Here is a 57671-nt window from a genome sequence, read left to right as displayed (position 1 = left end):
AGATACGGTCCGGCTTTCCGGAGGGCCTACCCCCCGCCGCGTACCTGCACGCGGTCCAGCCAGGGGCCGAACTCGCTCTCCATGACCAGCCGGCCGAGTTTGCGGTACTCCTGGAGCACGGCCGAGACAATCTGCTCCGTACCGAGCGGTCCGCCCGATTCCGCCGCCTGATAGGCGGCGGTCACCGCGCAGGCACGGATCGATCCTCCCGCCAGTTCGAAGCGTCGCGCGCAGAATTCCAGGTCGAGGTCCGTGTCGCGCGGGATCCCCGACCCGAGGCAGCGCTCCCACAGGGCCAGTCGCTGCTGGGCGTCCGGCATGGGGAACTCCGCGATCACGTCGAGGCGACGGGTGAAAGCCTCGTCGAGATTGGCCCGCAGGTTGGTGGTGAGTACCGCGATCCCGTCGAAGGACTCGATCCGTTGCAACAGATAGGCCGACTCCACGTTGGCATTGCGGTCGTGCGCGTCCTTGACCTGTGAACGCTTCCCGAAGATGGCGTCCGCCTCGTCGAAGAGCAGGATGCCGTTGACATCGGAAGCCTCGACGAAGATTCTTTCGAGATTCTTCTCGGTCTCACCGATGTACTTGTCCACCACGATGGACAGATCCACGACGTAGAGTTCCATGCCGAGCTCCGACGCCACCACCTCGGCGGACATAGTCTTTCCGGTGCCGGACTCACCGGCGAACAACGCGATGACCCCCCGCCCCCGGCCGCCCCCCGGCCGCATTCGCCACTCGCCGAGCACCTGTCCGCGATGGCGTGCGCGCAGGGCGAGTTCGGACAGCTGACGGCGGGTTTCGGAAGGCAGCACGAGGTCGTCCCAGCCGACCGCGGGCTCGATGCGACGGGCGAGCCGTTCGAGCCCCGCACCGTTCTGTGCCCGTACCGCCGTGCGCAGATCCCGCACGTCCACCGGACGCTCCTCCAGAACGGCCAGCCGGGAGGCCACGGCTGCGGCCTTGCGCACCTGCTCGGAGTCGAGCCGGTAGGCGGTGGTGGCCTCTATGACTCGCGCGTCGGCCGGCACGTTCCCGGCGGGCGATCCGACCGGGGTGCCGGCCTGGGCGAGCGCCCGACGCCACTGCCGCGCCACGCCCGCGGGGCCGGGGGGCAGGACGTGAACCGGAACCGGGCTGTCCCTGGTCCACAGGGGGTCCCAGTTCTTCTTCCCGTACACGATCAGTGGAGCGCCGCTGACCGCCGCGCACAGGCCGCTGAGCAGCCGGGCTCCCTCGGGCCGCTCAGGGGCCAGCGCTTCGAGCGGCCCGAGGACGACACCGCCGCAACTCAGCCGGACCTCGGCCGCCAGGGTCCGTACGAGGACCGCCGGTTCGGGAGCAGCGGCGAATGCCGCGATGTCGACCACCAGCGGACGGCGCCCTGCAGCGAGGAGCGCCTCGACCGCCAGTCTGCCGGGGTCGCCTCCCCGGTCGAGCAGATGCACCAGACCGCTGCCCGTCCCCGATGCCGCCGCGACCCGCAGGGCCTCCGGTCCCGTGTCCGGCTCCTCCTCCGGGCCGCACACCCGGACGAGGCCGTGCAGCCTCCCGTCGGTCTCGTCGTCACCGAGCAGATACGCGGTGATCCGGTCCGGAACTCGCAGCACCCGCGAGAGCAGCGGGCGGTCGGCCTCCAGGACCTCCAGCAGCCCGCCCGCGATCAGCGGGGCGGACGGCGAGAACCGGAAGCGTCCGGAGCTCGCGGCGGGCAGCCCGCAGAGTTCAAGTGCCAGACCGATGGCCGGCCTTCGACGGTTGAGGTCGTCATTGAGATAGCCGTAGAGCCGCTCGAATCGGCTGTCGATGTCCGGCGCCATCGCGACCAGCAGCAGATCGACGTCCAGTGGGACCAGGCCGAAGTTCTCGGCGAGCCGGCGGATCCGGCTCCCGGGCGGAGAGTCGGGCGAAGGCTCGGAGCCGTACGCCGGCACGGGAGCGAACGCGTCGCGCGAGGCCACGATCCGTTCGGCGGCCTCGGGGGTGAGGTACTGCCCCCGGTATGGATCGTCCGGTTCGGGGTCGGCGGCCCGCCGGACCGCCACGGCGTGCCTGACCCGCTGTTCGACGTGGATCAACCGCTCCCAGAGGTCCTCGACCGCCGCCGTCGGGGTTCCGGGCAGTTCACGGACGGCACGGGTGCCTTCTGTCATGGTCACCGAGCCGCGCTCCCGCGCCTGCGCCGTCCGGGCGGCAACTGCCGTTCACGTTCCGCGGCGAAGCCCTGCTCGCCGGGGTCGGACGCCCCGTCGTAGCGCAACCGGCGTCCCGGTCCCGCCTCGTCGCCGTCCGCTGCGGGCGCGGCCTTCACCACCAGCCCTTCGGTGACCGGCGGTCCGGCGGAAGTCCATTCACCGGCCAGCGGTGCCCATACACGCAGGTCGATCGCGGCCTTGAGTTCACCACCGAGCGCGGACCACACGTCCAGGGAGGACGGCCGGCCCGTGCCCGGACCCGCCGCCTCGATCTCCACGGTCAGCCCGAGCTCGGCGAGGCTGCCGGTGTGCATACGGGCGGGCAGGACGTCCGACCGCACGAGGCAGCGCAACACCTCGGAGAGCAGGCGATGTTCGTCCTGTGGACGATTGGTCCAGGCGGTCACCAGATAGGTCAGCTCGAACCAGCGCGGCGGGGTCCGCCGGCCGACGATCACTCCGTGCTCGTCGTGCTCCTCGGCCGTGCCCGTGCGGCGCCGGGCCGCATCCTCACGGATGCCGTGGAGAAAGACGCTGACCGTGGGGGCGTTGCGCCGGGCGGACCAGTCCTTCGTCGGTGCGTCGAAGACCAGGTCGACGCCGCTGTCCTGGAGGCCGGCGTCGATCAGCAACAGCCGCAGCCCCTCGTCGACTTCGTGGATCACCGGCGCCCCACCTCGTCCGGCGGGACGTTGGTGCCGCTGTACGTGACCACCACCCGGCCGCCGACGAAGCCGGGGCTGGGCTGTGCCCGCACCACGACGCCGGACCCCGCCTCGGGTTCGGGAGGCCGTGGGGCCGGAGGCCGGGGCGGCGTGGGCACCGAGGTCGTAGGGGACGGGGCGGACACGGAGCCCACCGCCGGCAGCGGCGCCAACAGCACCGCGTCGCCCGCCAGCCGGCCCAGCCGGGTATGCCTCGCCGAGCCAGCAGTGCCGGTCACGGCCCACCTCACAGTCTGGTTGATGACTCTCCACCTCAAGCATTGCGCTCGCACGGCTCCTGGGACAGGCCCGAAGTACCCGGAGCGAGGGAAGGGGCCGCTGCCCTTTGCGGCGGCCCTCCCCCGGTCTCTTCCCGCAGCACCCGCGCACTCCCGCGCGGGGAGTCCTCAGGTCGCCCGCGCGGGAGGCTGTCGCAGGACTCAGATGAGTCCGTGCCTCATCGCGTAGCCGACGGCGTGGGCCCGGTTGCGCAGTTCGAGCCGTGTCGCCACCTCGTGCAGCACATTCTTGACGGTGCGTTCGGAGTACGAGGTCTTCTGCGCGATCTCCGCGGTACCGAAGCCCTCCGACACCAGCCTGATCATCTCCGCCTCCCGCGTCGTGAGGGTGGAGAGCGAGAGTCCCCGGGGGTCGAGGACCGTGCGTTGGAGGCTGCTGACATGGTCGAGGAGCTTTCCGAGCAGGTCGCCCGGCAGCACGCCTTCACCGTTCGCCATTGCCTTCACCATGTGGACAAGACTGTCCTGGTCGGCCTCCCCGCGCCTCAGCACGGCGGCCACGCCGCACTCGATCATGGTCTGGAGCGCGCCCGATTCGAAGAAGCCGACCACCAGTCCGGTGCGGGTCGCGGTGTTGCGCTGCAGACGGTGCAGGAGCTGGACGGTGCGCTCGTCCACCATGTCCACGACTACTAAGGAGACTTGGGCCAGGTCGGCCTCGGACTCCGCTATCAGGTCCATCTCGGGCCGCTGGCGCAACTGGTGCACCACGCCGGTCCGCAGGATCAGGTCCTCCGCGTACACCGCCACGGAGATCCTGCCCCCGGGGGCCTCCTTGGCGCTGCCCTCGGCGGAGCGCTCCGATGGAGCGGGCCGACGGTACTGGCCGCGTTCCGCTGCTGTGTTCTTCATGTCTGTCGTCATCATCGTTCCGTGCTCGTCTTCCTCAGGTACTTCTGTCCGATATGCCTGTTGCCACTCTCGACCGCACCGGCTTCCGGCATGGGGATCGGGCCCGGGGAGGGGGCTCGGGGACACCGTGCCGCTGTGCCGTCGGGGCATCAGCCCTGCCCGCTCGTTGCCCTCGCGTCTCTGCTGCCGAACCGCGGGGGCGGCTTAACGTCACATCGTGACCACATCTGCCGAACTCGAAATGTCCACGGTGACGGTGTCGCCCGGCGCTGAAGCGACGACATCCCTGACCGTGCGCAACGACGGCGACATCGTCGAGGCCTACACGCTCGAAGTGGTCGGCGACTGCGCCGCGTGGAGCACCGTGGAGCCGACGCGCGTCTCCCTCTATCCGGGCACCTCCGAGGTGGTGACCGTGCGGCTCGCGCCGCCCCGGTCCCACGAGGTCCGTGCCGGCGAGACGCCCCTGGGGGTCCGCGTGCTGCCCACGGAGCGCCCCGAGTCGGTGGCTGTCCCGGAGGCCACGGTGGTCGTGGAGCCCTTTCACGAACTCCGGGCCGAGCTGGACCCGCACCGACGCCGCGGCTGGCTGGGCGCCCGGTTCCGGACCTCGGTGCAGAACAGGGGGAACACCCCGGCCGATGTCGGCCTCACCGGAAAGCAGGCCGGAGAGGAGCTCCGTCTGTCCTTCGCTCCGGACCGACGGAGCCTGGAGCCGGGCGAGTCCGCCGAGGCACGCCTGCGGGTACGGATCCGGAAGCCGGTCTGGTTCGGCAAGCCGATCACCTGGCCGTTCGAGGTCGAGGCCGCCGAAGGCGCTGAACGGGACACCGACAGCGCGCAGCCCGGCCGGCCCGAGGCGCTGCAGGGCGAGTTCACGCAACTGCCGATACTGCCCAAGTGGTTGCTGATGGTCCTGGCCGCGCTGCTCGCGCTGCTGGTCGCCTGGTTCGCACTGGTCCGGCCCGCGGTGCGGAGCACCGCGAAGCAAGCGGCGCAGGCCGCACAGAAGGAGACGGCCCGCAAAGAGCAACAGAGAGAGGCAGCCGAGGGCGGCTCGGACGACCCGACGGGCGGTCAGGGGCGAGACCAGGGAAAGGGGGCCCGTCCGGGCAAACCGACCTCGCCCGGCGGCCCCGGCTCGAAACCGGGTACGGACACCGGGAACACCCAGCAGAGCTCGGCGACGATCGATGTGCAGACCAGGTCCGGGGGCGAGAAGGAGGGGAAGTACCGGGTTCCGGAGGGGAAGATGTTCCGCATCACGGACATGGTGGTGGCGAACTTCCAGGGCGACGAAGGAGTACTGACCATCTCCTTCGGGAACCGGAAGATCACCACCATCGCTCTGGAGACCTTTCGCAATCAGGACTACCACTGGGTCACCCCCATCCAGATTCCGGAGAACGCCACCGTCACCGCTTCCGTGACCTGCGCCAAACCTGGCACTCCAGCTACCGGAACTCAGGCTTCCGGATGCCATCAGGTGCTCAACGTCAGCGGCACACTGAGCGATCTCGCACCGTAGAAACAACAGTGCCGGACCTTCCCCTTTCCGTCGCGAGGGATGAGAACAACAGAAATCCCGACCGGGGGAAACCCGGCTCGCCGGTCACTGGCGGATCCCTTCCCTTGCACACAGCAAAGAACCGGATCTCAAAAATCCCCGCGGAACCGGCAGCGGGTGAAGAACATCCGGTCACCCGGATACGACCGGACCCGCCCCGAACCGCTCCCGCCGCCTCCGAGGCGGACCGCGAGGAGGGCCGGCCTGCGAAGTCATGGGCTTGTTCCGGCCGCAAGAACCCGGCCGGACAGCCGACCCGGCGCGGCGCATTCTGGCTGATACTCATCGCCCCGGCGCCGATTCCCCGGCCGCCACGGACAGTCGCGGCCCTTTCCGGCATTCGCGGGCGAGGAGATCACACCCGCCCGCATGCACGGAATCCACACATCCATATGTGTGGCGAATCCCCCATCACCAGACCGGTGGACACCTTTCGGAAATCCGGGGTCCACCTTGCCATCGCACGCCCGAGCCGGGGAATGCGTCGAGCCGGAGAACGCGACAACAGCCGCGAACGGTCCGCACGGGGAAGCATTTCCTGTCGCCGGGGTGCCTGGGAAGGCAGTGGGCCTGCCCCGTGTCCAGGACTTTGAGGCCTACTGTCCGCCGCGGTCGCCGGGCAAGACTGAGCGGCGAACGAATGGCCACCCGAAGGAGCGAGCATGCCGTCGTACCTCACCCCCGGTGTATACGTGGAGGAGGTGCAGTCCGGAGCACGGCCCATCGAGGGAGTCGGCACCGCGGTCGCAGCCTTCGTCGGTTTCGCGGAGGCCGGTCCCTTCCACCGGCCGACGCTGGTGACGAACTGGGACCAGTACGTCCAGACCTTCGGCACCTTCACCGCCGACACGTACCTGGCGCTCGCGGTCTACGGCTACTTCGCCAACGGCGGCGGCGCCGCCTACATCGTGCGCATCGGCGGCCCCGCGCAGGACTCGGCACCGGGATCCGCGCCCGAGGCGGTGCCGTCCGTCGCCATCGGTGGGTTCCTGGTCTCCCCACGGACCGGCACGCATGGAGACTTCTCCGTCGAGGTCGCCGACGCCGAGGGCGAGAACCCTCCGGAGGACCGGTTCCGGCTGCTGGTGCGGCAGGCCGGCAAGGTGGTGGAGACCCACGACGTCTCCACCCGCAAGAACGTCAAGGGCTATCTGGTCACCCAGGCCCGCCAGTCCAAGCTCATCGAGGTCACCGAGCAGCCCGGCGCGGCCCAGAGCCGTCCGGAGAATCAGAGCTTCTCCCTGTCACCCGTTGCTGCCGCTCCGGGAAGCGGTGTCGCGCGGATCGATCCTGCCGAGTACGTCGGCGACGCCGCGGCCCGCACGGGATTCGCGGGCCTCGAAGCGATCGACGAGATCACCATGGTCGCCGTTCCGGACCTGATGAGCGCCTACCAGCGCGGGGACATCGATGCCGAGGGCGTCAAAGCCGTACAGCTGGCGGTGATTTCGCACTGCGAGCAGATGGGCGACCGGGTTGCCGTCCTGGACACTCCGCCGGGCATGAACGCCCAGCGAGTCCGTACCTGGCGCAATGACGACGCCGCCTACGACTCGCGCTACGCGACCGTGTACTACCCGTGGCTCAAGGTCTTCGACCCGGCGACCGGCCGCAACTCCATGGTGCCGCCGAGCGGTCACGTCGCCGGTGTCTGGGCGCGCAGCGACGGGGAGCGCGGTGTGCACAAGGCCCCCGCCAACGAGGTCATCCGCGGTGCGCTGGACCTGGAGCTCCGTCTCAGCAAGGGCGAGCAGGACCTGCTCAACCCGATCGGCGTCAACTGCGTGCGCGCCTTCCCCGGGCGCGGCATCCGGATCTGGGGCGCGCGCACGCTCTCGTCCGACCCGGCCTGGCGCTACCTCAATGTGCGCCGCCTCTTCAACTACCTGGAGGAGTCGATCCTCCTGGGCACCCAGTGGGTGGTGTTCGAGCCGAACGACGACCGCCTGTGGTCCAGCATCCGGCGCAACGTCACCGCCTTCCTCACCGAGGAGTGGCGCCGGGGCGCTCTCTTCGGCCGCACGGCCGAGGAGGCGTTCTACGTCAAGTGCGACCGCGACAACAATCCGCAGGAGTCGATCGACCTCGGCCAGGTCGTGTGCGAGATCGGCGTTGCTCCGGTGAAACCTGCGGAGTTCGTGGTCTTCCGCCTCGCGCAGTTCTCCGACAGCACCAGCCTCGTCAACGAGTGACCCGGCAGGGTCCGCAAACGGAACAGGTGACACAGAGTCATGGCAGAGGGCGACGCTCTTTCCACCCACGTCTTCGGCGTGCAGCTCGGCGGCTATCTCGTCGAGTCGATCCAAGAGATCAGCGGTATGACCGTCGAGGAAGAAGTCGTCGAGGTCCGTCAAGTGACCGCCGAGGGCAAGCAGATCATCCGCAAGCAGCCCGGCGCACGCCAGGCGGGCGAGGTGACGATCACCCGCGGACTCGACAAGAGCAGCGAGTTCACCAGCTGGATCAAGGAGACGCTCAACAACGGGGCTGTCGACACCGCGCGGCAGAACCTGACCATCGAGATCAAGGACTCGAAAGGTGAGACGGTCCGGCGCATCCAGCTGATGCAGGGGTGGGCCAGCAAGTGGGAGGGCCCCTCGCTGAAGGCCGGCGAGTCCAGCGCCGCCACCGAGACGGTGACCATCACCTTCGAGGAGATCGTGGTCGAATGAGGCGCAGGACCGTTACGTCGGGCGGACTCGACGAAGTCCTCGACAGCCTCGCGCCCGCCCCGCCCGCCGCACGCGAGGAGGCTCCCGCGCCATCTCCGGACCGGGAGCGGGACCGGGACCGGGAGCAGGACGGTGGGCGGCTGCGTACGGAGTTCGATTTCGAGCTCCCGCGCGGGTACGTCGACGACGAGGGCCAGGTGCACCGGCACGGCTCGATGCGGCTCGCGACGGCACGGGACGAACTGCGCCCGCAGATCGACCTGCGGGTGAAGGAGAACCCGGCGTACCTGAGCGTGGTGCTGCTGAGCCAGGTCATCACCCAGCTCGGCACCATCACCGATGTGCACGCCGGGGTCGTCGAGCGGATGTACGCCACGGATGTGGCGTTCCTCCAGGACTTCTACCGCCGGATCAACAGCGAGGGCCATACGCACGCCGCGGTGACGTGTCCGCTGTGCCACGGATCGTTCGAGGTGGACCTCTCGGGTGGGCGCCTGGGGGAATCGTGACGTACGCGCTTCCCCGGTTGCGGGAGGAGATCGCGTACGTCGCCTACCACTTCCATTGGCAGCGTGAGGACATTCTCGATCTCACCCACGGCGAACGTCAGCAGTGGGTGCGGGAGATAGCGCGGATCAACACCCGCGTCAACGAAGGCGGGTGATCGCGTGGGGTTCGGGGACTGGTTCCGCCGAGGGGACCGGCAGCAGCCCGGCACGCCCTCCCGTGGCGAGGCCGAACCCGGTACCGGGCACAGTCCGGTACCGGAGACCGAAGCCGGCGACGGCCGGACCGGTCAAGGGGACGGCGACTCGAACGGCGGCTGGGACGGCGGCTGGCGACAGGTTGCGCCGCCGACGGTGACCGTCGCCCGGTCCTCGATCGGTGTGAGCGACGGACTGCGGTTCAGGGCCGGCCTCGCGTCGTGGCAGAACTTCGCCTACGGCGGCGAACTCGGCCATGCCGTACTGCCGTCCGCACCGGTGGGCCTCATCCACGGCGTCGCCCGTCCGGGCGGCGCGCGTTCCGCGTCTCCCGGTGGGCCACTGCTCCTGCGTGCCGCCCGGACCGGGGCGGACGGGGAAGCGGAACCCGCGACGGAGCCGGCACCGGCCACGACGGGCCACGCGACCGGCAAGGCAGCGACGGGCGGAGAGCCGGTCCCCGCGACCGTCCGTCGGTCGAACGCTACGACGCGCCCCGGCTCTTCCGGGCGCGGGGCGCCGGGGCGGCAGGCTCGCGGGGGCGGTGCCGCCGCTCCGGAAGCCACCGCAGGGGCAGCTCCTGCGCAGGGCACGGCAGCGGCCGCGGGTCCGGGACCGGCCGCCCCGCCCACGCCGCAGCATCCCGCGAACACCGGGCCGGCACCGGCTGCGCCACAGAGGCCCCGGCCCGCCGCCGTGCCCCTGCGGCGGACCGCCCCGCCCTTGATCGTTGCCCGGCGTCCGGCGCTGGCCCTGCGGCACATGGCCGGGGTCCTGCCGGCCACAGCCTCCGTATCGTCCGCTCCCGTCACCACCTCCGCCGTGCGGCAGACCGCGTCCGCCCGGCCGGACGGCTCCGGCCGGGCGATTCCCGCCGCACCACCGGGCGCCGCACCTTCACCGGGCCGCGCCTTCGACCGTCCCGCCAACGGTGCGGTGCGCCCCGCCCTGGGCAAGCCCCTGCGGGAACTGCCCACCGGAGCCGTGCCCTCCGGTCCGGCGGCGCGGGGCGCGGTCGTACCGTCCGGTCCGGCAGAGCAGCAGGAAGCGGGCATGCCCGTTCTTCAGCGGCAGGCACCGGACGCGGCGGACCCCGCCGTGACCACGCCTTCGCCGGAAACGACGAAGCCGTCGGTGCGTCAGCAGCCGTCCCCGGAGGCCCGGTCCCCGGAACCGCCCCGGACACCCCGGGCGCCCCGGCTTCCCCTGCCGCTCCAGTCGGCACCGGCACCGGGACCGGGACCGGTATCGCCGTCCGGGCCGGAACAGGTGCAGCGCCTCGGCGGGCACGAGCCGATGGAGCCTTCGGGCCCCTCTGTTCCGCCGCGGTCACCACGGCCCGACGGGCCCGGCTCACAGGCTCGCACCCGCGGTGGGATCGGCGCCCCCCTCCCCTCGCTTCCGCCGACGGCCAGGCTCCGGAACGACGCTCCCCTGCTCGGTGACCGCCGTCGGGCGCAGCCGGGAGCCACCGGCCCACGGCAGGGCACGATGTCGAGGGGGGAGCTTGCTGCGCCCCCGCCGCCCGCGCCGGTCGAGCCCACACCGATGTCGATGCCGATGCCTCCGAACACGCCTTCCGAGATGCCGGTGCGTTCGTCCCCCGTGCCTGCGCAGCCCGCCGCCTCCGCACCGGAACCCGCGGCTGTCCGGCGTGTGGTGGACACCACGGGTACGCGTACGAATGCGCCCGTCACCACCCCTCCCCTCTCTGCTCCCGCCGCGCCGGTACGGGTCCGGAGGATCGCCCCGGAGCCGAAGGGGGGTCGCGCGGTCGGGCTTGCCGCCGGTACCAAGGAGCGGTCGCCCGACGTCCAGCGGTCGCGGGCCCTGCTCTCGGGCAGGGCCCTGAAGGTGAACACCGGCTCCGGCGAGGGATTTTCGGCGCCGAGGACAGCCGGCGCGGCCCCGCCGGTCGTGGCGGCCACCTGGCGTCGTGACGGCCGGCGGCCGGGGTCCGATGTGCCGTCGCCGGGGCACGGAAGTCCGCAGACCGGGGCGTACCGAAAGCCATCGGGCGCGATACCTCCGCAGACGGTTCCTCACCCGCACACCCGCCCCGGCCAACCCACGTCGCCGCACCGGGCCCGTACGACCGGCCCGGGGCCGGCACCCGACGGACAGCGGCCCGGGGGACCGGCGCCCGGCGAATCCGTCCAGCGCTCCGTGCCCGGGAACCCGGCGCCCGGCCCCGGCCGGAGCGAAGCGCCCTCGGGCCGGACGGCCGCTGGTGATCCCGGTCGCGTTGCGGGAACCGGGGCCGGCCGGAGGGGGCGCGGGCCGTCGGTCGGCGGTTCCCTCCTGCGGCTCGTGCAGCGCTCGGCACGCGGCGGCGCGACAACGTCGCCGTCCCCGCTCGACACCCACCCGCCGGGGCAGGGGCCCACGGGATCACTCTCCGCCCGCTTCTCCGGACCGCCTTCCCCGGCGCCACGCTCGGCACCGTCCCCCTCCGCACCGTCCGCCCCGAGCGCGTCCCCCTCCGTGCTGCCCGCCGCTCAGCCGGTTCCGGTCGTACGCCCGCACCCACCCGCCCCGGACCGGTCGGGATCATCTCCCGTACCCGTTCAGCGGACGGCGATGCCGGTGGTGCCGGAATCCGCCGGTCCCCCGGCCACCGGACCGGCGGCCGGAGGCGGAACTCCACCACTCACCGGACCGCCGGGCCTTTCGGTACGGGTTCCGCGAAACGCACCCGTTCCGGCCGCCGGAGCGGGCGGCTCCGGGACCACGGCCCAGGCGCTTCAGCGCGCGGCGGCCGACGCCGGAATCACCGGTGTTCCGGTGAGGGCGGCCCCGGTGAAACACCCTCAGCCGCCGGGAAGGACCGGACCGGCCGGTCCGTCCGACCCGGACACTCCGGCCGCGAACCGCGTCACCGCGGCGGACATCGAGGAACTGGCCCGTCGTCTGCTCGATCCGGTGAGCCGGCTGATCCGCGTGGACATGCGCAGAGGGCGGGAGCGTACCGGACGGCTGTACGACGGCCGCCGCTGACAACGGCCCCGCTCGGCACGGCACTTGGGAAACGGCAGGGAAGAAGAGAAGCACATGACGGACAACATCTTCGCGACGAGCGTGTTCTTCAGGCTCGTGATCGGAGGCAGTGATCTGGGGGCTTTCCACACCTGCTCGGGTCTGGGCGCCGAGGTGGAGTTGGAGCAGTACGCGGAGGGCGGCAACAACGGCTTCACCTGGCAGCTGCCGGGGCGGATCACCTGGACCAACATCACGCTGACCCGCCCGGTCACCACCGACACGCTCAAGATCTCGCGGTGGCTGAACGAGACGATCCAGCGGGTGGAGCGAAAGGACGGCGAGATCGTCGCGCTCCGTCCTGACCTCAGCCGCATCATCGGGTGGCAGGTGCACGGCATCGTGCCGGTGCGCTGGCAGGGACCGTCCTTCGACCCTGCCAGTTCCCAGGCGGCGATCGAGACGCTGGAGATCGCGCACGAGGGCCTGGAGCCATCCTGATTGATCGTCAATTCGCCTGGTACACCACACGTTCCGGAGAAGGCCGGGAAGGAGGAACGCAATGTCACCCGCTGTCCGTACGAGCCGTGCTCGCGCCCAGCTGACCATCATGGAACCGCCGACGTCCGTCGGCGCCAAACCGGGCGGGACCCTCGCCCGGCTCACGTTGCAGTTCAACCCCGCGAAACTGTCACTGAGCAAGAGCACCGAGTGGCGGCGCACGCCGTCCCGGATGGCCAGGCAGTCCGCGCTGCCCGAATTCGTGGGCGGCGGGCCCCGGACGTTGTCCCTGGAGGTCTTCCTGGACGCCACGGCCACCCATGACAACTCGGTGGAGAAGGCGGTGGAGCAGCTGATGACGGCGTGTGCGCCCACCCCGAGCAGCCTGGCCAGCAAGACGCCCGCGAGCCCCTGGGTGCGCTTCGACTGGGGCACGTCGAAGACGACCTCGTTCGACGGTGTGCTGTCCAGCCTCTCCGTCTCGTACACGCTGTTCGACGTCGACGGGAAGCCGCTGCGCGCCACCTGCTCCCTGTCCATCGAGGAGGCGAGCGTCGATCCGCCCGGCCAGAACCCCACATCGGGCTCGCGGGAGGCACGTCGTACCCACCGGGTCGTCATCGGAGACAGCCTGCCGCTCCTCGCCTGGCGGGAGTACGGCGATGCCACCGCGTGGCGCACGATCGCGGACGCCAACGACATCGACGACCCGATGCAGTTGATCCCCGGCAGAGAGCTGGTCGTGCCCGGACTGGAAGACCACGCACCGGAGGGCGGCCGGTGACCGCCCCGGGCCGCTCCTTCGCGGCAGATCCGATCGTCGAGGCCCCCGGTGAGCTGCCACCGGCCTGGGCGGCCCAGCTGGTGAGCTGTGTGGTCGACGAGAACGTCGGCCTGCCGGACACCGCCGTACTGATGTACCGGGACGCCGATCACAAGCTGCTCACCGCCACCGGTCTCACCATCGGAACCCCGCTGAAGATATCCGTGGTCACCGTGCAGGAGCGGGTGCGCGAGCGGCTGTTCACCGGGGAGGTCACGGCGGTCGAGCTGGACAGCGACACCACCGGTTCGTTCACGGTCGTCCGGGCCTTCTCCAAGGCGCACCGGCTCCAGCGCGGGCGGAAGGTGGTGGCCTACCGCAACATGAAGGCCGCGGACATCGTCCGCAAGGTGGCCGCGGGCGCCGGGCTCGCCTGCGGAAGGATCGAGGCCGCACCCATCACGTACAAGCAGCTGACCCAGCCCAACATCTCCGACTGGGAGTTCCTCCAGTACCTCGCGGGCGAGAGCGGCGCGCACGTGCGGGTGGACGACAAGGGGCTGTTGCAGTTCGTGAAGCCGAAGCCCGCCGCGTCGGCGCCCTCACCCGCCACCTCCGCCGCCCGGCACCCGATGGTCCTGGAGTACGGGCGCAATCTGCTGGCCCTGCGGGCCGTGCTGACCGGTGCGGACGGGGCGGACAGTGTGGAGGTGCGCGGCTGGAACGTCGACACCAAGACCCGGCTGGTGGCCCGCGAGCAGTCCATCCGCAGCGACACGGTGTCCCCGGGGATGAGCCCGTCGCTGGCGGCCGGGGCATTCGGCCCGAACGCCCGGATGGCGGTCACCGACACCCCGTACCGCACTCAGGCCGAAGCCACGGCCGTGGCCGGTGCGGTGGCCGCCTCGGTGAGCTCCGGGTTCGGCGAGATCGAGGCGGTCGCCGAGGGCAATCCCCAGCTGCGGGCGGGCGAGCCGGTGGCCCTCGGCAACGTCGGGCCCGCGTTCGCCGGGCGCTACACGGCGACCGCCGCGCACCACGTCCTCGAACCGAACGGCGGCTACCGCACAACCGTGGTGGTGAGCGCGGCCCCCGACCGCTCGCTGGCGGGACTGACCAGCGGCGCGAACGCACCCTCGCGCGGCCCGCGCATGCCGGGGCTCGCCATCGGCGTGGTCACCGACATCCGTGAGGGCAAGGCCGAACGGGGCTGGGTCCGGCTGAAGTTCCCCTGGCTCGACGACACCTATGTGACCGACTGGGTCCGCACGGTCCAGTGGGGCGGCCAGGGCGGCGGCGGGGTGTTCAGTCCCGAGGTCAACGACGAGGTGCTGGTCGGGTTCGAGCAGGGGCTGCTGGACAGCCCGTATGTGCTCGGCGGTCTCTACAACGGGGTGGACAAGCCCTCGCCGCACGACGTCCCGCTGGTCGATCCGACCAGCGGGAAGGTCAACCGCCGTTCCCTGGTGTCCCGTTCGGGCAACCGGCTGGAGCTGCTGGACGCTCCGCGCGGACCGTCCGGTGTACGGATCGCCACCGGCGACAAGCGGCTCGACGTCAGGCTGGACGAACGGCGGGGCGAGATCGCGCTGACGGTGTACGCACGCGGCGGCACCCGGGCCCTGAGCTCCGTGACACTCTCCGCGTCCGGGATCACACTCGATGCCGGAACGGGCGACGTGAACATCAAGGGCCGCTCGGTGACCGTCGACGGCAAGACGGGAGTCACGATCGACGGCGGACTGCTCGGCGTGCTCAAGGCCAAGCTCATCAGGATCAACTGACGAACCCACCAACCGTCCGACACCCCCAGAAGCCCCTTTCCCAGCAAGGAGAACACCGACCATGCCCCCCGCAGCCCGCACGGGCGACAGCACCGCCCACGGCGGCGTCATCGGCACCCCGCCCCCGGGTGCGGTGGCCGTCGCCACCGTGCTGATCGGCGGCCGGCCCGCGGCCGTCACCGGGAGCCTGCACGTGTGCGTCGTTCCCCCGCACGCCGCGCTCGGGCCGGGGAATGTGATCATGCCCAACCCGGCCGCCGCGGTCACCGGTCAGGTCCTCATCGGCGGGCTGCCCGCCGCCCGGATGCGGGACAACACCAGCTGCGGCGCGCCCATCATCAGCGGTGCGCCGAACGTACTGATCGGGGGCCCGATGTGAGCGGCGGCGGATTCATCGGACGCGGCTGGGGCTTCCCGCTGCGGGTCGGCGCCACGGGCGGCATCGGCATGGTCGAGCGTGACCAGGAGATCGAGGAGGCCATCGGGCTGGTGCTCGGCACGGCGCCGGGCGAGCGGCCGATGCGCCCGGAGTTCGGCTGCGGCATTCACGACTACGTCTTCGCACCCGGTGACGGCGCCACCGCCGGGCGCATCGCGCACGAGGTCCGTACGTCGCTGGAGCGCTGGGAGCCACGCATCGAGGTGACCGACGTGGTGATCGCGTTCGACGCCATCGAGGAGGGCACCCTGTACATCGACGTGCACTACACCGTGCGGGCCACGAACGACCTGCGCAATCTCGTCTTCCCCTTCTACACCATCCCCTCCTCCGAGAGCTCCGAAGAAGCGGGAGTGCGCTGATGGCCCTGCCCTCCCCCAACCTGGACGACCGGCGCTTCCAGCAGCTCGTCGACGAGGCCAAGCGGTACGTCCAGCAGCGCTCTCCCGAGTGGACCGACCACAACGTGTCGGACCCCGGGGTCACGCTCATCGAGACGTTCGCCTACATGGTCGACCAGTTGCTCTATCGGCTGAACCGGGTACCGGACAAGAACTACTCCGCCTTCCTCGACCTGCTCGGCGTCACGTTGTTCCCGCCGTCGGTGGCGCGGGCCGAGGTCGATTTCTGGCTGTCCGCACCGCAGCCGGAGACCGTGCGGCTCCCCGCGGGCACGGAGGTCGCCACTTCACGCGGCGAAGCCGAGGAGGCCGTGGTGTTCTCGACCTCCGACGACCTGGCGATCGTGCCGAGCTCGCTGGTCCGGCTGGTCACCGCACCGGCGTCGGGCGATCAGACCGACCGCACCGCACCGCTCGGCGCGGGCAAGGACATACCGTGCTTCCAGCCCCGGCCGGAGCCCGGCGACGCGTTGCTGTTCGGGCTGCCCACCGCCGTCCCCCGGTGCATCGTCGCCATACGCCTGGACAGCCGCGTGGAGGGCGTGGGTGTCGACCCGCGGCAGCCGCCGCTGGTGTGGGAGGCATGGGACGGTGCCCGCTGGGTCACGTGCCAGACCGGCACGGACAGCACCGGCGGGCTGAACAGGCCCGGCGAGGTGATCGTGTTCGTCCCCGCCGGGCACACGGTGTCGGTGGCCGCGGGAACCCGGGCGGGGTGGCTGCGCTGCCGGGTCACGGCGCCGGAACCGGGCCAGCCGTTCTATTCCGAGTCGCCGACGATCCGGGAGGCCGAGGTGTTCACCGTCGGCGGCACCATGGGGGTGGAACACGCGGAGACCGTCCTCGACGTTCCGCTCGGCGTCTCCGAGGGCGTCGCCGGGCAGAGGTTCTCCGTGAGCAGGGCGCCGCTGCTGCTGGACGGCGAGCCACCGGTCGTCCAGGTGTCCTCCGCGGAGGGCTGGCAGATCTGGACCACCGTGGAGCACTTCGGCGCCTCCTCCCCCGACGACCGGCATGTGCGGATCGACGCCGTCTCCGGCGAGTTCACCTTCCCGCCGGAGGTACGCGAGCCGGACGGGACGATGCGCGCCTACGGTGCGGTGCCCGAGAAGGGCGCACAGCTGCGGATCCCCCGCTACCGGACGGGCGGCGGGGCGGCCGGGAACGTCGCCCGGGGCGCCATCTGCGTACTGCGCAGTTCGGTGCCGTACGTGGCGGGCGTGGACAACCGCGAGGCGGCTCGCGGCGGGGTCGACGGCGAGACGGTGGAGAACGCGAAGATCCGGGCGCCCAACATCCTCCGGGTGCAGGAGCGGGCGGTCACGGCCGATGACTACGAGGTCATCGCCCGCGAGGCCGCGCCTTCCCTGCGCAGGGTCCGGTGCCTGCCCGCCGTGGCGGGCGAGGGCGGTGCGGTACGGGTCCTGGTGGTACCCGACGCGGTCGCCGACGAAGGCGGCCAGCTGCGGTTCGAGCAGCTGGTCCCGCCGGACTCCGTGCTTTCGACGGTCGCGGCACGGCTCGACGAACGGCGGCTGGTCGGTACCCGGCTGGTGGTGGAGCCGCCCGCGTACCAGGGCGTCACCGTGGTCGCCAGGCTGGTGGCGGCCGGTGGTGACACGGACCGGGTCCGCGCGGAGGCGCTCGCGGCGCTGTTCCGCCACATCGACCCCCTGCGGGGCGGAGCGGAGGGGACGGGGTGGCCGTTCGGCAGGCCGGTGCAGTACGGCGAGGTCTTCGCCGTACTGCAGGGCGTGCGGGGGGTGGGCCTGGTGGACGAGGTCCGGCTGTTTCCCGCGGACCCGATCACCGGCCGGCGCGGGGGGGCTGTGGAGCGGATCGACGTCGCGCCGGGCGCCCTGGTCTTCTCGCACCAGCACCAGGTCGTGGTCACCGCGAGCGGAGCCGGTGACGGCTCATGACGAGGGCTGCGGTACCCGGGCTCGCCAGCCGCTATCCGATCGGCGAGCTGCTGCCCGCGCTGTACGCGGACGACGACCTCGCCCAGCGGTTCACGGCGGGCCTCGACACCGTCCTGGCGCCCGTCCTGTCCACCCTGGACAACCTCCCCGCCTACTTCGACCCGGCGCTGGCCCCTGCCGACTTCCTGCCCTGGCTGTCGTCCTGGGTGGGCGCCGAGCTCGATCCGGCGTGGCCCGAGGGGCTGCGGCGGGCCGTCGTCGCCCGCGCCGTCGATCTGCACCGGTGGCGTGGCACCCGCCGCGGCCTGATCGAACATCTCCGGCTCTGCTTCGGTGTGCATGCCGACATCCAGGACGGCGGTGGCGTCGCGTGGTCGTCCGAGCCGGGCGCCGAGCTGCCTCCGGCTCCGACCGGAGAACTGCTGGTGCGGGTCTGGGCAGTGCGCGGGGGGCCGGTGGACGCGAGCCGCGTCCTGGAGGTCGTCGCGGCCTCGTGCCCCGTACACCTCACGTGCCGGGTGGAGATCCTGCCGGGCGCGCCAGACGAGACAGGAGGCTGACGCGATGCGCTCATGTCCGGCGTGCGGTGGCGCCAACCGCGAGGACGACGAATTCTGCGGGAACTGCGGTTCCTATCTGGGCTGGTCCTCCCGGCCACCGCGGAATCCGCCCGCCGCGGAACCTGTCGGCCCGCCGCAACCGGCAGCCGAGCCCACGACCCGAGCTCCGGCCGTTCCCCGGACCGGTTCCGCCCCGCAGGCCTCGGATCCCGCGGCCGGGGCTCCGTCCTCCCCGCGTCCCGAACCACCGGCGGAACCCGCGCGGTTGCGCACACCGGAGCCTGCCGGACCGTCCCCCGCGGTGCCCGCGGCGGCCCCGGAACCGCCCCCGCAGCCGGCACAGCCCGCCCCTCCCCTGCCGGAACCATCGGCAGCGGAGGACGTGCCCGTAGTTGCGGTGCAGCCCGCCAAACCGATCGCCCGGCGCCCCGTCGTCAGGCCCGTGGCAGCGGAAGAGAACCCCGACGGGCCGCCGTGCCCGGCGTGCGGCACCCCGAACCTGCCGGGACGCCGGTTCTGCCGGCGCTGCGCCGCACCGCTGCAGACCAGGGAGCAGCCCAAGCCGCTGCCGTGGTGGCGCACGGTGTGGCCGTTCCGCCGCCGCGTGCGGGGCGGATCGGGCCGGGCGCTGCGGCGGACCCTGCTGGTGCTGGCGGTCGTCGGGCTGCTGTTCGCGGGCTTCCTGCTCCTGCCGGCCGGGCGCTACCTCTTCGAGGACGTACGGGACAAGCTCGGCGGAACGGCAGAGATCAGCCCGGCGAAGGTCACCGCGAGTTCCCAGGCTCCCGGCCATCCGGCGACCTCGGCCATCGACGGGGTGACCAACACGTACTGGGGGGCACCCGCGCTGGGCTCGTCCTTGACTTGTGTCTTCGACAAGCCGTTCCGGCTGGTCGGCGTCACGGTGCACACGGGTGTGTCGAAGGAACCCGAGGAGTTCCGGCAGGGGGCCAGGCCCACTCGGGCCGATCTGATCGTCACCACGGCGGACGGCGAGGTCCACGAGAAGGCGGTGACCCTCACCGACAAGCCGGGCCCGCAGACGGTACGGACCGGCATCAGCGATGTCGTCTCCGTCCGGCTCGTGCTGCGGGCCGCGTCCGGCCAGGCCGAGGGGCGGCCCATCGCGGTCGGGGAGGTCGAGTTCTTCAAGCGCACGTGAGACCGGGCGCCGCTCGGGAAAGGGCCGGGGCGGCGCCGCTCCGGTCCGGCCCGGCCTTCCGGGGCGAGGCAGCACTCGCCGGGTCTCCAGGCTCCCGCACTCTGCCCGTTTGCCCTCCTTCTCTGCCTCTTCGCACCTGGCTCTGGTGCCCGGACGCCGCGTATGCAGAGAGAGATATTTTTCTACGCGGGAAGAGGACCCCCTTGCACGATCACGACCACGTGAGATCGACCGCTGCGGCGACCTGGCATGTACCGGCCCGCACACCCACGGTGGACGAGCGGATGCCGCCCCAGGGCGTCCTCTCACTGCAGAGCACAGCCGGGAACGCGGCCGTTGTCCAGATGCTCCGTCAGGCCGGGCATCCTTGGGCCCAGGAACAGCACCGGCACGGCGCCGACTGCGGGCACCAGCGGACTGAGCAGCCCGCAGTGCAGCGCTCCGCCGTCCACGACGTCCTGCGCACCAGTGGCAAGCCCCTGGACGAGGCAACCCGAACCGAGATGGAAGCACGTCTCGAAGCCGACTTCTCCGACGTCCGCATCCACCGCGGCAGCGCCGCCCGGGCGTCCGCCGCCGAAGTCGGCGCCCGCGCGTACACATCGGGCAGCCATGTCGTCGTCGGCGCCGGTGGCACCGACAAGCACACTCTCGCCCACGAGCTCACGCACGTGATCCAGCAGCGCCAAGGAGCCGTGGCAGGGACGGACAACGGTGCGGGGCTGTATCTGTCGCACCCGGACGACCGCTTCGAGCGGGCGGCGGAGGCGAACGCGGCGCGAGTGATGGCCGGCCCGGTACCGGACGCGCCGGCCGTTCACGGCCGTGCGGAGCAGAACACGGCTCCCGGCACCGGTCCCGTCCTGCAACGCCGCACCGCCACCTCGCTGCACGACCAGCTCGCGGAGGACGACCTGCCGGACGGCGTGGCCGAGGTCGTGAAGCGGTACGACAGGCTGACAGACCTGGACCTCAATGAGCAGATAAGGGAACTGAAGATGATTCAGAGCCTGCTGCCGAGCGGCCCGGGCAGCATCCGCGACGTCGTGGAGAGCGAACTGAAGCACGTCGACGACGAGCTCGCGTCCCTCCGGGGAACGATGAGTACGCCGGACGGCCCCTACGACCTGATGACCCAGCAGGGACTCCTCTGGACGGACAAGGACTTCCCGATGAACACGGCCGCCGTGGGCAGGACCGGCAGGCCCTACTTCGAGCAGCTGTCGGCGGGGAACCTTCAGGGGCTGCGGGACGAGAACGCGAACATCTCGAACGACGTCGAGTGGTACAGGGGAATGCGGGACGAGTTGGAGCGGGCGCTGAATGGTTTCGTGGTCCGCCACTACGCCCCGAAGGAGCGGATCGAGGGCATAGTCAGTGGGGGGCTGCAGTCGAGGGCGAAGCTCGAGACGGACCACGGTGGCGGCGCGAACAATACGGACACGTACGACGTCCACGCGCTGGCCAATACGGGCTTCGTGTTCTTCTACATCGAAGCACCCGAGAGCGGCTTCCGGGGTTCTCGCTTCGGAAACGAAGCCCGGATATCCCTCGGCCTGAAGGAGTCGGGGCTGCTCAACAATGGCTGGGTGATGCTCAGCGACTTCGCCGCGCGGGAGTTCCCGACGTTGCTGGTGGAACGTTCCGACCCTCCCGAGGTCCAGTCCCGCACCAAGAACGTGAACCGGTTCCTCAGGGACAACAAAAACATCTCAAAACTGCGCGAGTTCAAGCGTGACCCGAAGTTTCCTGAGTCCCAACCGTCCCAATCCATGACCGCCGAACGCCATTTCGAGTCGAAAAGGATTCGGACTCAGATTGCCGAGGAAACCAAATCCAGGCAGCGCTACACCGGGCCTCAGAAGTCCGTTCTGGAGCGCCCCGAGTTGCTCCACCAGAACGTGCTGGCCGGACCGGACATCATCCCTGGCCTTGTCGAACGGCTCCTGGCCGACGTGGCCCGGATCAGTGAAGTGGATCCGCAGGCGGGAAAGGCACTGCGCGGCAGGAGTGCGAAAGACCTGGCACTCTTCCTGCTCAAGGACGTGGTCCGCCCGCAGGCCATGGTGCCGAACTCCGTTCACGTCGACAAGCAGAACATCGAGTATGCACATTGACCACGGACCCTTGTCCCTTCCCTGTGCGGCGAAACAGCGCGCAGATCGCGCACGCCGGCGGTCAGCAGGCGCAGGGCCGGCCGCCGGCGAGATCGGGAGGATCGGCAGCGTGGCCCTGAGTGAGGCCCGCTGCCAGGACCGCGGGACAATGCCGGGGAGAACGCCCGACCAGCTGACCGACCCGCCTCGCCCCGTTCGCGGAACGGGGTGTCCGTCGAAGGGGAACACGTGGCAGAACAGACGCGGCAGGAGCAGGCGAGCCCCGAGGTGCAGGCACGCATCCGGGCCAGCTTCGACCGCCAGGGGCTCATGGGCCATCTTGGTGCACGGCTGACCCACATCGGACCCGGATGTGTGCACATCGCACTCCCGAGCCGTCCTGAAGTCACCCAGCAGCACGGCTACTTCCACGCCGGTGCCACCAGCGCCGTCGCGGACAGCGCCGGCGGCTACGCCGCCTTCACCCTGTTCCCCGAGAACACCGAGGTGCTCACCGTCGAGTACAAGATCAACCTGCTGGCGCCCGCCCTGGGCGACCGCATTGAGGCGGTCGGGACCGTCCTGAAGTCGGGACGCACCCTGACCGTGTGCAACCTGGAGGTGTCCGGCGTCCAGGACGGACGGCGGAAGCTTGTCGCCAACGGGCAGCAGACGCTGATCCGCGTGGACAGGCCCGCTCCGTGAGCCCGCAGCCGTCGTTGCCGTCCTGGGCGACCTGGCGGCAAAGGCCGTTCCCCGACGCCAATACGCTGCTGCTGCCCGGACGCCAACCGGCCCTGGTCGACAGCGGGTTCGTCGGCCACGCAGAGGAGACGGCCGACTGGGCCCGCGCGCACGCCGGGGACGTCGGCCTGGTCGTGAACACCCACTGGCACTCCGACCACGTCGGCGGCAACGCCCTCCTCCAGGCGAGCGGCGCCGGCATCGCGGCCGGAGCACCGGAGGCGGAGGCGATCTCCCGCAGGGACCCGGGCTGCTGCGCGGCCGAATATCTCGACCAGCCGGTCGCCCCGTACACGGTCGACGTACCCCTCGACGACGGGCAGATCCTCGGACTCGGGGAAGCCGACTGGGAGGTCATCCGCACACCCGGGCACACCCCCGGGCATCTGGCGCTGTGGCAGCCGGAGGAGCGACTGCTGGTGGTCGGGGACGCGCTGTCGGACTACGACGTCGGTTGGGTGAACCTGGCCCTCGACGGGCCCGGCGCGGCGACGACGGCGCTCGCCTCCCTGCAGCGGATGGCCGATCTCGCCCCGCGCGTACTGCTCCCCTCGCACGGGCCCGTCCCGACGGATCCCGGTGCGGCGTTCGCCACCGCCCTGCGCCGGGCCCGGCGCCTCGTGGACGACCCGGACGGAGCAGTCTGGTACGGGGCCCGGCGGATCTTCGCGTTCGCCCTGATGATCCGCGGCGGCATCCCGGCCGACGAGGTGGAGCCCTACCTGCACGCGCGGGCCTGGCTGGCCGACGCCGCACGACTCCTGGACCGCACGCCCGAGGCGCTCGCCGCCGAGCTGACCACCACGATGCTCCGCAGCGGCGCCGTCGTCCTGCGCGACGGGCGCCTCCACGCGGCCGCCGCACACACCCCGGTCGCGCCGGAATCGCTGCGTGTGCCGTATCCGCGTGTGTGGCCGGCGGCGGAGCCGCGATGACTCGCGGCGGACCTGGCCGGCAAGCAGTGGCGCGGCTGTTCGTGGTCCACTCCGGCCCGGTTCCAACCGCCGGAAGGTGTGCTCCGGCTCCTGCATGCTCCCGCGGGCATACGGCGCACCGTGTCCGACCGCCGACCGAGTGTGCCCCCGGCGAGTCGGCTGGGTCCGTTCACCCCGTGCGGTGATCATCCGCTGGAGGAGCACGCGGTACGGGACGAGACGACGGATGGGCGGGAAGATGTCGAGGGACCATGGGAGTCGCCGGCGCCCACAGCACCCATTCCGCGCACTGACCGTGGCGGTGGTCCTCTGCGCCCTGTCGGGCGCCGGCTGCACCGCCGCGCCACCCCCGCCTTCCGGCCCGGGCACGGCGGCCGACTCGCAGAACGACCCGTCCCGATGCCGTCGCACCCTGGTGGGTGTGGCGCACCCCGACGACGACCTGTTCTTCATGAACCCGGAGATCACGCGGACCATCCGGGAGAGATGCCCGGTCCACACCGTCTATCTGACCGCGGGGGACGATGCCATCGCGAACCGCGTCAAGGCGCTGGAGTACGTGGACGGCAGAGAATACGGGGTGCGGGCGGCCTATGCGGCCATGGCGGGAGCCGCCGATACCTGGGACCAGTCCGATATGCAGGTCGGCGACATCCGGGTCCGGTCGTTCCTGCTCGACGGCCGAGCCCGGAACGCCGACATCCGGCTGACTTTCCTCGATCTCCACGACGGGCTTCCGCAAGGTCAGGAAGCGAACAGCGTGCTCAAACTCTTCAACGGAAGCAAGCAGAGCGTCCACGGGTTCCTGGGCGGCCCGAGCTATAGCGAGCAACGGCTGCTCGCGACCCTCTCCGCCCTGGTCAGGAACAGCCGTGCGGAACGTGTCCTGACGATGGACTACGACAACGCATCGTTCGCGTTCGGTCTCGGCGGCGGTGTCGACCACAGCGACCACGGCATCGCGGCCCGGTACTTCAGGGACGTGGGCTACGCCCTCGGAGTTCCCGTGACGTCGTACCTCGCGTACACGATGTCGGCGATGAAGGCGAACCTCACGCCCGCGCAGGCGTCGGAGAAGGAGAGGGTGGTGCGTTGGTACGTTGCCAAACGCCGGTGTCGCGCGACCGGCCGGTGCGCGAACGTACCGCCCTATCGCGGTGCGCTGCAAAAGGACTGGAACCTGTGGATTCATCGGCAGTACGAACAGATCCATCGCTCTCCACGGCCGGGTGAGGTCCTCGGGGACATCGGCCGGACCACGTTCTTCACCGGTCCGGATCCGGCCCAGTGCCTCGACGCGGCAGACGGTTCGCCGGGGAGCCGGACAGTCCGCATCCGCGCATGTGACGGATCCGCCGGGCAGCAATGGCGGATGGGACGGGGCGGCACGATCGGACTCCGGAGCGAGCCGGACTCCTGTCTCACGGCCGTCGGCCCCCGGGTCGTCCTCGAACCCTGCCGCGGCGGAAGTACGAACCAGCAATGGACCCGTGTGCCGTGGAAGAGCCCGACGTGGAAGCGCACGGCAGTGCGGATCGAGGGCAGCGGCAACCACTGCCTGTACCAGGACGACCGTGAGCTCCCCGCCCATTGGAACGATCGGGACCACCCAAGCCCCCGGCTGACCCTCGCCGACTGCACCGCACCGGCCCGGCCCGAACAGTACTGGCAGTGGGGCGAGTGAAGTCCCACGCGTCAGCCCGGCCGGGACCCCCTTGCGGGGCGACGTCCGCTCCCGCGCCCCGGCCGCGCCGTACCGTCATCCGGCGGTCGGCGCGGGAGGGCAACCGGCGGCCGGACTCGTCGCTGAGTCCGGCCGCCGGGGTGGCGAGCGCCGGTCCGGAGAGTCCGCCGGGGCTGACGGCAGCGATCGGCACCCGCCCGGAAAGAAGCCGGCCGAGCGCGGCACCGGCCCGATGTCAGTCGTCATGACGGCGCGCGCAGACCCCTTCTTCGAGCACTCAGCCCGCGAACCGGGCCATCCATGCCTCGACGTCGTCCGCCGATCGCGGCAGGCCCGCAGACAGGTTCTCGTGACCGTCGTCGGTGACGACCAGGTCGTCCTCGATCCGCACGCCGATACCGCGCCACTCCTCGGGCACGGTGAGATCGTCCGGCTGGAAGTACAGGCCCGGCTCGACGGTGAGCACCATGCCCGGCTCCAGCACGCCGTCGACATACTCCTCGCGCCGGGCCTGCGCGCAGTCATGGACGTCCAGACCGAGCATGTGGCCGGTGCCTGCCATGGTGAAGCGGCGCTGGAGACCGAGTTCGTACGCACGGTCGGCCGGACCTTCGATGAAGCCCCACTCGACCAGCCGGGCCGCCAGATGGCGCTGGGACGCCTCGTGGAAGTCGCGGTACGCCGCCCCCGGCTTGACGGCGGCCATGCCGGCCTCCTGTGCCTCGTACACCGCGTCGTAGACCTTGCGCTGCAGGGGTGTGAAGGTCCCGCTGATCGGCAGTGTGCGGGTGACGTCGGCGGTGTAGAGGGTGTGCGTCTCGACGCCGGCGTCGAACAGGAGCAGCTCCCCCGGGCGCACCGGACCGTCGTTGTCCGTCCAGTGCATGATCGTGGCGTGCTCGCCCGCGGCGCAGATCGAACCGTAGCCCACGGAGTTGCCCTCGAGGCGTGCTCGGCGGAAGAACGTGCCCTCGATCCATCGCTCGGACGACGCGATGGCCCTGGAGAGCTCACCGATCACATCGGTGAATCCGCGCACGGTGGAGTCCACGGCCTTGCGGAGCTCGGCGATCTCCCAGTCGTCCTTGACGAGGCGGAGGTCGCTGAGTGCCCCTGCCAGTTCGGCGTCGCGCTCCTCGTCGGTGGTGACGGCGGCTTCGAGAGACGGGTCGACACCGCGGACGATCCGGGTCGGCGCACCGGAGCCGGCGGCCAGGTCAGCGGCCGCCGTGCGGACGTCGCGGCAGGGCAGGCCGAGCACGGTCTCCGACTCGGCGAGGGAGCGGCGCCGGCCCATCCACAACTCCGCCGTGGTACCGGTCCAGAACTCGTTGTTGTCCCTGCTGTCCCGCGGCAGCTGGTAGCAATAGGCGTCGTGGCCGCCGTCCGCACGGGGTTCGAGGACGAGCGCGCCGTCCCGGGCCCGGTCTCCGGTCATGTGCACGTAGCCCGAGTACGGGCGGAACGGGTAGGTGTCGTCGTTCGAACGGACCTTGAGGTTCCCCGAGGGGATCACGAGGCGTTCGCCGGGGAAGCACGCGGAGAGCGCGGAGCGGCGGCGGGCCGCGTACGGAGCCTGCTCGCCGGGACGCAGGTCGTGCCGCTCGGTGTCCGCCCACCCCGCACGCATCAGAGTGGACAGTTCCTCGGAGATCCCTGAGTAGAGACCGTTCTTTCGGCCTTCGGCCACGTCATTCACCTTCCTCATGGGTGGGTTCCTCAGCCGCGAGGGGCAGAGAGAGCTACGGACGGGCCCGGCCTTCCCCCGGTCCGGCCCCGGGGCCCTCGCTGCCGCCGGTCGCCGCCGGTTCCCGGACGGTATCCCGCCGCACGCGCGTTCGGTGCCGAAGACTGCCACTGGCACAGATCGGCCACGACCCCGACGGGTGCCGTCGATAATGCGCCGTATGACGAACGCGAAACTCGGCGAAGCCCTTCGGTTTCTGGGCATCGATCACGCGGCGTGCCAGGTCTATCTGACACTCCTGGAGCTGGCCCCCGCTCCGCTGAGTGCGATCGGGACCGCGGCCGGTCTGGACGGTGCGGAACTCGCCGCGGCATACGCCGCACTGGTCGACGCCGGTCTGGCCAGTGCCGCCGAAACGGACGGGGACGTGGTGGCACCGGTTCCACCCACCGCGGGCCTGGAGATCCTCGCCCGGCACCGGGCGGCCGAGGTCGAGGAGTCGCGCATCACCATCGGGGGCGCGTTCGAATCGTTCCGGCGACAGCGGCTCGCCGCGTACCACGACAATCTGGTCGAGGTCGTCACCGGCGACGCCATCGGCCCCAGGATTCGTCAGGCGTGGGCGAGCGCCCGCGATCAGATCCGGCAGTTCGAGTCACCTCCGTATTTCCCCTTGCCAGAAACCACGGACGACGCGCTGGCCACGCTCGCCCGCGGTGTGACGCAGCGTGTCGTGTACTCGCGGGAGTCGCTGGAGCATCCGGGCCATCTGAAGGAAGTAGTCGAACCGTGCATCAAGGCCGGCGAACAGGCCAGGGTGCTGCCATCGGTGCCGGTCAAACTCGTGATCATCGACGAGGCGTACGCGCTCGTGTCGTTGCCGATCAAAGAAGCCGACGTGCACAACACCATGCTGGTGGTACAGCCGTGCGGTCTGCTCTCCGCGCTCGTGGCACTGTTCGAGCAGTCCTGGCAGAACGCCCTGCCGTTCCACGGCCGCACCACCCGCCCAGGTGGTCTGCCACCCGCGGACCGTCGTCTGCTGTGGCTCCTCGCGGGCGGCGCGGGCGACGACGTCATCGCCCGCGAGCTGGGCATCAGCCGCCGCACGCTGTTCCGCCGCCTGCAGATCCTGATGGCTCAGCTGGGCGCCGCGAACCGTTTCCAGATGGCCCTCCAGGCACAGCGCTGCGGGTGGCTGTGACCGGTACCGCCGCCGGACGACACGCGCTTGCCGTCACCGAGGCAGCCGGTGACGGTGCCGGCAGGAGCGCAATCGGGCTGTCCACGCACGCGGCCGGGGCGCGGTGATCCGCGGGAACGGAAATTCCGGCAGGGGCGGAGTGGTGGGCTGATAAGCTGCCGACGACGTTGACCGTATAACGAGGAGTCGCAGACGTGGTGGGTGACGACGACATCTCCGGGTGAGATCCGGATCTGACGGCCACCGGACGCGCCGAGGAGCGCCACCGGAGTGGCCCGTTTGTCGTACCCATTTTTCCCATGTCTGCCCGGGGCGGAGCTGTCTTCGTCCCCAGCCCTCTCGAGGTCACTTCCATGTCCGACGCCACCCTTGTCTGCTCGAACCTGTCGTTCGCCTGGCCCGACGACACCCCGGTCTTCCACGATCTGTCCTTCGCCCTGACCGCCGGCAGCACGGGCCTGGTCGCCCCCAACGGTTCCGGCAAGAGCACCCTGCTCAAGCTGATCGCCGGCGAACTGCGGCCCGCCACCGGGTCGGTGTCCGTCAGCGGCACACTCGGCTATCTGCCGCAGAGCCTCCCCCTGACCGGCAACCTCACCGTCGCCGAGGTGCTCGGCGTCGCCGCGGTGATCCGTGCCCTGGACGCCGTCGAGTCCGGTGACGTGAGCGAGGAGCACTTCACCACCATCGGCGACGACTGGGACATCGAGGAGCGCACCCGCGCCCAACTCGACCGTCTCGGGCTGGCCGGCCTGGCCCTCGACCGCAGCCTGAGCACCCTCAGCGGTGGCCAGATCGTCTCGCTCGGGCTCGCCGCACAGCTGCTGAAGCGCCCCGACGTCCTGCTGCTCGACGAGCCGACCAACAATCTCGACCGGGACGCCCGGCACAAGCTGTACGACGTACTGGGGGACTTCAACGGCCTTCTGCTGCTGGTCGCCCACGACCGCGCCCTGTTGAACCGCATGGACGGCATCGCCGAGCTCGGCAGTTCACGACTGCGCCTCTACGGCGGCAACTTCACTGCCTACGAGGAGGCCGTGCGCGCCGAGCAGGAGGTCGCCGAGAAGAACGTCCGCAACGCCGAGCAGGACCTGAAGCGGGAGAAGCGGGAGCTTCAGCAGGCCCGTGAACGCGCCGATCGCCGCGCGAGCAACGCCGCCCGCAACCTCAAGAACGCGGGGCTCCCGCGCATCTTCGCCGGCAACATGAAGCGCGGCGCACAGGAGTCCGCGGGCCGGGCCGGCCAGATGCACGCGTCCCGGGTCGGCGAGGCCAAGGCCCGTCTCGACGAGGCCGGGCGCGCACTCCGCGAGGAGCAGCGCATCGTCCTCGATCTGCCGGACACCCAGGTGCCCGCAGGGCGCAACCTCTTCCTCGGCGAGGGGATGCAGGTCCGCCACGACGGAAGGGACGTGTTCGCCGCGGGCGGCGTCGACCTCTCCGTACGCGGGCCCGAGCGCATCGCCCTGACCGGGCCCAACGGCGCCGGCAAGACCACACTGCTCAGGCTGATCACCGGTGGACTCGCCCCGGACAGCGGGGAGATCAAGCGCGGCGACGGCCGCGTCGCCCATCTTTCCCAGCGCCTGGACCTGCTGGACCAGGACCGCACGGTGGCGGAGAACTTCGCGGCGTTCGCGCCCGAGCGGCCCGAGGCGGAGCGGATGAACCTGCTCGCGCGTTTCCTGTTCCGCGGCCCCCGCGTGCACCTGCCCGTCGGTGTGCTCTCCGGCGGCGAACGGCTGCGTGCCACCCTGGCCTGCATCCTGTGCGCCGAACCGGCCCCGCAGCTGCTGCTGCTCGACGAGCCGACCAACAATCTCGACCTGGTCAGCGTGGGCCAGCTGGAGAGCGCGCTCAACTCCTACCGGGGCGCGTTCATGGTGGTCAGTCACGACGAGCGGTTCCTCGCCGAGATCGGGGTGAACCGCTGGCTGCGGCTGGCAGAAGGAACGCTCGAGGCGACGGGAGCCCCGGCGGTGTGAACCACCGGCGTGTGCAGCGGCCCGCGTTCGAGGCACCCGTGCCCGGCGGGCGTACCACCGATCACCTTGGATGGTTTCCCATGCCCCAGCCCGCTCTGCTCGCCCAGGACCTCGTCCGCGACCTGGGCGGCCGCCGCGTCCTCGACGGCGTGTCCCTGACCGCGTCCCCCGGCCACCGCATCGGCCTGATCGGGGAGAACGGCGCCGGCAAGTCCACCCTGCTGCGGGTGCTGGCCGGCGTGGACGAACCCGACGCCGGGAGCGTGTCGCGCCCGGTGGACCTCGGCTTCCTCCACCAGGAGATGCCGTTCGGCCCCGAATCCACCCTCGCCGCGGTGCTGGACGAGGCGCTGCGCGAGGCCCGCGAGGACCTCGCGCAGCTCGAACGGCTCGGCGAGGAACTGGCCCGTGTCCCGGAGGACGACCCGGCCCACCCGGGCCTGCTCGACGCGTACGGAAAGCGGCTGGTCGATGCCCAGGACCGGGAGTCCTGGGACGCCGACCGCCGGGCGGCCCTGGTGCTGGACGGGCTGGGTCTCGGCACGCTCGGCCACGACCGGACGCTCGGCTCGCTGTCCGGCGGGCTGCGCGGCCGGCTGGCCCTGGCGGCGCTGCTCGTGCGACGGCCGCCGGCGCTGCTGCTCGACGAGCCGACCAACCACCTCGACGACGGCGCCGCCGCCTTCCTGGAGGAGCAGCTGCGCGGCCTGCCCGGGGCCGTGGTCGTCGCAAGCCACGACCGGGCGTTCCTCGACGCCGTGTGCACCGACCTGATCGACCTCGATCCGGCGGTGGACGGACCGGTCCGCTACGGAGGCAACTACAGCGCCTACGTGAGTGGGAAACACGCCGACCGGGAGCGCTGGGAACGCCGGTACGCCGAAGAACAGGAGGAGTTGGAGGTTCTGCGGCACGCGGCAAAGGTGACCGCGCGCCGGGTCGCGCCGGACCGGGGGCCGCGCGACAGCGAGAAGATGGGCTACGGCCACCGGGCGGGCCGCGTGCAGAGCCAGATCTCCCGCCGGGTGCGCAGCGCGAGCCGGCGGCTCGAGGAGCTGGAGCGCACCCGGGTCGCCGAGCCGCCGCCCCCGCTGCGGTTCGCGGCGCCAGGGCCGGCCGCGCGCACGCCGGACGGCCCGGAACCCCTGGTGTCCCTGCGGGACGTACGGGTGCCAGGACGGCTCGCCCTGTCCGGCCTGGAGCTGTCGGCGACCGAGCGGCTGCTGATCACCGGCGGCAACGGGGCGGGCAAGTCGACCCTGCTCGCGGTGCTCGCCGGACGCCTCACGGCCGAGGGCGAGGTGCGCAGGCGGCGCGGGCTGACGGTCGGGCTGCTCACGCAGGACACCGTGTTCGATCGGCCCGGCCGCACGGTCCGGGACACCTACGCGCTGGAGCTGGGGCCGGAGCGGGCCGAGAAGGTGCCGCTGGTCCGCCTCGGCCTCCTGGCCGAGGCGGATCTGGACAAGCCGGTCGGGCAGGTGTCGGTGGGGCAGCGCCGCCGGCTGGCCCTGGCGCTGCTGATGGCCCGGCCGCCCCAGCTGCTGCTGCTCGACGAGCCTACGAACCACCTCTCACCGCGTCTGTGCGACGAGCTGGAGGCGGCGCTGGGCAGCGGCCCGGGCGCGATCGCGGTCGCGAGCCACGACCGCTGGCTGCGCCGCCGGTGGCAGGGCCGTGAGCTGCGGCTGGAGAGCGAACAGGGGTAGCGGGAGGGCGGGAGCGCCGGTCCACCGGGGTGGGTTCCGGCGGACCGGGGCGACGTGCGCATCCGCCTCGATGGCCAGCCGGTACCCAGCCGGTCCGGAGGTGAGCAGCGCGGGGTCGCCCAACGCTCGCCTCAACCGGGACACCAGCGACTGCAGGGCATTCGCCTGGTCGGCCGGTGGAACCTCAGCCGATAGCGCCTCGGCCAGGACCTCCGGCCGCACAGCGCGCCCGGCGTCCAGAACCAGCCTGGCCGGCAGCGCCCGCAGCCGTGGGCCACCGACCGGCATCGGGCCGGTTCCGGTGTCCAGCACCAGGGGTCCGAGGAGGCCGATACGCACGCGCCGACTATCGCAGCACCACCTGCTTGATTGTCAAGTTCAGTGGCACACACGTCTCAGGCAGCCGACATCCTCGTCGACAGGGCCAGTCCTTCTGCCAGGCCGGCCTTCCCGGTCGGCCGGATCCAGCAGCCCCGCCTCGGACTCACCCGGACCGTCTCCCGGCGTTTCGACGACCGCTACGGCAAACGGCACCGATGTGTTCCCGACAGGGTGGAAGAGGACCGCACGGGGCAGGCGTTCAGTCCTCGGCGTGTTCGTCGAGCAGCGCGGCGAATCCCGGGGCGATCACGAACGCGTGCCCCGTGTCGGGTGGAAGCGAGCTCCGCCCGCCCGGTCGGCGTCCCGGCGCCGTAACGCCGGACGGCGCGCTCCAGTCGGTCCGGCAGCGCGGGTTCGAATGGCATGTCGAGATCCTGGAAGGACGCCGTCCCGGGGCGGCCACCGCCATCACCAGGGCCCTGGCCCACGGTCCCGTACCCGTACCGAATTCGATGGTCAGGCATGAATAGCTTCATCATCTTCCGTTCACCCGGGCGCGACTGCCAGCATCGGCGCACCGCCACCCCGTGAGGGAGAAATTCCATGAAACGTCCCCGTTCTCTGCGCTGTCTGGCAGCCCTGGCCGTGGTGGCCCTCGCGGCCACCGCCTGTGGGCGCTCCGGCCAGGGCGATGCCCCGTCCGGCAGTTCCTCGCAGGCCGCCGCCGGCCGGACCGCGGCCGAGCTGGTCCCCGCGCAGTACCGGCAGAAGGGTGTGCTGCGCGTGGCCACCGCGGTCGGCTATCCACCGATGGAGATGTACGAGCCCGGGACCACACGGCTCACCGGTGTCGACCCCGATCTGGCCAAGGCCATCGCCCAGCGGCTCAAGCTGAAGCTCGAACTCAGCAATGCCGCCTTCGACGGGCTGATCCCCGGTCTGGGATCGGGACGCTTCGACCTGGTCATGTCGTCCATGACGGACAGCGCTCAGCGGCGCCAAGCGGTCGACTTCGTCGACTACTTCCGCACCGGTGGCGTCATCATGACGAAGAAGGGCAATCCGCAGGGGATCAAGTCCCTCGCGGACCTGTGCGGAAAGACCGTCGTCCTCGCCAAGGGAAGTTCGAACCTCCACATCGGTGAGGAGCAGAACGCCAAGTGCCGGGAGAAAATGCGCATCTCGCAGAGCGAGGACGCGCCGACCGGGCTGCTCCAGCTGGACAGCGGGCGCGCGGTCGCGACCATCGTCGACTATCCCGTCGCCAAGATGTTCACAAAGAAGAGCAGCGCGTACGAGGTCCTGCCGAAGCAGTACGGCACCTCACCGTGGGGCATCGCTGTCTCGAAGAGCCAGGGCGGGCTGCGCGACGCCGTCCGGAAGGCCCTGCAGGAACTGATCGACGACGGCGGTTACCAGAAGACCCTCGACACCTGGGGCGTCGGCGGCAGCGCCGTTTCCGAGGCCACCGTCAACGACGGGCAGTGAGTACGGACATGACCCATCAGAAAATATCCGGCGCCGCCCCCGGCGCGGCCCCGGCGAACACCAGCGAAGCGACACCGCCGGACGAGGACCTCACCCTCCGGGTGAGCCGGCGCCCCCGTCCCGGGCGCTGGCTGGCGGTCTTCGCCGCCGTGCTGTTCGCGGTCTGGCTCGCCTACACGATCATCGTCAATCCCAACCTGCACTGGGACATCGTCGCCCAGTACCAGTTCGACAGCGTGATCCTCGAGGGCCTCGGGGTGACCATCCAGCTCACGCTCGTCTCGATGGCCGTCGGCATCGTCATCGGGATCGTCGTCGCGGTGATGCAGCTCTCCGACAGCCCGGTTCTGCGTCTCACCGCCAGTGCGTACACCTGGTTCTTCCGGGGCACCCCGCTGCTCGTCCAGCTCATCTTCTGGTTCAACCTGGCCCTGCTGTTCCCGGTGATCAGCATCGGCGTACCGTTCGACGGCCCGAAGCTCGTCAGCTGGCAGTCCAACCAGGTCATCACCGGGTTCGTGGCTGCGCTGCTCGGCCTCTCCATCAACGAGGGTGCCTACATGGCAGAAATCGTGCGGGCGGGCATGCAGAGCGTCGATCCCGGGCAGCGCGAGGCCGGCGCGTCCATCGGCATGTCGAACCGCCGGATCCTGTCCCGGATCATCCTTCCGCAGGCGATGCGGGTGATCATCCCGCCCTTCGGCAACCAGTTCATCTCCATGCTCAAGACGACCTCCCTGGTCTCGGTCATCGCGGGCGCCGATCTGATGACCGTCTCGCAGCACCTGTATCTCGCCAACTTCGAAGTGGTGGCGCTACTGCTGGTGGCTTCCCTCTGGTATCTGGTCCTCACCACGATCGCCAGCATCGGCCAGCACGCCGTCGAACGCCGCTACAGCCCCGGCGCCGCCCCGCCGCTGCGGCGCAGGGTTCTGGCGAATCTCGTACCCGGTCGTGGCACCGGAAAGGGGGCAGCGGCATGAACGACGTGATCCTCAGGGCCCGTGGGGTCCGCAAGCAATTCGGTGACACCGAGGTGCTGAAGGGCATCGATCTCGATGTCCGCAGCGGTGAGGTGCTGTGTGTCATAGGCCCCTCCGGGTCCGGCAAGTCGACGCTGCTGCGCTGCTTCAACCACCTTGAGCAGCTCGACGCGGGGCGGGTATGGATGGACGGTGAACTGATCGGCTACGAACAGCACGGCACGTCCGGCCGCACCCTGCGCGAGCGGCGTCCCCGTGACATCCGGCGCCAGCGCGAGCGGATCGGCATGGTGTTCCAGCGGTTCCATCTCTTCCCGCACCGCACAGCGGTGCAGAACGTGATGGAGGGACCCGTCGCCGTCAAGGGCCACTCCCGTGCGCAGGCCGAGAAACAGGCCCGGGAGCTGCTGGACGATGTCGGTCTCGCGGACCGGGCCGACCACTACCCGGGACAGCTGTCCGGCGGGCAACAGCAGCGGGTGGCGATAGCCCGCGCGCTGGCCATGGAGCCGGCGCTCATGCTCTTCGACGAACCCACTTCCGCTCTCGATCCCGAACTCGTCGGCGAAGTCCTGGGCGTCATGCGCGACCTGGCCCGCAGCGGTATGACGATGGTCGTCGTCACTCACGAGATGGGGTTCGCGCGCGAGGTCGCCGACCGTGTCCTGTTCATGGATCAGGGTGCCGTCGTCGAAGCCGGGAGCCCGGACCTCCTGTTCACCGACCCGCAGCACGAGCGCACGCGGGCCTTCCTTTCGACGGTGCTGTGATGGGCCGCCCGCTGGATCTGCTGCTGCGCGGCGGCACGCTCGTCGACGGCACCGGCGCCCCCGCCAGGGAGGCGGACATCGCGGTGGTGGACGGACGGATCGCCGTACTCCCCGCCGGTACCCCGGCCTCGGCCACCGAGAGTCTGGATGTGACCGGCCAGGTCGTCACTCCCGGCTTCATCGACGTACACACACACTCCGACGCCCTGGCGGCACCGCACGGCGCCGACGGCACCGCGGAGCCGGTCGACGATCTCCGCCTCGCACCACTGCTCCAGGGCGTCACCACGGAGATCTGCGGCAACTGCGGGACCAGCCTGTTCCCCTCGCTCCCGGAGCGGCTGCCGGCACTTGCCGAGCATCTCAGGGTGACGTTCGGGCTCGGACCGGTACAACCCGCGGTGGACTTCGACACGTTCGCCGCCGGACAGAACCTCACGCTGCGCCGCACCCACATCGCCTCGCTCGTCGGCCACGGAACCCTGCGCGCCGGGGTGATGGGCTTCGAAGCCCGCCCGCCGGGGCCCGACGAACTGGACACCATGTGCGCACTGCTCGACCGGGCGTTCCGGCAGGGCGCGGCCGGCCTGTCCACCGGGCTGATCTACCCTCCCGGCACCTACGCCGACACCGAGGAGATCGTCGCGCTCGCCAGGGTCGCCGCCCGTCACGGCAAGCCCTACGTCACTCATCTGCGCGACGAGATGTCACAGGTGGAGACCGCCCTGGAGGAGGCCCTGGAGATCGCGGTGCGCTCCGGCGCCCCGCTGCAGATCTCCCATCACAAGACCGCCGGCCGGTATGCCTGGGGCGCCACGCTGCGCACCCTGCCCCGGCTGGAGCAGGCCCGCGCCGAAGGCGTGGACGTCCTGTGCGATGTCTATCCGTACACCGCGGGAAGCACCGTCCTGCACGCCATGCTGCCGCCGTGGACGAGCGAGGGGGGCGTCGGTGCCCTGCTGGAACGGCTGAGCCGGGCCGATACCCGCGACCGGATCCGGACGGACATCGCCCAGGGTGTCAAGGGGTGGGAGAACACCGTGGGCAACGGTGGCTGGGACCTCATCACGGTGGCCGCCGCTCAGACGCACCCGGAGGCCGAGGGCCGCAGCATCGCCGACCTCGCCGCCGAGCGCGGTGTCCACCCGGTCGACTACGCGTGCGACCTGCTGCTGGCCGAGCAGGGCGAGGTGACCATCATCAGCCACTCCATGCGCGAGGACGACGTCCGGCGGGTGATCGCCAGTCCCCTGTCGATGATCGGCTCGGACGGCGTCCCCAAACCCGGCCGGCCGCATCCCCGCTGGGCCGGAAGTTTCGCCCGTGTGCTCGGCCATTACGGCCGCGACCAGCGGCTGTTGCCGCTGGAGCAGACGGTGCACAAGATGACCGGTCTGCCGGCCCGGCGGTTCGGGCTCACCGGCCGCGGCGTGGTCCGCGACGGTGCCCTCGCCGATCTGGTCGTCCTCGACCCGGCAGCGGTACGCGACACCGCCACGTTCGACCAGCCGCTGCTGGCCCCCGAAGGCATCGATACCGTGGTGGTGGCGGGACAGGTCGCCGTGCGGAGCGGCTGCCCGACCGCGAAGCGGGCGGGGGAAGTGGTGAGGATCCGATGAGTCTGGCCCAAGTGGCCGCGGCGGCGCGGCGCTCGGCCGCGCTGCCGCTCACCCTGGCCGTCGCCGCCGTCGACATCGACGGCGGCGAGACGGTGGGGGTCGACGAACACACGGTGCTGCCGGTCGCGTCCGCCTCGAAGCTGCTGCTGCTCGCCGAGGTCGCACGCCGACTGGACACCGGCGAACTGCTTGCCGACCGGACCGTCGACATCCTCGACGAGGACGTGGCGCAGGGTACCGGCCTGCTGCGCCGGATGAGCGGACGCGGCTGGACCGTCGAGGACCTGGCCTGGCTGACCGCTTCGGTCAGCGACAACAGCGCCACCAACGCGCTGCTCCGGCTGGTGGGGCGCGAGTCCACGGCCCGGCTGGCGGAGCAACTCGGGCTCGACCGCCTGACGCTCCACGACCGGGTCCGCGACATCCGGGGCCCGGATGTGCCGCCCGTCTTCGCCACCGGCACCGCGAGGGACCTGGCCCGGCTGGTGACACATGCGGTACGCGGCACGATGAGCTCCCCGGCGGCCTCCGCACGGCTGCTGCACTGGATGCGCGCCAACACCGACCACGGTCTGGTCCCCGCCCTGGTGGATCACGACCCCTACGCCCCCGGTTTCCCGGACCCGCTGCCCGACGGGCTTCTGGTGGCCAACAAGACGGGCACCGACACCGGGGTGCGCGCCGACGCCGGTGTCATCGTCGGGGCACGCCGGCTGGCGTACGCGGTGGTGGCGCACTGGGAGTCGGCGCTGGGCCCCAGCACCGAGCGGGCCGCGGTGCAGGCCATCCGGGATGTCGGCCGCGTTCTCGCGGCCTGTGCCCGGCGTCGGGCCGCCGTATGAGGTGCGGGCCCCCGAAGAGAGGCGGGGGCCCGCACGGCGAAGAGGACCCGAAGGGCGGCCCGGACACCGGCCGGCCTTCGGGCCCGCCCACCGGAACCACGGATCGGTGCGCCCGCACCGGAACGCCGCGCCGGCCCGCCCCGCCGGTCAGGACCACTGCATCTCCAGCAGCGACCGGATCTCCTCGGCGGCCGACCGCAGCTCCGCGAGGAAGATCCGCAGCAGCGGGTTGCGGTTGGTGGGCCGGGTGGCGACCCCGATCCTCCGGTGCAGTTGAGGATGGTCCAGTCGGCACACGTGCACTCCTGCCGTGTCGCCGATCCCGAGGGCCGGGACGAGTGCGATGCCCATGCCGGCGCGCGCCAGGTTGATCGTGACCTGGTAGTGATCGCTGCGGCAGTGGACCCGCGGCCGGAACCCCTCGGCGGCACAGGCGCGCTCCAGAACCGGTTCGCCGGTGTGACCGCCGTGCGTACCGATCCAGCTCTCCCCCTCCAGGGCGGCGAGCCGGACCTCGGTGCGCCGCCCGAGGGGGTGGCGCAGCGGAAGTATCACCACCTGGGGCTCGTCGAAGAACATCTCCACATTTACGGCCGCCTGCCGGCACCAGGGGTCCAGCGGATGTTCGAAGACGACCACCGCATCCAGCCGTCCCGCCTCCAGATCGGGTACCAGCTCGTGCGGCTGCCCCAGGATCAGCTCCAGTTCGACCTGGGGCCGCCCGGACGCGAAGGCCGACAGCGCCCGGGGCAGCAGCTCCAGTCCCGAGGAGGCGAAGAAGCCCAGCCGCAGGACCCCGGCCTCTCCTTCGGAGTGCGCCCGCAGGTCGTCCTGGGCGACTGCCATCAGGTCGGCGACGGCCTGCGCGTGCTCGGCCAGTCGCGCGCCGGCTGCCGTCAGCCGCAGGCTCTGCGGCTGACGTTCCACCAATGCGACCCCGAGTTCCTGCTCCAGCCGGGCGAGTTGGTGCGAGATCGCGGACGGGCTCAGATGCAGAGCCTGGGCCGCGGCCACGATGGTGCCCGTACGGGCTATGTGCAACAGGACGAGCAGTCGGGCACTGTTCAGCATCGGGCCAGATTAGGCCGTGGCGACGCACTGCGGCGTCACGGGCCGGGCCGGCTCGTCCACGTCCAGGCGCAGCAGGTCCTCCTCGGTCTCCCGGCGCACCACGGTGCGGGCCCGGCCGTCGGACACGAAGACGACGGCCGGGCGCGGCAGCTTGTTGTAGTTGGACGCCATGGCATACCCGTAGGCGCCCGTGACGGGCGTGGCCAGGAGATCGCCCACCCCGACTCCGGCGGGCAGGGCGGCTTCGTCGACGATCACGTCGCCGCTCTCGCAGTGCTTGCCGACCAGCCGTGCCCGCAGCGGTCTCGGTGCACGCGGGCAGCGCGGCAGGAACACCTCGTAGCGGCTGCCGTACAGGGCAGGGCGCAGGTTGTCGCTCATTCCGCCGTCGACGCTGACATACGTGCGCACGCCCTCGATCCGCTTGATCGTGCCCACCCGGTACAGGGTCAGCCCCGCGCGGGCGGCGATGGACCTGCCGGGCTCCACCGTCACCTCGCCGTCCCAGCCCGCGTCGCGCACCGCGGTGCGCACCCGGGCCGCCCAGTCGGCGAACGAGGGCACGGTCTGGTCCGCCTCGTAGGCGACACCGAGGCCGCCGCCGACGGTGAGCCGGTGCACCTGTGCCTCCACGGCGAACCGTGCCACAGCGGCGGCGCCGGCTGCGAGCTCCGCCGTGTCCAGCACCTGGGATCCGACGTGCGCGTGAACGCCTTCCAGGATCATCGCCGGGGAGCCGGCGGCCCGCCGCACGGCGGCCGCGGCGGTTCCGCGGGCGAGGCCGAAGCCGAACTTCGAATCGTCACCCCCGGTCCTGATCGCCTCGTGCGCACCTGCGGCAACACCGGGGGCCACTCTCAACTGGATGCGGACCGGCGGCAGTTGTCCCTCGGCATGCAGGTACTCGATGCGGTCCATCTCGTCGAAGCTGTCGACCACCACATGCCGCACCCCCGCCGACATCGCCGTGCGCAGCTCCGACTCGTCCTTGTTGTTGCCGTGCAGCACGATCCGCCCGGCCGGAACACCGGCGTGCAGTGCCACTCGCAGCTCGCCGCCGGAGGCGACATCGAGCAACAGCCCCTCCTCATGGGCCAGTCTCGCCATGGCCGTGCACAGGAATGCCTTGGAGGCGTAGGCGACGTTGTCCCGGCCGAAGGCGGCGACCGCCTCGCGGCAGCGTCGGCGCAGGTGCTCCTCGTCGTATACGAAGAGCGGCGTTCCGAAGCGCTGAGCGAGGTCGGTGAGCAGGACCCCTCCGACAGCGAGCCCTTCGGGACGGACCTCCGACGTGAAGGGCAGCAGCCCCGTTTCGATGGCTGACGACATGATTCCTCCCCAGTAGGCCGGCTCCCGGCCATCCTGCGGCCTGCACGAGGAATCGGGAAAGCGCATTCTTCCGTGGCTGAGCCTCGTGATTTTCGATGCTCATGCCGCGTCGGGACTCGGGAAACGGGCACGGACTCCGGGTGGGGAAGCCCTTCCCGCAAGGCCGTGACGGGGCCTTTGCCGCCGACGACGTGCGATCCGGTGACATGGGGGAAGGGCCGCGTCAGGCGGCCAGCCGGATTCCGGTGACCAGGTGCGGCCAGATGCGTACCGCGCAGTCCATCACCTGGTCCGACCAGGGGCGGAGCAGTCGCTGGTAGCGCGCCAGAGCGTCCGGATCGGTGACCGGGGAGCAGTATCCGGTGGCGACGACGCTCCAGCCCAGATGGGTCAGCGGATCGATGTCGTCGGCCTGGTAGGCGACCACGACTCCCCGTTCGCCGTGGTCACGGGCCTGGGCGAACAGATCCGAGTCCCGATGGGTCAGGATGATGATCTGACCGTCGTCCAGCAGATGGTTCACCGGCCGGACGGCGGGCAGCGCCCTCTGGGTGAAGACGATCCGCCCCAGCGACGCCCCGGCGAGCAGGCTCAGGGCCTGGGTGCCTGTCAACTCGACCGTGCGCCGCGGCATGGTGGCCGCCGAACCGTGGAGCGGTGCCGCGTCCGATGGCGGTGCCGCGTCCCTGTGCACGGACGGCTGGGGCGACTGATGGCATGAGTGGTTCATGGGGGCTGCCTCGTCTTCTGATCTGCTCGCCTGCCGCACGAGTACATCGAGTGGCGCCGTCCCCGCACCAGGGCCGAACGGCCCCAGGGCCGAACGGCCCTAGTGACGTCCGGCCTCCGATGGGTTCACTGCGGTGCATCGCATGCCACGGGCCGGTTCGACGGCGGCTCCGGGACCGGCCCGTGGCGTGCGGGTGCGTGCGTGCGGTCGGATCGGACCGTGCTGATGTGTGCGGGAGGGGAACGTGGTGATCGCAGTCGTCGGGCACAGAGACCTCGGCAGCGGAACTCTGGAGCTGGTGGAAGCCGAACTGAAAGCGAGGCTGAAACAGCTGGCAGAGGGCGCGGCCGCTCTGGTGCGGGTCGGACCGGGGCTGCCGCTGGTGTTCGGGCGGGCCGCGCGGGAGGCCGGGCGGAAGCTGACGGTGCTGCTGCCGGCCCAGGGAGCTGTTCCCGGCGTGCTGCCCGAGCGGGACCGGCCGGCCGCGGGTGAACTGCTGGTCCTGGCCGAGCAGGTGCGTCTTCTGCCTTTTGATCCGGCCGACCGCGACGCGTGTGTCAGCGCCGATGAACGGCTGGTGGAGACGTGCCGGACCCTGTTCGCCGTCTGGGACGGATCGCCGTCGGACGGCCGGGACGCCACCGCGCATCTGGTGGCCTTCGCGCGTGCGCGGGGGATCCAGGTGGAGGTCATCTGGCCGAACGGCTCCGTACGGGGGCGGCCATGACGGTGTCGCAGGGTGGGGCGGTGAGCGTGGCGGAAGGACCCGAGGCCGGTGATCCGGTCTGCGCCGCCGCGTCCGGAACGGGCCACGACCGGGAGTGCGCCGGGGCGAGACCGGGGTTCGGGTGGCTGTTGGTGATCACCGCCGCACTCGGGCTGCTCGGCTCGTTCATGATCACGATCGACAAGTTCGAACTGCTCGCGGACCCCGGCTTCGTACCCGCCTGCTCGCTGAGCCCCGTGGTGTCCTGCACGAGTGTGATGCGCAGCGAGCAGGCATCGGTCTTCGGCTTTCCGAACCCGCTCATCGGGCTGGTCGCCTTCGGGGTGGTGATGGGGACCGGCGCGGGTCTGCTGGCAGGTGCGCGCTACCGGCGCTGGTTCTGGCTGGGACTGAACCTCGGCACGCTGCTCGGCGTCGGCTTCTGCATGTGGCTGATGACGCAGGCGTTGTTCGAGATCGGCGCCCTCTGCCTGTGGTGCGTGCTCGTATGGGTGGCCACCATCTTCATGTTCTGGCACACCACGGTGCACAATCTGCGCCATGGCATCCTGCCCGTGCCACGTGCCCTGGTCGCGGCGGTGCTCGAGTTCCCTCTCGTGGTGCCGGTGACCTGGTGCCTGGCCGTCGTCATGCTGATAGCAATCCGGTTCTGGTCGTACTGGCAGACGTTTCTGTGACCGCGACGATGTCGGTGGGCTCGTGATGGATGTGCGCGGTCGGTATTCCGGCGGCGGCCAGCCGCGCGGAGACGGCCCTGGTCGACTCGGTCATGGATACCTCGGGGGCCAGAGCAAGAAAGGCGTGCTGCCGGGCGGCGGCCCCGGGACGCGGGGACAGTATGCCGTTCAGGACCCGCAGCCCTGCACCCGCGAAGTCGGCAGCCGCAGGGGCCGATACGAGGGTCAGCCACGGGCGTCCGCGCCGGAAGGCCTCCAGATACGCCGCGTCGTACATCTCTTCGGCCGTGCCCCTCTCCTCCGGCGCGGCGAGACCCAGCAGCAGTCGCACCCGGTGCACGCAGGACGGTTCGGTGTCGATCCGCTGGAGCAGCGCCTTCATCGGAGCCCAGCCCGTACCGGAGGCGATCAGCAGAATGTCGGAGGCCGGAGTGTGATCGGGCAGCGCCAGTGCACCGCGCGGTGCACTGATACGGACGGCGCTGCCCTCGCGCGTGCCGTGCACCAGCGCATCGCTCACCCCGCCGGCGCCCCGAGCGCGTACATGGAACTCCAGTTCACCGTCCGGATGCGGCGCGCGGGCCAGATAGTAGGGACGCCATGCCTGTTCCAGCTGCGGCGACTCCAAGGACGCGTACTGCCCGGCCTCGAAGGCATAGGGCTGATGGGGCCTCACTCGCAGCACCGCGAGATCGGGCGTGCGGAGTTCGTGCGAGGTCACTGTCGCATCCCAGCTCGGCGGTTCGGCGATCGCCTCGTCCGCACCCCGGACCATCGCCGTAACGGCCAGCCGCAGCATCCGCAGCCAGGCGTCCTCCAGCGCACTGGTCCAACGGGCCCCGGCACGCATGCGCAGCGCCTCGATCAGCGCCGCCTCGAAGGCCTCGAAATGCGCGGGGCGCACACCGAGCTTGCGATGGTCTCGCCCCAACTGCGCGAAAATGCCGATCATCTCGTCCGTACGGTGCAGGTTGCCGATCAGATACCGGAAGATTCCTACGAGATGGACCTGTTGGAACGCCATCGACTCGGGGAACAACGACCGCAGATACGGGTGCCGCTCGAACAGAAGCCGGTACAGCTCGGCGATCAGCTCCTCCAGCGGGCTCACCAGTGGCAGGAATTCACTGATCAGCAGTTGGTCGGCCGTTCCGTCGTACGCCTGCGGGGCCTTGGCGCTCCACCGTTCGGAACGGCTGCCGGACGGGGCCAGGATGCGTCGTCGCAGCCGCATCGCGTCATGCCGTGCGAGCAGTGCGTGGTAGTCCTCGCTCGGGGTGTTCATGGGCCGGTGACTCCTCGGAGCAGCGCAGTGGGGGGCGGGGAAAGAGACGTCCGTGGCGCCCGGACGATCTTGGCGGCGTCAGTATGGCACCGCGTCCAGCCCGCTGACCGGCCCTGGCCACAGGGCCTTTCGGCCCTGTTCAGAGACCGTTCACCATGCTGTGGCACCCCGGCGGGACCATGGCTGCGGACGGGCACATACTGGTTCCGGCCCACCCCTTCCCCGAACCGATCGAGCATGGTGTGAACGAGTCCGCGAAGTCCCCGCTGAGCACGTCCCCGTCGCAGTCCGCCACCCCCGTACGTGTCTTCATCCTCGACGACCACGAGGTCGTACGGCGCGGCGTACGTGATCTGCTGGAGGCCGAGGACGGCATCGAAGTCGTCGGCGAGGCGTCCAATGCCCGGGAGGCGCTGGCCCGCGTGCCGGCCAGCAGGCCGCAGATCGCCGTACTGGACGTACGCCTCGGCGACGACCAGGGCGGTGACCACGCCGGTATCGAGGTATGCCGGGAACTGCGGGCCCTGATGCCCGAACTCGCCTGCCTGATGCTGACGTCGTTCGATGACGACGAGGCGCTGTTCGACGCCATCATGGCGGGCGCCGCGGGGTATGTGCTGAAGCAGATCAACGGGGCGGATCTGATCGCCGCCGTACGCACCGTCGCGTCCGGCACGTCGATGCTCGATCCACGGACGACCGCCCGCGTGATGTCACGGCTGCGGGGCACTCAACGAACCCCCGCCGAGGAGTCCGCGACATCGGAACTGGACCGGCTCACGCCCAGGGAACGGCAGATCCTGGATCTCATCGGCGAGGGCCTCACCAACCGTGAGATCGCGGAACGTCTCTTCCTGGCCGAGAAGACCGTCAAGAACCGTATCTCCTCGATTCTCGCCAAACTGGGCGTGGGCCGCCGGATCCAGGCCGCGATGCTCGTCGGCCGGCTGAAGGACCGTCAGGGGCGGCCACCGGTCGCGGGAGGCTGACAGGCGCTCGGCAGGCGTCAGTCGTGGAGCGGCACGCGCCAGACGATCCGGGTCCCGCCGTCCGTCGGCCGTTCGACGGCCAGTGTGCCACCGCACAGCTCCGCCCGCGTACGCATATTGGCCAGCCCTCCGGGGCGCCCGGCTGCCGGACCGTCGGCATCTGCCGCCGTCCCTGTCCCGGGCGCGGTCGTCGCCGTGACACCGCCCCGAATCCCGATGCCGTTGTCGGTGACGGTCAGGGTCACCGCGTCGTCGGCCGACAGCACGATGCCGATACGGGTCGCACGCGCGTGGCGAGAGGCGTTGGACACCGCCTCGGCGGCGACCGCCACCACGTGTTCGGCCAGTTCGTCCGGGACCGTGGTGTCCACCGGCCCGTCGATCCGCAGGGAGGGCCGGAAGCCGAGGGCGTGGGCCGCCGTGCGAGCGGTCTCCGTCATCCGGTGCCGCAGCCCGCCGCGACCCGAACCGTCCGCCGTCCGCAGATCGAAGATGGTGGACCGGATGATCCGGATCGTGGTGTCCAGATCATCCACCGCCCGGCTGACCCGCTCGGCCGCGTCCGGCCGGTCCGCGATGACACGCGTGGTGCTCTGGAGAGTCATCCCGGTCGCGAACAGCCGCTGAATCGCGAGGTCGTGCAGATCGCGGGCGATCCGGTCCCGGTCGTGCATGACGGCGAGCTCCTCGGACTCGGCCCGCCCGCGGGCCAGTTCCAGGGCGATGGCCGCCTGGTCGGCGAAACCCGAGACCAGTGCGACCTCGGTGTCGCCGAACGGCGGGCGGCCCGCCGGCCGCCCCAGGCGCAGTGCGCCCCGTGCGCCCGTGTCGACCTGCAAGGGCACCGTCACCACCGGCCCAAGACCTTCCTCGGCACCGTCACCGAACGGATGAGCCCGGGGATCCGTACGGACATCGGCGCAGTGCACCGGCGTCCCGGTACGGGCGGCAAGTCCGGCCAGTGATCCCCGCGCGGGCACGGACAGCCCCGTGACCCGCTCGGAATCCCTGCCGTGGGCGACGGCAACGGTGAGGCGTGCCTCGGCCCCGGGCGCCTCCGAAGCCCCGGAGAGGGGCGCGGGCGGCGTCGGCAGCAGGATCGCGGCCCGGTCGGCCCCCGCCACCTCCATCGCCCGCTCGGCGATCAGTTGCAGCACCTCGTCGGCGTCCGTCCCCGAGAGCAGGGCGCGAGTGATCTCCCCCAATGCCTCCAGGCGCCGCTCCCGACGGCGGCTCTCGTCATACATGCGGGCATTGTCGATGGCGACCCCGGCCGCGATCGACAGGGTGGTCAGCACCGCTTCGTCATCGGCGTCGAAGCTCACCCCGCCCCGCTTCTCGGTGAGATAGAGGTTGCCGAACACCTCGTCGCGCACCCGCACCGGCACTCCGAGGAAGCTGTGCATGGGGGGATGATGGGGTGGAAATCCAAAGCTGCGCGGATGGCTGCTCAGATCGGTGAGCCGCAGCGGCTCCGGGTGGTGGATCAGCTCACCGAGGATGCCGCGCCCGCACGGCGTCTGGCCGATCACCGCGGCGAGCTCCTCCGATATGCCGACCGGCAGGAATTCCAGCAGCTTCTGCCCGTCTCCGACAATGCCGAGCGCCCCGTACTCCGCGTCGGTCAGGGTCACCGCGGCTTCCACGATCCCGCGCAGCACCTCGGGCAGTTCCAGGCCCCGCCCCAGGCTCATCACGGCGTCCAGCAGGCTGTGCATCCTGTCCGGCCGGCTGGGCTGAGGCCAGGGCGCCGAGCGGGGGCAGGAGGCTCCGGTCGATTCGCGGGCAACGGAAGGGGAGCCGGGGGAGCCGGGAGAAGGGACTCCGGAGGGAGAGCCGGACGCGGTAGGTGCTGTCTCTGTCATCGGGGCGCCGCTCTCTGAGTCCGTCCGTGTGCCGTATGCCGGGAATGTGCTCACCGGATCACCTCAGGGCTGGGACCGGTCCACGGACGGTCAGCCTACGGCAGCCACGGGACCGGTGGCCCCGCAGTGCACTCCCGTCCCCGGGGACCGGCTCGGACCGGGCCGGTCGGCCGCCTGATCGACCGGCAGTAGGGCCGGTCGGCCCCGTGGAAGGTGCCTGTCGGTCCCTGGAGGGCTTGGAGGGCCACGACGAGCATGGTGCGGCCGGGAAGGTCCGGTCCGTCCCCTCGTGATCCGCCGGACCTTCCCGACCGCTCCCCGGATCCGCCCGTGCGGCCGGGGAGCGCCCGAAGAACCGCAAGAGCTGGAGGACACGGTCCGGTGGACGCAATGGAATCGCACGGCAATCAGGCCGCCCCCGCGCAGGGGCCCAAGCCCCCGGATCCCGGGGCCGCGGCCGCCGACGCGCACTCCACCAGGAACGACCACCCGGCCACCCGGGCCGGCACGGAAGAGGGGGCGACGCAGCCCGGTACCGGTCTGCCGGGCCGTTCGTCCCGCGGGCGGATCGTCGTCTCGTGGCTCACCACGACCGACCACAAACAGATCGGCACGCTCTATCTCGTCACCGCGTTCGTCTTCTTCCTCATCGGCGGCGCGATGGCACTCGTGATGCGCGCCGAACTCGCCCGTCCCGGAACGCAGATCATGTCCAACGAGCAGTTCAACCAGGCATTCACCATGCACGGCTCGGTGATGCTGCTGCTGTTCGCGATGCCGCTGTTCACCGGATTCGCCAATTGGCTCATGCCGCTTCAGATAGGCGCGCCCGATGTGGCGTTCCCTCGGCTGAACATGCTGGCGTACTGGTTGTTCCTCTTCGGTTCCCTGATCGCCGCCGCGGGGTTCCTCACCCCCCAGGGCGCCGCCGACTTCGGATGGTTCGCCTATGCGCCGCTGTCCGACGCCACGCATTCCCCGGGCATCGGTGCCGACATGTGGATCATGGGCGTGGCGCTCTCCGGATTCGGTTCCATTCTCGGAGCGGTGAACTTCATCACCACCATCATCTGCATGCGCGCGCCGGGAATGACCATGTTCCGAATGTCGATCTTCACCTGGAACGTACTGCTGACCGCTGTACTCATCCTCCTGGTCTTCCCCGTCCTCGCCGCAGCGCTCTTCGCACTGGAGATGGACCGCAAGTTCGGCTCGCACATCTTCGACCCCGCCAACGGTGGCGCGCTTCTGTGGCAGCACCTCTTCTGGTTCTTCGGCCATCCCGAGGTCTATGTGCTGGCTCTGCCGTTCTTCGGCATCGTTTCCGAGATCGTTCCGGTCTTCTCCCGGAAGCCGATGTTCGGCTATATCGGGCTCGTCGCCGCGACGATCGCCATAGCCGGACTGTCCGTCACCGTCTGGGCCCACCACATGTATGTCACCGGTGGTGTGCTCCTGCCCTTCTTCGCCTTCATGACCTTCCTGATCGCTGTACCGACGGGAGTGAAGTTCTTCAACTGGATCGGCACGATGTGGAAGGGATCGCTGTCCTTCGAGACGCCGATGCTGTGGACCACCGGGTTCCTGATCACCTTCGTCTTCGGCGGACTGACCGGAGTCATCCTGGCCTCACCACCACTGGACTTCCATGTCTCCGACTCGTACTTCGTGGTCGCCCACTTCCACTACACGCTCTTCGGCACGGTGGTGTACGCGATGTTCGCCGGATTCCATTTCTGGTGGCCCAAGTTCACCGGCAAAATGCTCGACGAACGCCTGGGCAAGATCACGTTCTGGGTGCTGACGGTCGGTTTCCATCTCACGTTCCTCGTGCAGCACTGGCTCGGGGCCGAGGGAATGCCTCGCCGGTACGCCGACTATCTCGCCGCTGACGGCTTCACCGCCCTCAACACCCTTTCCACCATCGGCTCGTTCCTCCTCGGACTGTCGTTCCTGCCCTTCTTCTACAACGTTTGGAAGACCAGCCAGTACGGCAGGAAGGTCACCGTCGACGACCCCTGGGGATACGGCCGCTCTCTGGAATGGGCCACGCCCTGCCCTCCGCCGCGGCACAACTTCACTTCACTCCCCCGGATCCGCAGCGAGTCCCCGGCCTTCGACCTGCACCATCCGGAGATCGCCGCACTCGAACTCGAACCCGCCGTACCGCACTGACCCTCCGTCTCCCCCGCATCCCCACCCTCAGGAGAGTGCTGTCCGATGTCCCACGGTGTTCTGGCGGTCGGTGTCGTCGCGTTCTTCGCATCCGGCAACGTCTGGTACCTGCCTGCTTATGTCGACTTGCGGGCGGGCCGCGACCGGCCGCGTTCCCGGCGGCTGGCGGCGGCCGCGGTGCTGACCGGGTGGGGATCGGCAACCCTCACCTTGCTTCTGCTGCTGACGCCGGTCGCCCCGGCCACGGTTGCACTGGTGGCGGTCGCGGGCACCACCGCTGTGGTGTCCCTGGCCGTCCAGGCGTGGCTGCGACGGGGCCAGGAGCGACGCGAGGTGGAAGACTGCTGGTCCGCACTCTTTCCGGTACGCACCGCCGGCCCGGTGGGGACCAGCGAGGACGAGCAGTGAGCCTCCGCTCCCCCATCCGGCTGCATCCGCCACCAGCGTGGTCCCGGACGGGGTCGAACATGATGTGCGCTCCTGGGTCGGCTGAAGCTCGATCTGGTCGAGGGCGCACCGCAGACGTACCGACGCGCAGGCGACGGACTCCATCTCCTCATGCTGCCCCATCGAGGCAGCAGCAAATTCAGGTGTAGAGGAAGATGTCAAGGGCTGAAAGCACGCGGTCGATCTTGTTGGCGAACACGATGCCGGTGCTGCTGCCCCCTGCGAAGAGCAGGCCGATCGGGCTGATGCTGCTGTCCCAGGTCCCTTGGTCAGGAAACGGGATCCAACACCTGTTCGCGACGCCGCCCGAGCCGTTCCCGGAGCAGTGGGGGCCGGGGGCGTACGGCATATCCGGCCCGCCCCCGGCCCCGGCCTTTCCGGCTCAGCCCTTCGGTTTGGTCAGGTAGGCGTCGATCACCCGCATCGCTTCTTCCGTCTCACCTCTGCGGTAGAGCCAGTGGCCCACGACATCCATCGTGAACAGGGATGCCTTCGGGAAGGCACGTGCCATGCGCTGCGCGCCCGGCAGGGGGGACGCCATGTCATGGGTGGCGTTTACCACGAGGACGGGCGGAAGGTCGCCCTTCGCCCGGGCGGGCTGGGGCTTGGGCGGCATGGTCCAGCCCTGACAGCCGAGGACGATGTCCAGTGCCTGCGCGTTGTAACGGACATGCGGGGCGGCCTTGGCGACCCGCTCGCGGATGGCCCGGTACTGGGCGAAGTCGCGGATCCGGAAGTCGTAGTCCCGGCACAGCACGAGGCGCGACTTGAGGTCGGCGCCGGCGGGAGTCCAGTTGACCTCGCCCTTTCCGGTGTGCAGGGCGGCCAGCTGCTGTGCCGCCTCCTGCGGGTTCCAATGGCCGAGTGCCCTGGTGAGGAAGTCGGACAGCTTGTCGGCGTCGACCTTGGTTTGTGTCGGTCCGTTCGGGCCCGGCTCGCGGAGCTTGCCCGCGTCGGCGCGGGCGAAGAGCTCGTCCGTGACGGCCGTCAGGTCCTGGCCTGCGAGCGCGCAGTCCGCGTTCTTCTCGCACCAGGCCGCGAGCCGCTTCAGGGCGCTGTCGATGGTGACACTGCCGTCGGTGAGGTACCGCTCGGCGTCCGGCCGGTCCGGGTCCATGGCACTGTCGAGGGCCAGCGCGCGAAGCCTGTTGGGAAACAGGCGCGCGTAACGCTCGCCGAGGAACGTGCCGTAGGAGTGGCCGAGGAAGCTGATCTCGCGCTCGCCGAGCGCGGCGCGGATGGCGTCCATGTCGCGGGCCACGCTCTCGCCGTCCATGTGGGCGGCGAGCGGACCTGTCCGCTTCAGGCAGCTTTCCGCCAGCCGGCCGTTCAGGGTGCGCAGTCGCTCGAACTCGGCCGCATTGTGAGGGCGGGCCGGGATCGAGGCGGCGATCGTGTCGTCGCAGTCGGCGTTCTGGCTGCGACCGATGCCGCGCGGGTCGAATCCGACCATGTCGAAGCGCTGGAGCATGGCCGGGTCGTAGCCCTCGACGGGATCGTCCGCGTACAACGCGTCATCGGCCCCGGACGCCCCGGGGCCGCCCGGGTTCGACATCAGGACGCCGATCCGCCGCGCGGGGTCGGTGGCCCGGTGGCGGGCGACGAAGATGCCGACCTTCGGGCCCTCCGGCTTCGACCAGTCCACCGGAACCTCGACCGTCGCGCACTGCGCCCTCGGGCTGGGGTCGGGGGAGGGCGGCTCGGCCTTGGGGCAGGCGCCCCAACTGATCGGCGCGGGAGCGCCCATGGCACCGGACGGCTCCTGGGCGGTCGCGGCGGGGACGCTTACGGCGGAGGCCGACAGGGCCAGGAGTACGGAGACAATCCGCCGTCTCGTGTTCGGTTTCGTGTTCACACGCATGCTCGTGTTCATGCCCGTCACTGTTCCGGCCCCGTATGACGGAGCCTCCATGGGCACATGGTGAGAACGTAACAAGGGGCCGCGGAACCTCCGGCTCCGTGCCGTGCAACCACCGCCGCCTGCGCGGCCTGGTCACCGCCGCATTCTTCCCACGCCGCTCGGCCGCACTGCGCCCCCGGATCGACGCCATCGCGAAAGAACGCTCTCGTGATGCAGGGCGGGCGGAGGGGGCGGAAAATGAATGGTATGGGTGAGGAGCGTGGGGGGCAACGCACAGGGGGGCACCGGGTACGGCTGCCCGGATTTGTCCGCGAGGACGAGATCGGGCTCGGGGAACTGGTGACGCGGGCGACGAAGGCCGTGGGAGTCGCGCCGTGCGGAGGATGTGGGCGGCGGGCACAGAAGCTGAACCAGTGGGTCACCTTTTCCAAGCAGCGCCGGTAGTGCCTGGCGGGAATTCAGGAGACTTCCGTGAGTTCTTCAGTGAGCGAAGACGACGTACTCGTCCACAGCGGTCGGGAACCATGTGACCACTCCCCCTTCGTGTATGCCATCGGGCAGATCCACTGCCGGTTCCCGAACCAGGGCATCGAGAAGGAGTTCGCGCAGGTGATCGGGCGGACAAAGACCAAGGGACTCACGGACAGTCAGGCGATGCGCGAGGCACTGGCGCTCCCGGAAAACCGCTGTCTGGCCCGACAGTTGACCTATGTACTGTCGATACAGGGGGTGGAGGCCTACGTCCTCCTCCCCAGGTACTCGGAGGACTACGGCAAACTGATCGACGCACTGCGACCGAATCCGAGCCCCCTCGATCTCGATGTGGTGATCGGAGTGCGCGGACCGATCTCGATGCCCGATGAATGCAATGGTGTGCCACTCCCCGAAGCCCGGTTCGAACAGTTGTACTCCTTTGATCGCACCTCACTCGTCAAGGCCATGAAGAAGCCGAGAGGAATGACGAGCGAACAGTTCGAAGCGGCGACGGAAGAAGTGCTGACGAAAATCCTTCAGATCGCCGAGAACACGGGTGCGACCCATGAGGCCCGCGCCGCGAATTATGTGGCGTGCCGCTATGCGGCGGTTTACACAAAGACATTTGAGTCGTTCGCGAACGATTTCGCCCTGGCGTCGATCGATGTGCACCCGTCCCCGGTCGGTGAAACCCGACACGTCATGGAATTCACGCTGTCGTACACTGATCGCCGGACCGATATGACGGACAGGTTCTCCGTTCTCGTCGACACCCAGGACATGTATCCGTTCCTGCGGAACCGTCTCGCACCCAGCCTCTGAAACCGCCGAAACCTCCGGGAGAGGTGAGATCGGTGAGCATCCCCCAATTCACTGCGGAATCCAGTGTCTACGGTGTTTTCCCTGCTCAGCCATCGTACGGAGTGTGCGAGCAGGAGGCACATGTGGTCTGCCGGCAGCAGTGCAAGGACGCGTACGATCCAGCATCCTGCCAAGACCGGTGCACGAAGCAATACATCGCGGAGTGCATCTACGAGCCCTACTGCTACACGCAATACTCATGCAATGCCGACGGGGTCAAGGTGGCTGTCGAGTACTGCCGTCAGTACGACGGCAGCATCACCTCGTCCGAGCCGACCACCGTCGGCTACTGCTGACCGACGATCGTCACCGGCGATGCGTCCACTTGACCACGTTCGGCTCCGGACGCTGATGGCGAGCGGGCCCGGGAACCCGGAGATCGTGGTCGGCGTCGTGGACGGGGGTGTGGCGCTCGATCATCCGGATCTCGTGGGGCAGCCGGTGCGGAATCTGGGACCGGTGGGGGAAGAGTCATCCGGTGGCGGGGCACGACAGCACGGGACATTCGTCGCCGGGATGCTGGCCGCCGGGCGGTCGGCGGCCACACCGGGGATCTGTCCCGGCTGCACCCTTCTCGTGCGCCCGGTGGCCGGGGTCGACACACCGCCCGCCGCACCCGCCGAACTCGCCGCCGGACTGGACGAGGTCATCGACGCCGGGGCCAGGGTGGTCAATCTGAGCCTCACCTTGCGCGAACTGCATGACCCGCGTGAACCGCACGAGGGACCGAGCGCGGCGGGCATCAGAGGTCTCGCCGCGCTCCTTGACGCGCTCGACCGGGCGAGAAGCCTCGGGGCGGTCGTGGTCGTGGCAGCGGGCAACGAAGGGCTCGTCGGCGGCGGTTCCGTGATCGTGCGGCACCCGTGCGCGATCCCGGTGGTGGCGTACGACCACCGGGGACGGCCCCTGCCGTCCTCGAACGTCGGGCCGGGCATCGGGCGGCGTGGCCTGGGCGCACCCGGCGAGAACATAGCGGGCCTGGGCGTGACCGGTCCGGTGGCAGGTGACGGCGGTACGGCAACCATGAGCGGCACGAGCGCCGCCGCGCCGTTCGTCACCGGGACGGTGGCGCTGTTGTGGTCCCTGTTCCCGGCGGCGTCCGCCGCCGAAGTGCGATACGCGGTCACGGGCCTCCTCGTACGCCGGTCTGTCGTACCGCCCCTGCTGGATGCCGCAGCCGCCCGCCGCGCGCTGACGGCGCTCCGAGCGGCCGATGCCCGTTGACCGCTCGGAGCGAAGCGGTCAGTCAGTCGGAGGGAAACAGTCAGTTGGCCCGTCGGGCCGGTCGTCCGTCAGTCCGGCCAGTCACCCGCCGGTCCTTCGGTCCATCAGTCCGCCGGCCCTGTCAGCCCGTCAAATGCCGGCCCTGTCAGCCCGTCAAATGGGGATCGTGTCCAGGAACGAGATACGGCGGCTGGTTCCGCCCGTGACCGGGCTGTCGGGCTGTACGTCGTACTCCCGGATCAACACCCGCATCGCGCGGTCGCCCACATTGGCCGGCAGTTGCACGGTCTTGCGCCAGATCCCGATGACGCCGGCGATGGGGTCCCGGTCCATCGTGACGGGCGGGAACGTGTCGAGGGTGATCCACCCGATGTCGTCGGTCAGCGAGGTGCTGCGAATCTGCACGACCACGGTGAACTCCGAGGTGAGACCGTCCCTGCCGGGCGGCGGGGCCGCCCCGACGACCGTCACCGTGACCGGGGATCCGGTCACGGACCCGCCGACCGTCACCTTGCTGCGGCGGAAGGCGGGAAGCTGTACGTACCCGGCGTCCACGGTCGAGGACGCCCGCAGATCCTCGGGATCCAGCAGGGAGTCCGGCTGGAGCCGGATCACCTTGAGGTTCACGAAGGGCTGGTAGGTGGTCTGCCCGGCGAACTGGACGTCGGCGTACCACAGCCGCCGGTCGGCGTCGTACTCGACGGGGTACCCCATCGCGTGGCCCTGGGCCAGCGGCACGTCGATCGCCTGTACCAGGTCGGCGGGCCGGGGGAAGTCGAGGACCGGAGCATCACCCGGGTCGCGGATGGGGTCGCGGCCCCAGGTCGTGGCCCACTCCCCCGCTGCCGGGTCGGGCTCGGCCATCGGGTCCAGGACTCGCACGGCGAGGAGTTCGCCCTCCCCCGAGGCGTACCAGGGCCGTCGCAGGTGGATTCGGACGGTGCCGGCCTGGCGGACGCTGGTGATCACGCCGCCGGACCGAGTCTGCTGCCAGGCGAAGGCGGGCACTGCCGAGTGCACCACGGGCACGGGCGGCCGGACGGTGGACGGCACGTGGAGGGTGGCCTGGGCCCCGCCGCGCGTGACGGGCGGGACGACGAAGGCGACATCGACGGACGCGCCGTCCGGTATTGCGCCGCCGTCGACGCGCGCGATGCTGCCCGCGTCGTCGTCGACGGTGACGTCCCATTCGAGGCTGTAGGCGGTTCCGGGTGCAGCCGGTGTGCCGTCCGGGTTGAGCGGCGGGACGGCCGCGCGGACGACGACGGTGCCGGGCACGAAGGCGCCGGCGACGTCCACGGGGGCGGTTCCACCGAGAGTGACCGTGCGCCGCTGGGTGAAGTAGGGGACGAAGCGCGAAGTGCCGACGGGTGTGTACTGGATGACGCGATGCCGGGTGTCGCCGGGGTCGTGGCGCGCCCGGAAGGCAGTGGTGGTGAGGAGGGGCCCGCCCGGGTCTCCGAGGCCGCCCGGGTCTCCGAGGCCGCTCGCGTCCGGGCGCAGGACGGCTCGGGCGGGCGTGGTGGTCAGTTGGTCGCGTGACAGGTCGTCGACGATCTCGTTCCACCATGCCTCGGTGTGCACGGAGAGGGTGGAGGCGCCGTGGACACTCATCGTGGGGTCGTCGATGGCGTAGGCCGTCTCGCCGGGCTCGCGCAGGATCTGCACGCCGCCGAAGCCGGGCGGGTCGACAGGGCAACGGACCGCGTGCACCATCGTGAGGTCGGTCGAGGGCGTGAGCCCGGCGACGCGGCCGGACAGGGCGGCGGCGCGGGCCGCCGCGATCTCGTCGGCGGGCCGCCCCGGGGTCCCGGCGAACCACCGCCACAGCCCGAGGACTTCCTCGTCGCCCGCGCTCAGCAGCGCGCTGAGGGTGGCCGGGAAGGACGCGGCAGGGCTGAGGGTCACCCGCACGACCCTGGCCGCGAGATCGACGGTGGCGGTGGACTGGGTGGTTCCGGGCGAACCGGGTTCGATGACGAGCCGCATCGGGAGGCGCTGGTACCAGCTGTCGCCCGGGGGCCAGGGGGTGAGCAGTTCGGGGGTGTCGGGCACGCCGTGCAGAGCGATGCCCCGGCACAAGGGGTCCGGCAGCCAGGGCAGGCTCATGGCGTCGGTGTCGAGGTACGGACTACCGCCCGCGCCCGGGTCCGGGGTGCCCGTGACCTTGCCGCCGTCGTACTGGGTCAGCAGGGTGTGGACGGCGGGGTCGGGCCGATGGGTGCCGGGTGCGTCGAGCACACCGTGCCGCTCCAGCATCAGCACCGCCGCCTTCGGGGCCAGCAGATGGCGTTCGCAGGTGGCTCCGGGGACGACCGCGGCGGGGTCGGTGTTGTCGGTGCGCACGACCAGGTCGGTGGGCGACTCCCCGGCGTCGATGGGGCGGCGCAGTACGAGTACGGGTGCGGGCACCGGCTCGTAGCGGGCGTACGTGAGCGGCACGGTCGCGGGCTCTCCCGAGCCCTGGGCCGGGGCGCTGGTGAACGGCGTGGCACGCCCTGCCAGGTCGACCAGGCGGGCCCGGAACTGGTAGGAGCGCCCGTAGCGCAGGGTCGGCAGGGAGCCCGCGGGGGTCTTGACGGAGAAGGAGTAGGGCAGGTCGGGGTTCTTCTGCGGGTCGGGATCGGTCAGTTGGCCGTCGATGCCGAGGGTGCGTCCGTAGGGTTCGGTGACCAGGCTCCAGTTGTTCCAGCGGAACAGCGCCTGCGCCAGCCGCGTGACGGGGTTGCCCTGGTCGTCGGTGCCCCGGGTGACGGCATCGGTGAGCGTCCCCTCGTCGTCGATGGGCAGCGAGTCGCTGTAGCCGTCGACGTGATACGCGCCGACGCGGGCGCAGAGCGGATACCACTGACCGGAGCCCTCGTCGAGGACGTCCACGCGGATGCCCTGCTGCACATTGCCCGCGTGCAGGGCGATCGCGTCGCCCTCGCCGCCGGCCGCAAGGTCCGCGTCGATGTCCGCGGCCTCGGCGAGGGCGGCCCGGAAGGCGATCTGACGGTCGGCTTCCGCGACGATGATGCCGTCCGAGCGCAGAGCGGGGGGCTGGAGCACGGGCGGCGGATCCCCGGTGCGCGGCAGACCGCGCAGAGTGTTCGCGTACGACTGGAGCGCCAGCCCGCCCGCGTCCACGTCGAAGTCGTACGGGGTGTAGACGGTGATGTCGTCCAGGGGCAGGAACAGCGCGCCCGCCGTGCCGTTCTCCCGGGCAAGGGTCAGCGTTCCGGCGTGGGCGATGCAGCGGGTGCGGGGGCGGTAGTTCTCGATGAAGGTGCTCTGCTGGGGCACGGCCTGGAGGGAGACCGGGCCTTCGAGGCCCGCCGGGAGGGTGATGCTGATCCGGCGGATGAGTCCGATGGGGACGGTGAGGCCGGGGTGGTCGGCGAGGGCAGCCTGCAGGGTGTGGAATTCGTTCTGGGGCGTTGTCCCGTGCCCGATGTGCATTTCTTCCCCGGCCGCGGGAGTGAGGGGCCGGTGGAAGTCCGCCAGCCGGGTCCATCCGGCCGGGTCCCGTTCGTCGCTGTCGCCGACGACTCCGCTGCGCATCAGGGCCTCGTACGGGGACGCGCCGGGCCCGGAACCCTCCCGCGCGCCGACGAGGTGGACGAGCCGGTCGATGCCCGCCCACCGGTCCGGCGCCACGTGTCCGCCGGAGGGCGCGACCCGTTGCCCGTCGGCCGGGCCGGTGGGCGATGCAGGGGCGACGGTGAACAGCCGGGTGTACTCCCCCCGCAGGGACCGCGCCACCAGGTGGTTGGGGTACGACTGGAGGGGCTGCCCGGCCGGCCGGCTGTCGAAGACGAAGGGGCGGACGAGTATGGAGGCCGGGAACAGCGCTTGCCACAGCGCGGTGTCCGGCGGACCGCCGAGGAAGGTGGCGGGTGTCGTGACGGAGGTGCCGTCCGGCTTCTTGACGATGACGACGAGGGTGAAGGCGAAGGTCGGCCATGCGGCGATGTCCGTGTAGCGGGAGAGCGGGAGGACGGCGGTGCCGGGCGGGTCTCCCTCGTCGTTGGACAGCCGGATGCTGAGGACGAGCGAGAGCGGTACTGTGCCGACTGCGGTCGGTTCGGCTGCCGGGTCCGGCAGCAGCGTCCACACGATCGTCTGTTTGATCATGCCGATCACACATCTTCCATGGTCGCGAACGCTGCGCAGCGGTCCTGCCACGTCGTCGCGGTGGGGAACGCGTCCGGGTACGTCGGATCTCCTCCGCCGCCGAACGAGCGCTCCACGGAGAGGGTGACCGACTGGGAGAAGAAGGCGACCCGCACCCGCACCGTCACTGCGGCCGTGCCGTGGATCTCCTGCCGGGTGGGCCCGCCCGGCGCGGCCGGGTCCTTGGGGACCTCCCGGGTCTCCAAGGCGAGATAGAACTCCACGGA

At 70.6% G+C, this 57671-nt stretch carries 46 protein-coding genes (1 of these 46 running past the window's edge); 33 read left to right on the top strand and 13 right to left on the bottom strand.

What is annotated here, in order from left to right; translation table 11 throughout:
• Positions 1-26: 26 nt before the first annotated feature.
• From ACF08M_RS08025 to ACF08M_RS08010, 4 genes are all read right to left on the bottom strand, one after another.
• Positions 27-2156, bottom strand: coding sequence for an ATP-binding protein (locus ACF08M_RS08025; RefSeq protein ID WP_392184490.1), 2130 nt, complete (start codon positions 2154-2156; stop codon positions 27-29).
• Between the two features lie 2 nt (positions 2157-2158).
• Positions 2159-2863, bottom strand: coding sequence for a DUF4255 domain-containing protein (locus ACF08M_RS08020; protein ID WP_392184385.1), 705 nt, complete (start codon positions 2861-2863; stop codon positions 2159-2161).
• Positions 2860-3141 carry a hypothetical protein gene (locus tag ACF08M_RS08015; protein WP_392184384.1) on the bottom strand — a complete coding sequence of 94 codons (282 nt, stop codon included), beginning with the start codon at positions 3139-3141 and terminating at the stop codon, positions 2860-2862. The genes ACF08M_RS08020 and ACF08M_RS08015 overlap by 4 nt, the downstream gene beginning before the upstream one ends.
• 201 nt (positions 3142-3342) lie before the next feature.
• The gene (locus ACF08M_RS08010; RefSeq protein WP_392184383.1) at positions 3343-4053 is read right to left on the bottom strand and encodes a response regulator transcription factor; all 711 of its coding nucleotides are present in this window, start codon (positions 4051-4053) and stop codon (positions 3343-3345) included.
• Positions 4054-4294: 241 nt separating this feature from the next.
• On the opposite strand from ACF08M_RS08010, the gene ACF08M_RS08005 reads away from it, so the two are divergent.
• The 18 genes from ACF08M_RS08005 to ACF08M_RS07920 all read left to right on the top strand — a co-directional run bounded on the left by ACF08M_RS08005 (position 4295) and on the right by ACF08M_RS07920 (position 24963).
• Positions 4295-5581 (top strand): hydrolytic protein, encoded by a 1287-nt coding sequence (locus ACF08M_RS08005; RefSeq protein WP_392184489.1) that lies wholly within the window; start codon positions 4295-4297, stop codon positions 5579-5581.
• A gap of 701 nt (positions 5582-6282) precedes the next feature.
• Positions 6283-7812, top strand: a complete 1530-nt coding sequence (locus tag ACF08M_RS08000) for a phage tail sheath family protein (protein ID WP_392184382.1) — start codon at positions 6283-6285, stop codon at positions 7810-7812.
• A 39-nt stretch (positions 7813-7851) separates the two neighbouring features.
• Positions 7852-8292 carry a phage tail protein gene (locus ACF08M_RS07995; protein ID WP_392184381.1) on the top strand — a complete coding sequence of 147 codons (441 nt, stop codon included), beginning with the start codon at positions 7852-7854 and terminating at the stop codon, positions 8290-8292.
• Entirely contained in the window at positions 8289-8801 is a 513-nt protein-coding gene (locus ACF08M_RS07990) for a hypothetical protein (RefSeq protein ID WP_392184380.1), read from the top strand. Before ACF08M_RS07995 ends, ACF08M_RS07990 begins: the two co-directional genes overlap by 4 nt.
• The gene (locus tag ACF08M_RS07985; protein WP_003966147.1) at positions 8798-8956 is read left to right on the top strand and encodes a DUF6760 family protein; all 159 of its coding nucleotides are present in this window, start codon (positions 8798-8800) and stop codon (positions 8954-8956) included. The genes ACF08M_RS07990 and ACF08M_RS07985 overlap by 4 nt, the downstream gene beginning before the upstream one ends.
• A 2839-nt stretch (positions 8957-11795) precedes the next feature.
• Entirely contained in the window at positions 11796-11993 is a 198-nt protein-coding gene (locus ACF08M_RS07980; RefSeq protein ID WP_392184379.1) for a hypothetical protein, read from the top strand.
• Positions 11994-12047: 54 nt separating this feature from the next.
• Entirely contained in the window at positions 12048-12473 is a 426-nt protein-coding gene (locus ACF08M_RS07975; protein ID WP_392184378.1) for a phage tail protein, read from the top strand.
• A gap of 61 nt (positions 12474-12534) precedes the next feature.
• Positions 12535-13257: a LysM peptidoglycan-binding domain-containing protein gene (locus ACF08M_RS07970; protein ID WP_392184377.1), complete on the top strand. Its 723-nt coding sequence runs from the start codon at positions 12535-12537 to the stop codon at positions 13255-13257.
• Positions 13254-15020: a VgrG-related protein gene (locus tag ACF08M_RS07965; protein WP_392184376.1), complete on the top strand. Its 1767-nt coding sequence runs from the start codon at positions 13254-13256 to the stop codon at positions 15018-15020. The genes ACF08M_RS07970 and ACF08M_RS07965 overlap by 4 nt, the downstream gene beginning before the upstream one ends.
• 61 nt (positions 15021-15081) lie before the next feature.
• The gene (locus tag ACF08M_RS07960) at positions 15082-15399 is read left to right on the top strand and encodes a PAAR domain-containing protein (protein WP_392184375.1); all 318 of its coding nucleotides are present in this window, start codon (positions 15082-15084) and stop codon (positions 15397-15399) included.
• Positions 15396-15821: a GPW/gp25 family protein gene (locus tag ACF08M_RS07955; RefSeq protein WP_392184374.1), complete on the top strand. Its 426-nt coding sequence runs from the start codon at positions 15396-15398 to the stop codon at positions 15819-15821. The genes ACF08M_RS07960 and ACF08M_RS07955 overlap by 4 nt, the downstream gene beginning before the upstream one ends.
• Positions 15821-17782: a putative baseplate assembly protein gene (locus tag ACF08M_RS07950; protein ID WP_392184373.1), complete on the top strand. Its 1962-nt coding sequence runs from the start codon at positions 15821-15823 to the stop codon at positions 17780-17782. The genes ACF08M_RS07955 and ACF08M_RS07950 overlap by 1 nt, the downstream gene beginning before the upstream one ends.
• Complete coding sequence (locus ACF08M_RS07945; RefSeq protein ID WP_392184372.1) at positions 17779-18342, top strand: phage tail protein; 564 nt, start codon at positions 17779-17781, stop codon at positions 18340-18342. The genes ACF08M_RS07950 and ACF08M_RS07945 overlap by 4 nt, the downstream gene beginning before the upstream one ends.
• Positions 18343-18784: 442 nt before the next feature.
• A complete protein-coding gene (locus ACF08M_RS07940; RefSeq protein ID WP_392184371.1) occupies positions 18785-19504 on the top strand; it encodes an NADase-type glycan-binding domain-containing protein in 720 nt (239 codons plus the stop codon).
• 221 nt (positions 19505-19725) lie between these two features.
• Positions 19726-21621: a DUF4157 domain-containing protein gene (locus tag ACF08M_RS07935; RefSeq protein WP_392184370.1), complete on the top strand. Its 1896-nt coding sequence runs from the start codon at positions 19726-19728 to the stop codon at positions 21619-21621.
• Between the two features lie 309 nt (positions 21622-21930).
• Positions 21931-22305: a PaaI family thioesterase gene (locus ACF08M_RS07930; RefSeq protein WP_392184488.1), complete on the top strand. Its 375-nt coding sequence runs from the start codon at positions 21931-21933 to the stop codon at positions 22303-22305.
• Positions 22302-23279 carry an MBL fold metallo-hydrolase gene (locus tag ACF08M_RS07925; RefSeq protein ID WP_392184369.1) on the top strand — a complete coding sequence of 326 codons (978 nt, stop codon included), beginning with the start codon at positions 22302-22304 and terminating at the stop codon, positions 23277-23279. The genes ACF08M_RS07930 and ACF08M_RS07925 overlap by 4 nt, the downstream gene beginning before the upstream one ends.
• A 421-nt stretch (positions 23280-23700) precedes the next feature.
• Complete coding sequence (locus ACF08M_RS07920) at positions 23701-24963, top strand: ricin-type beta-trefoil lectin domain protein (protein ID WP_392184368.1); 1263 nt, start codon at positions 23701-23703, stop codon at positions 24961-24963.
• 277 nt (positions 24964-25240) lie between these two features.
• Here ACF08M_RS07920 and ACF08M_RS07915 read toward each other — a convergent pair whose 3' ends face one another.
• A complete protein-coding gene (locus ACF08M_RS07915; RefSeq protein ID WP_392184487.1) occupies positions 25241-26653 on the bottom strand; it encodes an aminopeptidase P family protein in 1413 nt (470 codons plus the stop codon).
• A gap of 217 nt (positions 26654-26870) precedes the next feature.
• Between ACF08M_RS07915 and ACF08M_RS07910 the strand changes: the two genes are divergently transcribed.
• The 8 genes from ACF08M_RS07910 (at position 26871) to ACF08M_RS07875 (ending at position 37574) form a co-directional block, all read left to right on the top strand.
• Positions 26871-27854 (top strand): LuxR family transcriptional regulator, encoded by a 984-nt coding sequence (locus tag ACF08M_RS07910; RefSeq protein ID WP_392184367.1) that lies wholly within the window; start codon positions 26871-26873, stop codon positions 27852-27854.
• A gap of 353 nt (positions 27855-28207) precedes the next feature.
• Positions 28208-29842 carry an ABC-F family ATP-binding cassette domain-containing protein gene (locus ACF08M_RS07905; protein ID WP_392184366.1) on the top strand — a complete coding sequence of 545 codons (1635 nt, stop codon included), beginning with the start codon at positions 28208-28210 and terminating at the stop codon, positions 29840-29842.
• Positions 29843-29922: 80 nt separating this feature from the next.
• Complete coding sequence (locus ACF08M_RS07900; protein ID WP_392184365.1) at positions 29923-31551, top strand: ABC-F family ATP-binding cassette domain-containing protein; 1629 nt, start codon at positions 29923-29925, stop codon at positions 31549-31551.
• Between the two features lie 924 nt (positions 31552-32475).
• Positions 32476-33360: an ABC transporter substrate-binding protein gene (locus tag ACF08M_RS07895; RefSeq protein WP_392184364.1), complete on the top strand. Its 885-nt coding sequence runs from the start codon at positions 32476-32478 to the stop codon at positions 33358-33360.
• A gap of 8 nt (positions 33361-33368) precedes the next feature.
• The gene (locus tag ACF08M_RS07890) at positions 33369-34343 is read left to right on the top strand and encodes an amino acid ABC transporter permease (protein ID WP_392184363.1); all 975 of its coding nucleotides are present in this window, start codon (positions 33369-33371) and stop codon (positions 34341-34343) included.
• Positions 34340-35113 (top strand): amino acid ABC transporter ATP-binding protein, encoded by a 774-nt coding sequence (locus tag ACF08M_RS07885; protein ID WP_392184362.1) that lies wholly within the window; start codon positions 34340-34342, stop codon positions 35111-35113. Before ACF08M_RS07890 ends, ACF08M_RS07885 begins: the two co-directional genes overlap by 4 nt.
• Positions 35113-36732 (top strand): amidohydrolase family protein, encoded by a 1620-nt coding sequence (locus tag ACF08M_RS07880; RefSeq protein WP_392184361.1) that lies wholly within the window; start codon positions 35113-35115, stop codon positions 36730-36732. The genes ACF08M_RS07885 and ACF08M_RS07880 overlap by 1 nt, the downstream gene beginning before the upstream one ends.
• Complete coding sequence (locus ACF08M_RS07875) at positions 36729-37574, top strand: serine hydrolase (protein ID WP_392184360.1); 846 nt, start codon at positions 36729-36731, stop codon at positions 37572-37574. Before ACF08M_RS07880 ends, ACF08M_RS07875 begins: the two co-directional genes overlap by 4 nt.
• Before the next feature lie 147 nt (positions 37575-37721).
• Here the strand turns inward: ACF08M_RS07875 and ACF08M_RS07870 are convergent, their stop codons facing one another.
• From ACF08M_RS07870 to ACF08M_RS07860, 3 genes are all read right to left on the bottom strand, one after another.
• Positions 37722-38645 (bottom strand): LysR family transcriptional regulator, encoded by a 924-nt coding sequence (locus ACF08M_RS07870; protein WP_392184359.1) that lies wholly within the window; start codon positions 38643-38645, stop codon positions 37722-37724.
• A gap of 9 nt (positions 38646-38654) precedes the next feature.
• Complete coding sequence (gene lysA / locus ACF08M_RS07865; protein ID WP_392184358.1) at positions 38655-39974, bottom strand: diaminopimelate decarboxylase; 1320 nt, start codon at positions 39972-39974, stop codon at positions 38655-38657.
• Positions 39975-40197: 223 nt separating this feature from the next.
• The gene (locus ACF08M_RS07860; RefSeq protein ID WP_392184486.1) at positions 40198-40608 is read right to left on the bottom strand and encodes a pyridoxamine 5'-phosphate oxidase family protein; all 411 of its coding nucleotides are present in this window, start codon (positions 40606-40608) and stop codon (positions 40198-40200) included.
• 343 nt (positions 40609-40951) lie between these two features.
• On the opposite strand from ACF08M_RS07860, the gene ACF08M_RS07855 reads away from it, so the two are divergent.
• Together ACF08M_RS07855 and ACF08M_RS07850 are read left to right on the top strand one after the other, a co-directional pair.
• Positions 40952-41431, top strand: a complete 480-nt coding sequence (locus ACF08M_RS07855) for a hypothetical protein (protein ID WP_392184485.1) — start codon at positions 40952-40954, stop codon at positions 41429-41431.
• A complete protein-coding gene (locus ACF08M_RS07850; protein WP_392184357.1) occupies positions 41428-42108 on the top strand; it encodes a vitamin K epoxide reductase family protein in 681 nt (226 codons plus the stop codon). Before ACF08M_RS07855 ends, ACF08M_RS07850 begins: the two co-directional genes overlap by 4 nt.
• Here the strand turns inward: ACF08M_RS07850 and ACF08M_RS07845 are convergent.
• Complete coding sequence (locus ACF08M_RS07845; protein ID WP_392184356.1) at positions 42059-43393, bottom strand: globin domain-containing protein; 1335 nt, start codon at positions 43391-43393, stop codon at positions 42059-42061. The genes ACF08M_RS07850 and ACF08M_RS07845 overlap by 50 nt on opposite strands.
• A 155-nt stretch (positions 43394-43548) precedes the next feature.
• On the opposite strand from ACF08M_RS07845, the gene ACF08M_RS07840 reads away from it, so the two are divergent.
• The gene (locus tag ACF08M_RS07840; RefSeq protein ID WP_392184355.1) at positions 43549-44382 is read left to right on the top strand and encodes a response regulator; all 834 of its coding nucleotides are present in this window, start codon (positions 43549-43551) and stop codon (positions 44380-44382) included.
• 17 nt (positions 44383-44399) lie between these two features.
• Here ACF08M_RS07840 and ACF08M_RS07835 read toward each other — a convergent pair whose 3' ends face one another.
• Entirely contained in the window at positions 44400-46100 is a 1701-nt protein-coding gene (locus ACF08M_RS07835; protein WP_392184354.1) for a GAF domain-containing protein, read from the bottom strand.
• 537 nt (positions 46101-46637) lie between these two features.
• Here ACF08M_RS07835 and ctaD point away from each other — a divergent pair.
• Together ctaD and ACF08M_RS07825 are read left to right on the top strand one after the other, a co-directional pair.
• Complete coding sequence (gene ctaD, locus ACF08M_RS07830; protein ID WP_392184484.1) at positions 46638-48422, top strand: cytochrome c oxidase subunit I; 1785 nt, start codon at positions 46638-46640, stop codon at positions 48420-48422.
• A gap of 45 nt (positions 48423-48467) precedes the next feature.
• The gene (locus tag ACF08M_RS07825; RefSeq protein ID WP_392184353.1) at positions 48468-48830 is read left to right on the top strand and encodes a hypothetical protein; all 363 of its coding nucleotides are present in this window, start codon (positions 48468-48470) and stop codon (positions 48828-48830) included.
• A gap of 421 nt (positions 48831-49251) precedes the next feature.
• Here ACF08M_RS07825 and ACF08M_RS07820 read toward each other — a convergent pair whose 3' ends face one another.
• Positions 49252-50742: an alpha/beta fold hydrolase gene (locus tag ACF08M_RS07820; protein ID WP_392184352.1), complete on the bottom strand. Its 1491-nt coding sequence runs from the start codon at positions 50740-50742 to the stop codon at positions 49252-49254.
• A 459-nt stretch (positions 50743-51201) separates the two neighbouring features.
• On the opposite strand from ACF08M_RS07820, the gene ACF08M_RS07815 reads away from it, so the two are divergent.
• Positions 51202-52026, top strand: coding sequence for a hypothetical protein (locus ACF08M_RS07815; RefSeq protein ID WP_392184351.1), 825 nt, complete (start codon positions 51202-51204; stop codon positions 52024-52026).
• Positions 52027-52380: 354 nt separating this feature from the next.
• A complete protein-coding gene (locus ACF08M_RS07810) occupies positions 52381-53289 on the top strand; it encodes a S8 family serine peptidase (protein ID WP_392184350.1) in 909 nt (302 codons plus the stop codon).
• A gap of 153 nt (positions 53290-53442) precedes the next feature.
• Here the strand turns inward: ACF08M_RS07810 and ACF08M_RS07805 are convergent, their stop codons facing one another.
• Positions 53443-57405: a hypothetical protein gene (locus tag ACF08M_RS07805; protein WP_392184349.1), complete on the bottom strand. Its 3963-nt coding sequence runs from the start codon at positions 57403-57405 to the stop codon at positions 53443-53445.
• Positions 57406-57410: 5 nt separating this feature from the next.
• On the bottom strand, positions 57411-57671 hold the 3' end of the coding sequence (locus ACF08M_RS07800; RefSeq protein ID WP_392184348.1) for a hypothetical protein. It continues 2544 nt past the right edge of the window; only the last 261 of its 2805 coding nucleotides appear in the window; its start codon lies off the right edge, out of view — the gene reads right to left on this strand; its stop codon occupies positions 57411-57413.

Source organism: Streptomyces sp. NPDC015032 (assembly GCF_043080425.1).
In the GTDB taxonomy this organism is placed as follows: domain Bacteria; phylum Actinomycetota; class Actinomycetes; order Streptomycetales; family Streptomycetaceae; genus Streptomyces.
Note: the sequence above shows the minus strand (reverse complement) of the source record. Positions and strands in the feature narration are given on the sequence as shown.

Bases quoted from the DNA above. Each gene is read 5' to 3' on its own strand.
- ACF08M_RS08005 (WP_392184489.1), top strand. From the start codon at position 4,295: ATGTCCACGGTGACGGTGTCGCCCGGCGCTGAAGCGACGACATCCCTG.
- ACF08M_RS08010 (WP_392184383.1), bottom strand. From the start codon at position 4,053: ATGAAGAACACAGCAGCGGAACGCGGCCAGTACCGTCGGCCCGCTCCA.
- ACF08M_RS07885 (WP_392184362.1), top strand. From the start codon at position 34,340: ATGAACGACGTGATCCTCAGGGCCCGTGGGGTCCGCAAGCAATTCGGT.
- ACF08M_RS07880 (WP_392184361.1), top strand. From the start codon at position 35,113: ATGGGCCGCCCGCTGGATCTGCTGCTGCGCGGCGGCACGCTCGTCGAC.
- ctaD (WP_392184484.1), top strand. From the start codon at position 46,638: ATGGAATCGCACGGCAATCAGGCCGCCCCCGCGCAGGGGCCCAAGCCC.
- ACF08M_RS07970 (WP_392184377.1), top strand. From the start codon at position 12,535: ATGTCACCCGCTGTCCGTACGAGCCGTGCTCGCGCCCAGCTGACCATC.
- ACF08M_RS07900 (WP_392184365.1), top strand. From the start codon at position 29,923: ATGCCCCAGCCCGCTCTGCTCGCCCAGGACCTCGTCCGCGACCTGGGC.
- ACF08M_RS07975 (WP_392184378.1), top strand. From the start codon at position 12,048: ATGACGGACAACATCTTCGCGACGAGCGTGTTCTTCAGGCTCGTGATC.
- ACF08M_RS07945 (WP_392184372.1), top strand. From the start codon at position 17,779: ATGACGAGGGCTGCGGTACCCGGGCTCGCCAGCCGCTATCCGATCGGC.
- ACF08M_RS07870 (WP_392184359.1), bottom strand. From the start codon at position 38,645: ATGCTGAACAGTGCCCGACTGCTCGTCCTGTTGCACATAGCCCGTACG.
- ACF08M_RS07835 (WP_392184354.1), bottom strand. From the start codon at position 46,100: ATGCACAGCCTGCTGGACGCCGTGATGAGCCTGGGGCGGGGCCTGGAA.
- ACF08M_RS07995 (WP_392184381.1), top strand. From the start codon at position 7,852: ATGGCAGAGGGCGACGCTCTTTCCACCCACGTCTTCGGCGTGCAGCTC.
- ACF08M_RS07810 (WP_392184350.1), top strand. From the start codon at position 52,381: ATGCGTCCACTTGACCACGTTCGGCTCCGGACGCTGATGGCGAGCGGG.
- ACF08M_RS07930 (WP_392184488.1), top strand. From the start codon at position 21,931: ATGGGCCATCTTGGTGCACGGCTGACCCACATCGGACCCGGATGTGTG.
- ACF08M_RS07845 (WP_392184356.1), bottom strand. From the start codon at position 43,393: ATGAACACCCCGAGCGAGGACTACCACGCACTGCTCGCACGGCATGAC.
- ACF08M_RS07910 (WP_392184367.1), top strand. From the start codon at position 26,871: ATGACGAACGCGAAACTCGGCGAAGCCCTTCGGTTTCTGGGCATCGAT.
- ACF08M_RS07850 (WP_392184357.1), top strand. From the start codon at position 41,428: ATGACGGTGTCGCAGGGTGGGGCGGTGAGCGTGGCGGAAGGACCCGAG.
- ACF08M_RS07890 (WP_392184363.1), top strand. From the start codon at position 33,369: ATGACCCATCAGAAAATATCCGGCGCCGCCCCCGGCGCGGCCCCGGCG.
- ACF08M_RS07990 (WP_392184380.1), top strand. From the start codon at position 8,289: ATGAGGCGCAGGACCGTTACGTCGGGCGGACTCGACGAAGTCCTCGAC.
- ACF08M_RS07840 (WP_392184355.1), top strand. From the start codon at position 43,549: ATGCTGTGGCACCCCGGCGGGACCATGGCTGCGGACGGGCACATACTG.
- ACF08M_RS07875 (WP_392184360.1), top strand. From the start codon at position 36,729: ATGAGTCTGGCCCAAGTGGCCGCGGCGGCGCGGCGCTCGGCCGCGCTG.
- ACF08M_RS07960 (WP_392184375.1), top strand. From the start codon at position 15,082: ATGCCCCCCGCAGCCCGCACGGGCGACAGCACCGCCCACGGCGGCGTC.
- ACF08M_RS08025 (WP_392184490.1), bottom strand. From the start codon at position 2,156: ATGACAGAAGGCACCCGTGCCGTCCGTGAACTGCCCGGAACCCCGACG.
- lysA (WP_392184358.1), bottom strand. From the start codon at position 39,974: ATGTCGTCAGCCATCGAAACGGGGCTGCTGCCCTTCACGTCGGAGGTC.
- ACF08M_RS07950 (WP_392184373.1), top strand. From the start codon at position 15,821: ATGGCCCTGCCCTCCCCCAACCTGGACGACCGGCGCTTCCAGCAGCTC.
- ACF08M_RS07805 (WP_392184349.1), bottom strand. From the start codon at position 57,405: ATGATCAAACAGACGATCGTGTGGACGCTGCTGCCGGACCCGGCAGCC.
- ACF08M_RS07825 (WP_392184353.1), top strand. From the start codon at position 48,468: ATGTCCCACGGTGTTCTGGCGGTCGGTGTCGTCGCGTTCTTCGCATCC.
- ACF08M_RS08000 (WP_392184382.1), top strand. From the start codon at position 6,283: ATGCCGTCGTACCTCACCCCCGGTGTATACGTGGAGGAGGTGCAGTCC.
- ACF08M_RS07895 (WP_392184364.1), top strand. From the start codon at position 32,476: ATGAAACGTCCCCGTTCTCTGCGCTGTCTGGCAGCCCTGGCCGTGGTG.
- ACF08M_RS07820 (WP_392184352.1), bottom strand. From the start codon at position 50,742: ATGAACACGAGCATGCGTGTGAACACGAAACCGAACACGAGACGGCGG.
- ACF08M_RS07905 (WP_392184366.1), top strand. From the start codon at position 28,208: ATGTCCGACGCCACCCTTGTCTGCTCGAACCTGTCGTTCGCCTGGCCC.
- ACF08M_RS07860 (WP_392184486.1), bottom strand. From the start codon at position 40,608: ATGCCGCGGCGCACGGTCGAGTTGACAGGCACCCAGGCCCTGAGCCTG.